Annotated in this window: 48 protein-coding genes, 4 tRNA genes and 1 pseudogene (1 of these 53 running past the window's edge); 24 read left to right on the top strand and 29 right to left on the bottom strand. The window is 74.0% G+C overall.

Annotation, left to right across the window (positions count from 1 at the left end; translation table 11 throughout):
• Positions 1 to 271: 271 nt before the first annotated feature.
• The 8 genes from ABT238_RS00005 to ABT238_RS00040 all read left to right on the top strand — a co-directional run bounded on the left by ABT238_RS00005 (position 272) and on the right by ABT238_RS00040 (position 9,131).
• A complete protein-coding gene (locus ABT238_RS00005; RefSeq protein WP_350754910.1) occupies positions 272 to 1,117 on the top strand; it encodes an RNA polymerase sigma factor sigma-70 region 4 domain-containing protein in 846 nt (281 codons plus the stop codon).
• A gap of 55 nt (positions 1,118 to 1,172) precedes the next feature.
• Positions 1,173 to 1,928, top strand: a complete 756-nt coding sequence (locus ABT238_RS00010; protein ID WP_350754912.1) for a protein phosphatase 2C domain-containing protein — start codon at positions 1,173 to 1,175, stop codon at positions 1,926 to 1,928.
• A gap of 364 nt (positions 1,929 to 2,292) precedes the next feature.
• Positions 2,293 to 3,402 carry a peptidoglycan-binding protein gene (locus ABT238_RS00015; RefSeq protein WP_350754914.1) on the top strand — a complete coding sequence of 370 codons (1,110 nt, stop codon included), beginning with the start codon at positions 2,293 to 2,295 and terminating at the stop codon, positions 3,400 to 3,402.
• 81 nt (positions 3,403 to 3,483) lie between these two features.
• Positions 3,484 to 4,311, top strand: coding sequence for a MerR family transcriptional regulator (locus ABT238_RS00020; protein ID WP_350559019.1), 828 nt, complete (start codon positions 3,484 to 3,486; stop codon positions 4,309 to 4,311).
• Positions 4,312 to 4,380: 69 nt separating this feature from the next.
• Complete coding sequence (locus ABT238_RS00025; protein ID WP_350754916.1) at positions 4,381 to 5,838, top strand: MFS transporter; 1,458 nt, start codon at positions 4,381 to 4,383, stop codon at positions 5,836 to 5,838.
• The gene (locus ABT238_RS00030; protein WP_350754918.1) at positions 5,831 to 7,195 is read left to right on the top strand and encodes an FAD-binding oxidoreductase; all 1,365 of its coding nucleotides are present in this window, start codon (positions 5,831 to 5,833) and stop codon (positions 7,193 to 7,195) included. Before ABT238_RS00025 ends, ABT238_RS00030 begins: the two co-directional genes overlap by 8 nt.
• Before the next feature lie 420 nt (positions 7,196 to 7,615).
• Positions 7,616 to 7,945: a hypothetical protein gene (locus ABT238_RS00035; protein WP_350754920.1), complete on the top strand. Its 330-nt coding sequence runs from the start codon at positions 7,616 to 7,618 to the stop codon at positions 7,943 to 7,945.
• Between the two features lie 424 nt (positions 7,946 to 8,369).
• On the top strand, positions 8,370 to 9,131 hold the full coding sequence (locus tag ABT238_RS00040) for a pyridoxine/pyridoxamine 5'-phosphate oxidase (protein ID WP_350559007.1): 762 nt from the start codon (positions 8,370 to 8,372) through the stop codon (positions 9,129 to 9,131).
• A 157-nt stretch (positions 9,132 to 9,288) separates the two neighbouring features.
• Here ABT238_RS00040 and ABT238_RS00045 read toward each other — a convergent pair whose 3' ends face one another.
• Positions 9,289 to 10,356: an EamA family transporter gene (locus ABT238_RS00045; protein WP_350559004.1), complete on the bottom strand. Its 1,068-nt coding sequence runs from the start codon at positions 10,354 to 10,356 to the stop codon at positions 9,289 to 9,291.
• 152 nt (positions 10,357 to 10,508) lie between these two features.
• Between ABT238_RS00045 and ABT238_RS00050 the strand changes: the two genes are divergently transcribed.
• Both ABT238_RS00050 and ABT238_RS00055 read left to right on the top strand, forming a co-directional pair.
• Positions 10,509 to 11,387: a DUF1906 domain-containing protein gene (locus ABT238_RS00050; RefSeq protein ID WP_350559001.1), complete on the top strand. Its 879-nt coding sequence runs from the start codon at positions 10,509 to 10,511 to the stop codon at positions 11,385 to 11,387.
• 584 nt (positions 11,388 to 11,971) lie between these two features.
• Positions 11,972 to 13,633, top strand: coding sequence for a long-chain fatty acid--CoA ligase (locus ABT238_RS00055; protein WP_350558998.1), 1,662 nt, complete (start codon positions 11,972 to 11,974; stop codon positions 13,631 to 13,633).
• 65 nt (positions 13,634 to 13,698) lie between these two features.
• Here ABT238_RS00055 and ABT238_RS00060 read toward each other — a convergent pair whose 3' ends face one another.
• Positions 13,699 to 17,475 (bottom strand): PAS domain-containing protein, encoded by a 3,777-nt coding sequence (locus tag ABT238_RS00060; RefSeq protein WP_350754922.1) that lies wholly within the window; start codon positions 17,473 to 17,475, stop codon positions 13,699 to 13,701.
• A gap of 179 nt (positions 17,476 to 17,654) precedes the next feature.
• Here ABT238_RS00060 and ABT238_RS00065 point away from each other — a divergent pair.
• The 6 genes from ABT238_RS00065 to ABT238_RS00090 all read left to right on the top strand — a co-directional run bounded on the left by ABT238_RS00065 (position 17,655) and on the right by ABT238_RS00090 (position 23,704).
• Positions 17,655 to 17,748 (top strand) — tRNA-Ser (locus ABT238_RS00065).
• Between the two features lie 248 nt (positions 17,749 to 17,996).
• A tRNA-Arg gene (locus ABT238_RS00070) sits at positions 17,997 to 18,072 on the top strand.
• A gap of 31 nt (positions 18,073 to 18,103) precedes the next feature.
• Positions 18,104 to 18,179 (top strand) — tRNA-Arg (locus ABT238_RS00075).
• 430 nt (positions 18,180 to 18,609) lie between these two features.
• Positions 18,610 to 21,219, top strand: coding sequence for an Ig-like domain-containing protein (locus tag ABT238_RS00080; RefSeq protein ID WP_350754924.1), 2,610 nt, complete (start codon positions 18,610 to 18,612; stop codon positions 21,217 to 21,219).
• A 185-nt stretch (positions 21,220 to 21,404) separates the two neighbouring features.
• Positions 21,405 to 22,724, top strand: a complete 1,320-nt coding sequence (locus ABT238_RS00085; protein ID WP_350558990.1) for an SPFH domain-containing protein — start codon at positions 21,405 to 21,407, stop codon at positions 22,722 to 22,724.
• Entirely contained in the window at positions 22,721 to 23,704 is a 984-nt protein-coding gene (locus tag ABT238_RS00090; protein ID WP_350754926.1) for a C40 family peptidase, read from the top strand. Before ABT238_RS00085 ends, ABT238_RS00090 begins: the two co-directional genes overlap by 4 nt.
• A 94-nt stretch (positions 23,705 to 23,798) precedes the next feature.
• On the opposite strand, the gene ABT238_RS00095 is transcribed toward ABT238_RS00090, so the two are convergent.
• Positions 23,799 to 24,764, bottom strand: coding sequence for an aldo/keto reductase (locus ABT238_RS00095; RefSeq protein WP_350558984.1), 966 nt, complete (start codon positions 24,762 to 24,764; stop codon positions 23,799 to 23,801).
• 127 nt (positions 24,765 to 24,891) lie between these two features.
• Here ABT238_RS00095 and ABT238_RS00100 point away from each other — a divergent pair, with 127 nt between their 5' ends.
• Positions 24,892 to 25,092, top strand: coding sequence for a hypothetical protein (locus tag ABT238_RS00100; RefSeq protein WP_350558981.1), 201 nt, complete (start codon positions 24,892 to 24,894; stop codon positions 25,090 to 25,092).
• Between the two features lie 57 nt (positions 25,093 to 25,149).
• On the opposite strand, the gene ABT238_RS00105 is transcribed toward ABT238_RS00100, so the two are convergent.
• From ABT238_RS00105 to ABT238_RS00140, 8 genes and pseudogenes are all read right to left on the bottom strand, one after another.
• The gene (locus tag ABT238_RS00105) at positions 25,150 to 26,199 is read right to left on the bottom strand and encodes an endo alpha-1,4 polygalactosaminidase (protein WP_502891386.1); all 1,050 of its coding nucleotides are present in this window, start codon (positions 26,197 to 26,199) and stop codon (positions 25,150 to 25,152) included.
• Positions 26,200 to 26,281: 82 nt separating this feature from the next.
• Entirely contained in the window at positions 26,282 to 26,986 is a 705-nt protein-coding gene (locus tag ABT238_RS00110) for a spherulation-specific family 4 protein (protein ID WP_350754930.1), read from the bottom strand.
• Positions 26,983 to 27,888: an NAD-dependent epimerase/dehydratase family protein gene (locus ABT238_RS00115; RefSeq protein ID WP_350558972.1), complete on the bottom strand. Its 906-nt coding sequence runs from the start codon at positions 27,886 to 27,888 to the stop codon at positions 26,983 to 26,985. Before ABT238_RS00115 ends, ABT238_RS00110 begins: the two co-directional genes overlap by 4 nt.
• A gap of 158 nt (positions 27,889 to 28,046) precedes the next feature.
• Positions 28,047 to 28,754 (bottom strand): annotated as a pseudogene (locus ABT238_RS00120) (nucleotidyltransferase family protein); the annotation flags it as partial.
• 71 nt (positions 28,755 to 28,825) lie between these two features.
• Positions 28,826 to 29,818, bottom strand: coding sequence for an SDR family NAD(P)-dependent oxidoreductase (locus ABT238_RS00125; protein WP_350558969.1), 993 nt, complete (start codon positions 29,816 to 29,818; stop codon positions 28,826 to 28,828).
• 175 nt (positions 29,819 to 29,993) lie between these two features.
• Positions 29,994 to 31,508 carry a hypothetical protein gene (locus ABT238_RS00130; protein ID WP_350558966.1) on the bottom strand — a complete coding sequence of 505 codons (1,515 nt, stop codon included), beginning with the start codon at positions 31,506 to 31,508 and terminating at the stop codon, positions 29,994 to 29,996.
• Entirely contained in the window at positions 31,505 to 33,013 is a 1,509-nt protein-coding gene (pelF, locus tag ABT238_RS00135) for a GT4 family glycosyltransferase PelF (RefSeq protein WP_350558963.1), read from the bottom strand. The genes ABT238_RS00130 and pelF overlap by 4 nt, the downstream gene beginning before the upstream one ends.
• A 104-nt stretch (positions 33,014 to 33,117) precedes the next feature.
• On the bottom strand, positions 33,118 to 35,505 hold the full coding sequence (locus tag ABT238_RS00140; protein WP_350558960.1) for a hypothetical protein: 2,388 nt from the start codon (positions 35,503 to 35,505) through the stop codon (positions 33,118 to 33,120).
• Positions 35,506 to 35,917: 412 nt separating this feature from the next.
• On the opposite strand from ABT238_RS00140, the gene ABT238_RS00145 reads away from it, so the two are divergent.
• A complete protein-coding gene (locus tag ABT238_RS00145; RefSeq protein WP_350558957.1) occupies positions 35,918 to 36,754 on the top strand; it encodes a tyrosine-protein phosphatase in 837 nt (278 codons plus the stop codon).
• A 46-nt stretch (positions 36,755 to 36,800) separates the two neighbouring features.
• Here the strand turns inward: ABT238_RS00145 and ABT238_RS00150 are convergent, their stop codons facing one another.
• The 8 genes from ABT238_RS00150 to ABT238_RS00185 form a co-directional block, all read right to left on the bottom strand.
• Complete coding sequence (locus ABT238_RS00150; protein WP_350754931.1) at positions 36,801 to 37,655, bottom strand: RNA polymerase sigma factor SigF; 855 nt, start codon at positions 37,653 to 37,655, stop codon at positions 36,801 to 36,803.
• A gap of 175 nt (positions 37,656 to 37,830) precedes the next feature.
• Entirely contained in the window at positions 37,831 to 38,700 is an 870-nt protein-coding gene (locus ABT238_RS00155) for an RNA polymerase sigma factor SigF (protein WP_350754933.1), read from the bottom strand.
• 299 nt (positions 38,701 to 38,999) lie between these two features.
• Complete coding sequence (locus tag ABT238_RS00160) at positions 39,000 to 39,293, bottom strand: Dabb family protein (RefSeq protein WP_350754935.1); 294 nt, start codon at positions 39,291 to 39,293, stop codon at positions 39,000 to 39,002.
• Between the two features lie 60 nt (positions 39,294 to 39,353).
• Positions 39,354 to 39,494 carry a hypothetical protein gene (locus ABT238_RS00165; RefSeq protein ID WP_199839657.1) on the bottom strand — a complete coding sequence of 47 codons (141 nt, stop codon included), beginning with the start codon at positions 39,492 to 39,494 and terminating at the stop codon, positions 39,354 to 39,356.
• 483 nt (positions 39,495 to 39,977) lie between these two features.
• Positions 39,978 to 40,067 (bottom strand) — tRNA-Ser (locus ABT238_RS00170).
• A 56-nt stretch (positions 40,068 to 40,123) separates the two neighbouring features.
• The gene (gene tadA, locus ABT238_RS00175; protein ID WP_350558945.1) at positions 40,124 to 40,633 is read right to left on the bottom strand and encodes a tRNA adenosine(34) deaminase TadA; all 510 of its coding nucleotides are present in this window, start codon (positions 40,631 to 40,633) and stop codon (positions 40,124 to 40,126) included.
• A 57-nt stretch (positions 40,634 to 40,690) separates the two neighbouring features.
• Positions 40,691 to 41,191 (bottom strand): tRNA adenosine deaminase-associated protein, encoded by a 501-nt coding sequence (locus ABT238_RS00180; protein ID WP_502884102.1) that lies wholly within the window; start codon positions 41,189 to 41,191, stop codon positions 40,691 to 40,693.
• Positions 41,192 to 41,481: 290 nt separating this feature from the next.
• A complete protein-coding gene (locus ABT238_RS00185) occupies positions 41,482 to 41,718 on the bottom strand; it encodes a hypothetical protein (RefSeq protein WP_350558939.1) in 237 nt (78 codons plus the stop codon).
• A 174-nt stretch (positions 41,719 to 41,892) separates the two neighbouring features.
• On the opposite strand from ABT238_RS00185, the gene upp reads away from it, so the two are divergent.
• Entirely contained in the window at positions 41,893 to 42,528 is a 636-nt protein-coding gene (gene upp / locus ABT238_RS00190; protein WP_350541577.1) for a uracil phosphoribosyltransferase, read from the top strand.
• A gap of 87 nt (positions 42,529 to 42,615) precedes the next feature.
• Here the strand turns inward: upp and ABT238_RS00195 are convergent, their stop codons facing one another.
• Both ABT238_RS00195 and ABT238_RS00200 read right to left on the bottom strand, forming a co-directional pair.
• On the bottom strand, positions 42,616 to 43,287 hold the full coding sequence (locus ABT238_RS00195) for a LytR C-terminal domain-containing protein (protein WP_350558936.1): 672 nt from the start codon (positions 43,285 to 43,287) through the stop codon (positions 42,616 to 42,618).
• A gap of 276 nt (positions 43,288 to 43,563) precedes the next feature.
• Positions 43,564 to 43,860, bottom strand: coding sequence for a type II toxin-antitoxin system VapB family antitoxin (locus tag ABT238_RS00200; RefSeq protein WP_030061387.1), 297 nt, complete (start codon positions 43,858 to 43,860; stop codon positions 43,564 to 43,566).
• Between the two features lie 170 nt (positions 43,861 to 44,030).
• On the opposite strand from ABT238_RS00200, the gene ABT238_RS00205 reads away from it, so the two are divergent.
• Positions 44,031 to 45,581, top strand: a complete 1,551-nt coding sequence (locus ABT238_RS00205; protein ID WP_350754937.1) for a helicase HerA-like domain-containing protein — start codon at positions 44,031 to 44,033, stop codon at positions 45,579 to 45,581.
• 19 nt (positions 45,582 to 45,600) lie between these two features.
• On the opposite strand, the gene ABT238_RS00210 is transcribed toward ABT238_RS00205, so the two are convergent.
• The 3 genes from ABT238_RS00210 to ABT238_RS00220 all read right to left on the bottom strand — a co-directional run bounded on the left by ABT238_RS00210 (position 45,601) and on the right by ABT238_RS00220 (position 48,717).
• Positions 45,601 to 46,596: a hypothetical protein gene (locus ABT238_RS00210; protein WP_350558930.1), complete on the bottom strand. Its 996-nt coding sequence runs from the start codon at positions 46,594 to 46,596 to the stop codon at positions 45,601 to 45,603.
• Positions 46,597 to 46,748: 152 nt separating this feature from the next.
• Entirely contained in the window at positions 46,749 to 47,912 is a 1,164-nt protein-coding gene (locus ABT238_RS00215; RefSeq protein WP_350558927.1) for a hypothetical protein, read from the bottom strand.
• Between the two features lie 85 nt (positions 47,913 to 47,997).
• Complete coding sequence (locus ABT238_RS00220) at positions 47,998 to 48,717, bottom strand: rhomboid family intramembrane serine protease (RefSeq protein ID WP_350754939.1); 720 nt, start codon at positions 48,715 to 48,717, stop codon at positions 47,998 to 48,000.
• Positions 48,718 to 48,843: 126 nt separating this feature from the next.
• Between ABT238_RS00220 and ABT238_RS00225 the strand changes: the two genes are divergently transcribed.
• Entirely contained in the window at positions 48,844 to 49,362 is a 519-nt protein-coding gene (locus ABT238_RS00225) for a YbhB/YbcL family Raf kinase inhibitor-like protein (protein ID WP_350558921.1), read from the top strand.
• A gap of 119 nt (positions 49,363 to 49,481) precedes the next feature.
• Here the strand turns inward: ABT238_RS00225 and ABT238_RS00230 are convergent, their stop codons facing one another.
• The gene (locus tag ABT238_RS00230; protein WP_350558918.1) at positions 49,482 to 50,450 is read right to left on the bottom strand and encodes a helix-turn-helix transcriptional regulator; all 969 of its coding nucleotides are present in this window, start codon (positions 50,448 to 50,450) and stop codon (positions 49,482 to 49,484) included.
• A 216-nt stretch (positions 50,451 to 50,666) separates the two neighbouring features.
• Here ABT238_RS00230 and ABT238_RS00235 point away from each other — a divergent pair, with 216 nt between their 5' ends.
• Both ABT238_RS00235 and ABT238_RS00240 read left to right on the top strand, forming a co-directional pair.
• A complete protein-coding gene (locus ABT238_RS00235; RefSeq protein ID WP_350559222.1) occupies positions 50,667 to 52,091 on the top strand; it encodes an MFS transporter in 1,425 nt (474 codons plus the stop codon).
• Positions 52,092 to 52,186: 95 nt separating this feature from the next.
• Positions 52,187 to 52,399, top strand: a complete 213-nt coding sequence (locus ABT238_RS00240) for a KTSC domain-containing protein (protein WP_350754941.1) — start codon at positions 52,187 to 52,189, stop codon at positions 52,397 to 52,399.
• Positions 52,400 to 52,418: 19 nt separating this feature from the next.
• Here ABT238_RS00240 and ABT238_RS00245 read toward each other — a convergent pair whose 3' ends face one another.
• From ABT238_RS00245 to cyaB, 4 genes are all read right to left on the bottom strand, one after another.
• Entirely contained in the window at positions 52,419 to 52,691 is a 273-nt protein-coding gene (locus tag ABT238_RS00245) for a DUF2087 domain-containing protein (RefSeq protein ID WP_350754943.1), read from the bottom strand.
• Between the two features lie 88 nt (positions 52,692 to 52,779).
• Positions 52,780 to 53,745: a trypsin-like serine protease gene (locus ABT238_RS00250; protein WP_350558909.1), complete on the bottom strand. Its 966-nt coding sequence runs from the start codon at positions 53,743 to 53,745 to the stop codon at positions 52,780 to 52,782.
• A gap of 151 nt (positions 53,746 to 53,896) precedes the next feature.
• Positions 53,897 to 54,517, bottom strand: a complete 621-nt coding sequence (locus ABT238_RS00255) for an HhH-GPD-type base excision DNA repair protein (protein ID WP_350558906.1) — start codon at positions 54,515 to 54,517, stop codon at positions 53,897 to 53,899.
• 145 nt (positions 54,518 to 54,662) lie between these two features.
• The gene (gene cyaB / locus ABT238_RS00260) at positions 54,663 to 55,217 is read right to left on the bottom strand and encodes a class IV adenylate cyclase (RefSeq protein ID WP_350754945.1); all 555 of its coding nucleotides are present in this window, start codon (positions 55,215 to 55,217) and stop codon (positions 54,663 to 54,665) included.
• A 217-nt stretch (positions 55,218 to 55,434) separates the two neighbouring features.
• Here cyaB and ABT238_RS00265 point away from each other — a divergent pair, with 217 nt between their 5' ends.
• Positions 55,435 to 56,027, top strand: the beginning of a protein-coding gene (locus ABT238_RS00265) for a terpene synthase family protein (RefSeq protein ID WP_350558900.1). It continues 1,897 nt past the right edge of the window; 593 of the gene's 2,490 nt are visible here — the first part of the coding sequence; it begins with the start codon at positions 55,435 to 55,437; the stop codon falls past the right edge of the window.

Genomic DNA, 56,027 nt, shown 5'->3' on the forward strand with positions numbered 1-56,027 from the left:
CCGAGGTGTCAGGGCGTGCGCCCCTTCTCTGCCGACTGGTCTCCACTCACCCCGACTGGTGTGGTCACGGACGGACTGCGGTGGTGGATCACGCTCTTGAGTTGTGAAGCGGTGCGTTTGTGCAGGTCAGAGAAGCGAGAAGCTTCCCCATCGAGCTGCTTAGGGGGGCTTTCGCTCTTTCCTGATACCCAAGGTAGGCAGCGCTCGCCTGGGCGTCAAGTCCCCCTCGCGGTACCCTTGCTTTGCCCCCCTAGGCAGCGAAGGGATGATCATGCACGAGGAACTGGAACGGGTGGCCGCCGTCGCCGTCCCGATCGAACGCGCCAAGGCGGCAATCGCGCTGATGGCGGACTACCAGAACCGGGTGGTTGAGCTGTCCCGCGTCCGTCGCGAGGCCATCGAAGAGGCCTCGGCGTCAGGCATGTCGCAGACGGAGATTGCCGCTCTGCTTGGTGTCAGCCGCGGGCGTGTCGGTCAGCTCGCATCCGCCGGTCCCGCCCCGGAGCGCGCGTTCTTCGGCTTGGGCCCGATGACGGTGGCGCTCGGCGGCAAGTACGAGGCAGGGAAGTCGCATGACGAGAACCCCAGTGAGGTCGTGACCAGGGAAGACCTCAGCAACTACGAGCATCTGCGCAAGCTATTTGCCAGCCTGAAGCTTGACTCGGACTCGGAGGTGATCCCGCCGTCCGGCATCGTGAACCTGAACCGCGACCACCTGGTGGTCATCTGCGGGCCGCGGTTGTCGCCCATCGTGGCCCAGGTGCTCGAAGGGGACGACAACCTGCGCTTCCGCAAGGATCGGGCCTGGCACCTCGTGGACCTGCAGACCGAGACGGAATACCGCTCGCCGCTCGACGAGGACGGAACGGCCGGCGATGTCGGCTACCTCGCCCGGTTGCCCCGCCTCGACGGCAAGGGCACGTTCCTGTACATCGCGGGCATTCACGCGATCGGCGCCAACGGGGTTGTCCACTACTTGGAGAACCACTTGGGCGAGCTGTACCGCGAGGTGCGGACGAAGCGCTTCTCCACGCTCATCTCGTGCCGCTACGACCCGAAGACCCTTGAGGTGCTGGAGAGCAGCAGGGTCACTCCGATCTACCGCCACGAGGCCTGACATGCGCGTCTCTCTTGCCACCGCGCCCGGCGGCGCGGGCCCCAATGAGGACTGGGTGGGTGCCACTTCGTCGCTGGCCGTCGTCCTGGACGGACTCAGCACGGTCGGCCTGGACACCGGCTGCGAGCACGGCGTCCCCTGGTACGTCGCCCAACTCGGAGGCCACCTGATGGCCGCGTTGGCCGACAGCGGCCGCCCGCTGTCCGATGGGCTTGAACAAGCCCTGGAGCGGGTCGCGGCGATGCACCCCACCTGCGACCTGGCCAACCCGGGGACACCGTCGGCGACGGTCTCGATCCTTCGAGCCGGCGCCGAGCAGTTCGACTACCTGGTGCTCGCCGACTCGCCCATCGTCTTCGAGCGAAACGGCGAGCACCTGGTGAAGACGGATCTGCGGGTGAACACCGTGGTGCCGGAACTCCGCGCCGAGACCGAGCGCTTCGCCACCGGAACGCCGGAGCACACGGAGAGCGTGCGTCGCATGGTCACGGCGCAGAGACTCACCCGCAACACGGCAGGTGGCTACTGGGTGGCGGCGTCCAACGGGGAGGCGGCCAACCACGCCTTCACGGGGGCGGTGCCGACCGCCGGCATCAGCGCGGTCGCGGTCATGTCGGACGGCGCCTCCCGGCTGGTCACCGACTACGGCGCCGCTTCTTGGTCGGAGGTCTTCGCCACGCTCAGGACGGCCGGCGCGGATGGGCTGATCTCCGCTGTGCGTGATGTCGAGGCCACGGATCCGGACGGGGTGCGCTGGCCTCGCTACAAGCGGGGCGATGACGCGGCCGTCGCGTTCTGCCAGATTTCGTGACCGTGGGCCAGTTGTGGGCCAGCGTTGCCGGAAGGCTCAAAGAGTGGGCGCTTGAACCCAGGTGAGAGGGCCTTGGGCCCCGCGATGTGGCTCTGATCTTGAAAACTGTCGTGCGGTGACCCCGTACCGTGGGTTCGAATCCCACGCTCTCCGCCGGTAGGAGAAGAACCACCTGCTCAAGGCGGGTGCCGAGATCACTCGGCACCCGCCTTTGTGCTGTTCGGGGTGGGCCGGGGGTGGCGGGTGGTGTCCTGTATTCACCTGAACGGGGGGTTTGGGGCGGGGGTGTCAGCGCGTGGGGGGCCGGGGTCCGTCTATCCGGGCGTAAGGGGCGAACTGCCCTGGGCCCGGCAAGGAGAGACGGATGGCCTGGTACCCCGGTGCGGAGAAGATGGAGCTCGAACCCGAGTCGGACGAGCAGCCGGTGATCACGCCGACGCAGGTGATCTTCCACAGTGTGGCGGCGCCGTGGTCGCCGCGGCGGATGTACGAGTACTGGAGGGACTCCACCAACCTGGAGTCCCACTTTGGGGTCGGGTACGACGGCGGTGTGGGGCAGTTCATCGGCACCCAGACCCGCGCCGACGCCAACATGCGGGCCAACCGCCGGGCCGACGGCACCGGCGCGGTGAGTGTGGAGTCGGCGAGCAACGACCAGAGCACCGACCCGTGGACGGACGCCCAGGTCAACGCGCTCGTCGCGCTCGGGGTGTGGCTGCACCAGCGGCACGGCGTCCCCTTGCGGATCTGCCCGGAGTGGGACCAGCCGGGCTTCGGCGTGCACCGGATGTTCCCGGAGTGGTCGGACGGCGGGACGGCCTGCCCGGGGGACGTGCGCGCCCGGCAGTTCCGCGAGGTCGTGATGCCCGGCATCGTCGCGGTGGCCGGCGGCGCGCCGCTGCCCCCGCCCGGCGGCGGGTCCGGGCCCGCCCGGTACCGGGTGACGATCAACGGGCTGGAGTACGGCTACGGCGCGCACGGGCCGCAGGTCAGGGAGGTGGGCGAGGCACTCGTCCGGCAGGGCTTCGGCCGGCACTACCAGTCCGGGCCGGACGAGGACTGGCGGGACGCCGACACCCTCAACTACCAGGACTTCCAGCGGAGTCTGGGGTACTCGGGGCCGGACGCCGACGGTGTGCCGGGCGAGGGGTCGCTGCGCCGGCTGCTGGGCCGGCTGCCCTCGCCGCGGCGGGTCTCGCTCGCCCACGTCGTCTCGGCGGCGCGCACCGACCCGGCGGCCGAGCAGGGTCACCAGACCTACGGCGGCGAGGTGCGGATCGTCGAGCAGGCGCTGGCGGACGAGGGCTTCCTGGAGCAGCGCTGGGTGGACGGCTCGCTCGGTACGCGCTCCGTGCAGGCGTACGCCGCGTTCCAGCGCAGCCTCGGCTACGCGGGCGAGGACGCCAACGGCATCCCCGGCCAGCGCAGCCTCCAGGTGCTGGGCCAGCGGAGGGGGTTCGACGTGACGGACTGAGCGGGCCGCCCGGGGCGGCGGGCGGACGGCGAGGCCGGTGCTTGACCGTGACACCGTGTGAGGGTCTGCACTGGAGGAACCATGTTGAACATCGGAGACTTCGCCAAGCACGGCCGGGTGTCGGTCCGCATGCTGCGTCACTACGACGCCATCGGACTGCTCCGGCCGGCCCGGGTCGACCCGGTCAGCGGCTACCGCTGCTACGAGGCGGCCCAACTGGCCCGGCTCAACCGGGTCATCGCCCTCAAGGACCTCGGCTTCACACTGCAACAGGTGCGGGCCGTCCTGGACGAGGCGGTGGACACGGCCGAGCTGCGCGGGATGCTGCGGCTGCGGCGGGCCGAGCTCGCCGCGGCGATGGCGGCGGACGCCGAGCGGCTGGCCCGGGTCGAGGCGAGACTCCGGACGATCGAGAGCGAGGGGACCATGTCCACGCAGGATGTCGTGGTGAAGCGGGTGCCGCCGGTGCGGGTGGCCGAGCTGACGGCGGTCGCGGCGAGCTACGAGCCGCAGGACATCGGGCCGGTGATCGGCCCGCTGTTCGAGGAGCTCTGCGGCCGGCTGGCGGCGGCCGGCATCGCGCACACCGGGCCGTCCGTCGCCCGCTACGAGGACACCGGGGACGGGGACGGTTCGGTGCTGATCCGGGTGGCCGTGCCGGTCGCCACCTCGGTCGACCCGGCCGGGGAGCACGGCCTCGCGGTGGTGGACCTGCCGGCCGTCGAGGCGGCGACCCTGGTGCACCGCGGCTCCATGGACGATTCGCTGGGCTCCGTGCAGGCCCTGGCGCGGTTCATCGAGGAGAACGGCTACCGCTCGACCGGCTACGCGCGGGAGCTGTACCTGGAGTGCCCGGAGGAGGTGGCGGACTGGGTGACGGAGCTACAGGAACCGGTGGTGCGGGCCTAGTCCACCGTCGGGAGCGTGGGCGTCCGGGGCTTGCCCTGGAGCCGGTCGAGGGTCCTAGCGTCGGCCGGCATGACGACCACCACCGGGGCCCGCGCGCCCGACGGCAGGGCCCGCCCGGCGAACCCGGCACGGGAGGCGCTGCCCGCGCCCTACCTGTTCTGGCTCGCCGGGGCACAGCTCGGGGCGCTGGGCGATGCCGCCCTCGCCTTCGCCCTCGGCTGGGCCGCCGCCGCGCACGGCGGGGGCGCCGCCGGCTTGGTGCTGACCGCGATCACGGTGTCGCGGACGGCGCTGGTGCTGGTCGGCGGCGCGCTGGCGGACCGGCTGGGCGCCCGGCGGGTGATGCTCGCCGGGGACGCGGTGATGCTGGCCGCGACGCTCGCCCTGGCGGCGGTGGCCGGCGGCTGGGGCACCCCGCTGCGGCTGCTGGTCCTCGCGGCGGTGGTGATCGGGGTGGTGGACGCGTTCTACCTGCCCGCGAGCGGGTCGATGCCGCGCCTGCTCGTGGGCACCGGGCAGCTGCCGCGCGCCCTGGCGCTGCGGCAAGCGGGCGGGCAGCTCGCCGCCCTGCTCGGGGCGCCGCTCGGCGGGGCGCTGGTCGCGGCGGGCGGACTGCCGGGGGTGGCGCTGGTGGACGCGGCGAGCTTCACCGTCGTCCTGCTGGTGCTGCTGCGGGTCCCGGTGCCGGTGCCGAGGCCGCACGGTCGGCAGCATGTGCCGTATGGGACGCACCGCCCACCCGGGCTGCTGGCGGAGGCGGCGGCCGGGGTCCGGCTGGCGGCGCGGGACCGGCTGCTGCGGACGGCGCTGCTGCTGACCGGGGCGGCGGCCGGGGCCCTGCTGCCGGTGGTGTCGCTCCTCGCTCCGCTGCTGGCCCGGGCGGACGGGTGGGGCGCGGGGGCGGCCGGCCTGGTGGCGGGCGGCCAGGCGGCGGGCGTGCTGGTGGTGGCGGGCCTGCTCGCGCGGCGGGGCGGCCAGGGGAGCGGGGGGACGGGGAGCGGAGGGAAGGACGGCGAGCGGTGGTGGACGAGGGCCGCGGCGGGCGCCGCAGCGGGTGCCGGGGCCGGCATCGGCGCGGCGTTCGGGCTCTGCGTGGCCGCGGCGGGAACCGCGCTGCTGGCCGTGGCGCCGGGGCCGGGGGCGGCGGTGGCCGCCGGGGTGGTGACGGGGGCCGGCTCGGGGCTGTTCGCCGGGCGGCTCGGTCCGCTGGTGCTGGGGTCGGCTCCGGAGGGCCACCTCTCCCGGGTGCAGGCCCTGCTGACCCTGGCGCAGAGCGCGGCGCTGGTGCTCGCGACCGGGCTGCTCGGCCTGCTCGCCGACGCGGCCGGCCCCCGGGTGCCCACCGCGCTCTGCGCGGCGGCCACCGGCGCCGCCGGGCTGCTCGCGTTGGCCTCGCCCGTCCTGCGGCGGAGCGGCGGCGTACTTGCCGGGCGGCCGGGCGGCGGGCAGAGTGCGAGAGCCTGGAGTGGCCGGACGGGTGCGGACACGCCCCGGGACGGCGGTGCGAGCGGAGGCGGCGATGAGTGATCTGACGGACCGGCTGGCGGAGGGCCTCCCGCCCGGCGCCCTGGCGGTGGACCCGGACGTGACGGCCGCCTACCGGCACGACATGGCGGACTTCTGCCCGGCCGGCACCCCCGCGGTGGTGGTCTTCCCGGAGACGGTCGAGCAGGTGCAGCACGTCATGCGGACCGCCACCGCGCTGCGGGTGCCGGTGGTCCCGCAGGGCGCCCGGACCGGGCTGTCCGGCGCGGCCAACGCCGTCGACGGCTGCATCGTGCTGTCGATGGTGAGGATGAACCGGATCCTGGAGCTCGACCCGGTGAACCGGATCGCGGTGGTCGAGCCGGGCGTGGTCAACGCCGAGCTGTCCCGGGCCGCCGCCGCCTCGGGGCTGGCCTACCCGCCCGACCCGTCGAGCTGGGAGTCCTGCACCATCGGCGGCAACATCGGCACCGGCGCGGGCGGCCTGTGCTGCGTCAAGTACGGCGTGACCAGCGAGTACGTGCTCGGCCTGGACGTGGTGCTGGCGGACGGGCGGCTGCTGTCCACCGGCCGCCGGACGGCCAAGGGCGTCGCCGGCTACGACCTGACCCGGCTGCTGGTGGGCTCCGAGGGGACCCTGGGCGTGGTGGTCCGCGCGGTGCTGGCGCTGCGGCCGGCGCCCGCGCCGCAGCTGGCGCTGGCGGCGGAGTTCCCGAGCGCGGCCGCGGCGGGCACGGCGGTCTGCGAGGTGATGGCGCGCGGCTTCACCCCGTCGCTGATGGAGCTGATGGACCGGGTGAGCGTGCGCGCGGTCAACGAGCTGGGGCGGATGGGGCTGCCGGAGTCCACCCAGGCGCTGCTGCTGGTCGCCTTCGACGGCCCGGACCGGGTGGCCGAACTGGCCGCCGTCGGGGAGCTGTGCCGGGCGGCCGGGGCGACCGAGGTGGTGCCCGCGGACGACCAGGCGGAGTCCGAGCTGCTGCTGGAGGCGCGTCGCCTGGCGCTGCCCGCGCTGGACCGGCTGGGCACCACGATGATCGACGACGTGGCGGTGCCGCGCTCGCGGCTGGCCGAGATGCTGGAGGGCGTCGCGGCGATCGCCGAGCGGCACGGGCTGACCATCGGGGTGGTGAGCCACGCGGGTGACGGCAACACCCACCCGATCGTCATCTTCGACGCGGCGGACGCCGAGCAGTCGGCGCGGGCGCAGCGCTCCTTCGACGAGATCATGGCGCTGGGGCTGGAGCTGGGCGGCACGATCACCGGTGAGCACGGGGTGGGGCTGCTCAAGCGCGAGTGGCTGGCGCGGGAACTCGGGCCGGTGGCGATGGACCTGCAGCGGCAGCTGAAGGCGGTCTTCGACCCGCTCGGCATTCTCAATCCCGGCAAGGCGGTCTAGCGTTCTGCTGATTTTCATACGGTCGCAGAATGGCGTGAATTGTCGACAGGGTAAGGCGACCCGACCCGGCAAGGGGCGCGTTTGTCATCATCGCGCGCCATGGTGGTGCGTGGGGTTGTCCACGCACTCTCCTCGCGCCGCTTCCGTGCGCTCCGTCGCAGTCGGCTGACATGCTGCGCCGCAGGTGAGCGGTGGTGCGCCGGCGTGATGTCGGAGGCGCCGGCGATTATGCGCCGGGTCGCTGGATATCACGCTAAAGGGCGAAAAGGCTGCCGGGAGGTGGTGCTTTGTCGATTTGTTGCGGAAGTCTGTCTCCCGACGTCGCAGTCAGCAGGTGTTCGTCTGGCCGGCGAACTCCCGCATGCATGGCACGCGCACGGCATACGCATGGCACGATTACCGTTTCTTTTGGAGGCTCTCATGGCCCGCATCCGAACCCGAAGGGTGGTCGGCCTGTCGTTGGCGGCCCCGCTCGTGGCCGGTCTGCTGATCGCCGGTGCCGGCTCCGCCGCCGCCGACAACGGCGCACTCGCCAACGGCGGGTCCAGCAGCGGTGTGGTGTCGAACGTCGGCACGGGCAACGTCTTCGGCTCGGTCGACGGCAACTACCTCTCCACCCAGCAGACGGCCACCGGAGCCGGCGCCTCGAACCAGGCCAACACCCTCGGGGTGAAGGACAACGCGGGTTCCGTCCTGGCCGGCCAGTCCAACGAGAACTACAACATCGTCTTCGTGCCGGCCTCCTCCTGAAGCGACCGGACACCCGGGCACCGACCGGGTGCCGTCGACGGCGGGGGCGCCGTCGACGGAGACCGGGCCGGACCGGGGGACCGCGGGTGAGCTGAGCACCCGCGACAGGTCAGAAGCAGTCAGTGAAGTGGATCGGAAGACAGGCATTCGGAACCGAGCGATCGGAATGGGTCACAGATCGCACAACGCGTCACCGGGCAGCGGAAAGGGTCACCGCGCACCGGACCCGTGGGCGGCACCGCACGTCGGTGCCGCCCACGGGCGCGTCCGGGGCCGGGAACAGGTCCAGTCCAGGGCCCGCGCCCGGCGCCGTCACCGTACGGCGGTACGGTTGCGCTCCGACAGCGCACCCCCGTGCCCGGCCCGCCCCCGGCGGCCGGCTCGCCGCGGGGCTGCGGCCGCGGCAACCGGAAGGAAGGGCTCGATGGCAGCGGAGGAGGAGGGCCTGACCGGCCCCGGCGAGACCAGGCCCGCACCGGGCCCCGGGCCCGGCGGGGAGCCGGCTCCGGCCGCGCCCCGGTCCGTGCCCGAGCTGATGCTCGGCCGTCCGCCGATGGCCCGCCCGTTGCCGACCTTCGACGCCGAGGCGGCCCCGGCCGAGCCCGGCCCGCTCTTCGTGGACTGGCTCGCCACCGCCCTGCACGCCGGCGTGCTGGACCCGCAGGTGTTCACCCTCTCCACGGTCGACGCCGACGGCACGCCGGACGCCCGCGTCCTGGTGCTGCGCGACGTGGACGCCTCCGGCACCGGCTGGGTCTTCTCGACCGCCGCCGACAGCCCCAAGGGCCGCCAGCTCGCCGACCACCCGGCCGCCGCGCTGACCGTCTACTGGCCGCAGCTCGGCCGCCAGGTGCGGGTGCGCGGCACCGTCGAACGGGCCGCCGACCAGGTGGCGGGGGCCGAGTTCGCCACCCGTTCCCCGGCCGCCCGGATCGGCGCGCTGGTCGGGCGGCAGAGCGAGCCGCTGGCCTCGCCGGCCGAGTACGAGGAGGCGGTGGCGGTGGCCCGCCGCCGGCTGGAGGCCACCCCGGACGCGGTCGCCGCCGGGCACGCCGTCTACACGCTCTGGGCCAACGAGGTGGAGTTCTGGCAGGGCGACGCGGAGCGCCACCACGTCCGGCTCCGCTACACCCGGACCGGCCCGGTCCGCACCCCGGAGTGGTCGCGCACCCTGCTCTGGCCGTAGTGCCGTTGCTTCGAACCGTCGTAGCGCCGTGGCGCCGAACCGCCGTTGCGTCGAACCGTCGTAGCGCCACAGAGCCACAGCACCGCAGCCCCCGAACGCCCGGGGGCGCGCATCGACCCGATGCGCGCCCCCGGCTCACCCCGACCGGCCTCGTGCCTCAGCGCCGCCCGGTCAGCGTGGCCCCGACGCTCGCCGCCACCACGCAGCCGATGCCCGCCAGCTGAGCGGCGCCCAGCAACTGGCCCAGCACCACCAGGCCGACCAGCGCGCTGACCGCCGGCTCCAGGCTGACCAGCACGCTGAACACCCGCTGCGGCATCCGCCGCAGCGCCGTCATCTCCAGCGCGTACGGGATCACCGGCAGCAGCAGCGACACCCCGGCCACCGCGAGCAGCAGCATCAGCGGCGAGGCGCCGGGCGCGGTCAGCCCGTCCCAGGCCTGGCCGAGCCCGAACGGCGCCACCGTCAGTGCGCCGACCGTCATCGACACGGCCAGCCCCTGGAAGCCCTGGAACGCCGCCCCGACCTTGTCCGTGAACAGGATGTACGCGGCGTAGCAGGCGGCCGCCCCGAAGGCGTACAGCAGGCCGACCGGGTCGAGCCCGCCGCCCTCCCCGCCCTCGCCGAGCAGGGTGAGCAGCGCCACGCCGCCGGCCGCGAGCAGCGCCCAGAGCAGATGGCTGGCGCGGCGCGCGAAGACCAGGGCCACCGCGAGCGGGCCGAGGAACTCGATGGTGGCGGCGGTGCCCATCGGCAGCCGGTCGATCGCCCCGGCGAACAGCAGGGTCATACCGGCCGAGGCCATGCCGAGCAGGGCGGCGGCGGCCAGGTCGCGCGGCCGGCGCCCGCGCAGCCGCGGCCGGGTGACGGCGAGCAGGACGACCGCCGCGAAGCCCAGCCGCAGGAAGGTGGTGCCGCTCACCCCGAGCGGTCCGAAGAGCGGCTTGGAGAACGCGATCCCGGTCTGCACCAGGAACATCGCCGCCAGACAGAGCAACGGCGCCGGGATCGTCTCCGGGCGCCGCAGGAAGTTCGGGAACCGTCGGCCGGTCGGTCGGCCGGGTCGTGCGTCCGGTGGCAGTCCCTCGCCGGGCGCCCCGCCTCGTCGCCAGCTGCCCCGCTCGCCGGCGGGCTCGCCCTTGGGGGCGGGCGGCATGGCAAGCGCCTCGGCGACGGCGGCGGCCGGCGTCGGGGCGGAGGTTTCGCTGGGATGGGAGGTGGGCATGGTGGTGAGTTTGCCGTAAGGAGCCACTGGGCAGCAAGCTCGTTACCAGAATCGGGACGGATGCGGACGGGTGCGTCCGAAAGGGTGAGCTTCGGCGGCGCTCACGGCGCGGCTGCGGCCATGGGCCGACGGTCCGTCAGTATCAAGGCGGCGTGCGCCATCTCCGCCTCGCGGCCCTCGCCGCCGCCTCCCTCGTCCTCCTGCTGGCCGCCGGCGGTCCGGGCGCGGGCGCCGACGACGCCGTTCCGGTGGCCGCCGCCGTGCCGCGCATCCGGGCCGCCGTCCTGCCCGACCGGCTCGGGCCGCCCGCCGCCCGTCTCCGCGACCTCTACGCCGGCGCGGCCTTCGACGCCTGCACCGCGCCCCCGCTGGAGACCCTGCGGGCCTGGAGCGACACCTCGCCGTACGGGGCGCTCGGCATCTACACCAGCGGCAGTCAGCGCGGCTGTACCCAGCCGCTGCTCACCGCCGACTGGGTGCGGCGGGCCCGGGCGATGGGGTGGCGGTTCATGCCCGTCCACGTCGGCCTGCAGGCCCCGTGCAGCGACCTGAAGCGCAAGCCGAAGCGGATCGACCCCGCCCGGGCCGCCCAGCAGGGGCGCGAGGAGGCGGCCGAGGCGGTCGAGGGCCTGCGGACGGTCGGGCTCGGCCCCGGCAGCCCCGTCTTCCTGGACATCGAGGCCTACCCGCTGCGCGACCCCGCCTGCGGTCAGGCGGTCGTCGACTTCACCGTCGGCTGGACCCAGGCGCTGCACGCCGCCGGGTACCGCTCCGGCTTCTACTCCAGCCTCGACTCCGGCATCGCCGACCTCGCCGCGGCCGCCCGGGCCGGCAGCTCGCCGCTGCCCGACACCCTCTGGTACGCCCGCTGGGACGGCCACGCCGACACCGCCGGGGGCGGGCCGCTCACCGCGGAGCTGTGGTCCGAGCACCAGCGGATCCACCAGTACCGCGGCAACGTGGAGGAGACCTACGGCGGGGCGACGCTCACCGTCGACCGCAACCAGGTCGACGCCCCGCTGGCCGGCTGACGGCCCACCGAATCAGGGCCCCCACCGGTTGACGTGGCGGCCCACCGATCAGGGCGGCGGCCCACCGAAACAGGGCGGCCCACCCATCGGGGCGCCCCACCGGTCGACGCGGCGGCCCACCGAACGCGGCGCGGGCCGGTCGCTCGCGCGGGCCGGTCACGCGCCAGGCCCGAGCCCCCGCCAGCCCCGGCCCTGGCAGTAGCGGCAGGTCTCCGGGACGTATCCGGTGCCGGTGCGCCCCGTCCGCAGACCCATCCGCGGCTGCGTCCGCACCCCGCCGGAACAGCACGGGCACGGTACCCGGAACCCGGCCAGACCCCGCCCCACCCGCCGTTCGCCGCGTCCGTCGCCCATGCCCCCAGTATTCCGGCCGCCGCCCCGGCGGCCCGGACCACCCCGTCCACCGGGGAGAACGTGGCCGGACCGTGGCCGGGTCGTGATCGGGGCAACGCCGCCGGGATACTGACACCGGGGAAGCGGCGCGGCAGAATCGGGGCCTACTGCCCGTATTACCGCCCAGTAGCCGTCAGCCGGCCGGGCCGGGGCAGGAGCCGCCGCAGTGCCGCCCAGGTCGAGGAGGACCCGTGTTCAGCACGATGCAGGACGTACCGCTCACCGTCGCCAGGATCCTGGAGCACGGGTCCACCATCCACGGCAGGTCGACGGTCACCACCTGGGACGGCACCGGCCCGGTGGTCCGGACGTACGCGGAGGTCGGGGCGCGGGCGGCGCAGCTCGCCTGGGCCCTGCGCGACGAGCTCGGCGTGACGGCGGACGACCGCGTCGCCACCCTGATGTGGAACAACGCCGAGCACCTGGAGGCCTACCTCGCGGTGCCGGCGATGGGCGCGGTGCTGCACACCCTCAACCTGCGGCTCCCGGCGAACCAGCTGTCCTTCATCGTGAACCACGCCGCCGACCGCGTGATCATCGTCAACGGCACCGTCCTGCCACTGCTGGCGGCGGTGCTGCCCGAGCTGGCCCCGACCCTCAGGCACATCGTGGTCAGCGGCCCCGGTGACCGGTCGGTGCTGGCCGGCTTCGCGGGCGGCGTGCACGACTACGAGGAGCTGATCGCGGACCGGCCGACCGCCTACCCCTGGCAGTCCGACATCGACGAGCGCCAGGCCGCCGTGCTCTGCTACACCTCCGGCACCACCGGCGACCCGAAGGGCGTGCTCTACAGCCACCGTTCGGTCTACCTGCACTGCCTCCAGGTCAACACCGGCGACAACTTCGCCTTCACCCCGCGCGACACCGCGCTGCCGGTCGTGCCGATGTTCCACGTCAACGCCTGGGGCATCCCGCACGCCGCCTTCATGTCCGGCGCCAACCTGCTGATGCCGGACCGCTTCCTCCAGCCCAGGCCGATGGCCGAGATGATCGCCGCCGTGCGGCCCACGGTCAGCGCCGCCGTGCCGACGATCTGGAGCGGCCTGCTGGACGAGCTGGACGCCGGCGACTACGACACCTCCAGCCTGCGCATGGTGGTGATCGGCGGCTCGGCCTGTCCGCCGTCGCTGATGCAGGGCTACGAGGAGCGCCACGGCATCCGCGTCATCCACGCCTGGGGCATGACCGAGACCTCGCCGCTCGGCTCCTTCGCCCAGCCGCCGGGCGGCCTGACCCCGGAGGAGGAGTGGCCCTACCGGGTCACCCAGGGCATCTTCCCGGCCTCCGTCGAGGCCCGGCTGATCGGCCCGGGCGGCGAGCGGATGCCGCACGACGGGGTCTCGGCCGGCGAGCTGGAGGTGCGCGGCCCGTGGATCGCGGGGGCGTACTACGGGGGCGCGGGCCAGGACCCGCAGCGCCCGGACGACAAGTTCTCCGAGGACGGCTGGCTGCGCACCGGCGATGTCGGCACGATCACCGCGGACGGCTACCTGACGCTGACCGACCGGGCCAAGGACGTGATCAAGTCCGGCGGCGAGTGGATCTCCTCGGTGGACCTGGAGAACCACCTGATGGCCCACCCGGAGGTCGCCGAGGCCGCCGTGGTGGCCGTCCCGGACGAGAAGTGGGGCGAGCGGCCGCTGGCCACCGTCGTGCTGCGGCCGGGCGCCACCGCGGGGCTGCCGGAGCTGCGGGCGTTCCTCGCCGGGCGGATCGCCTCCTGGCAGCTGCCGGAGCGCTGGGCGATCGTCGAGTCGGTGCCGAAGACCTCGGTCGGCAAGTTCGACAAGAAGGTGATCCGCGCCGACTACGCGGCGCAGAAGCTGGACGTCACCCGCCTCGGCAAGGAGTAGGTCCGAGACGGGCGAGGGCCGGTCACCCCGGGAAAGGGGTGGCCGGCCCTCGTCGTGCCCGGGGCTCAGCCCGCGGCGGCGACGCCCGCCTCGCCCATGGCGCCGATCCGCCCGAGCAGGTCGACGATCCGGGACTGCACGTCGTCGCTGGTCGAGCGCTCGGCGAGGAAGAGCACCGTCTCGCCGGTGCGCAGCCGGGGCAGTTCGCGCGGGTCGAGGTCCACCGAGGTGTAGACGACGAGCGGGGTGCGGTGCAGCCGGTCGTTGGCGCGCAGCCAGTCCAGCAGGCCGACCCGCCGGCGGCGGATCTGGAGCAGGTCCATCACCACCAGGTTGGGCTGCACGCTGCTGGCCCGGGCGACGGCGTCGTTCTCGTCCACCGCGTGCTCGACGTGCATCCCGCGCCGCTCCAGGCTGCCGATCATCGCGGCGGCGATGTCCGGGTCGCCCTCGACCAGCAGGACCCGCGGGGCGTGGTTCTCGCCGTCGCGCGGGGCGAGGGCGCGCAGCAGGACGGCCGGGTCGGCGCCGTACGCGGCGTCCCGGGTGGCCTGCCCCAGGCCGGCGGTGACCAGCACCGGGACCCGGCTGTTCAGTGCCGCCGTGCGCAGCGACTGCAGCGCGGTGCGGGTGATCGGCCCGGTCAGCGGGTCGACGAAGAGCGCGGCGGGGAAACCGGCGACCTGCGCGTCCACCTCCTCGCGGGAGCGGACGATCACCGGGCGGTAGCCGCGGTCCTGGAGCGCCTGGCGGGTGGCCGGGTCGGGCTCGGGCCAGACCAGCAGCCGGCGCGGGCCGCCGTCGGGGGCCGGGGAGGGCAGCGAACCGTGCTCGCCGGTCCCCCCGCGGCCGCTCGGCAGGGCCACCGGGGCGGTGCCCTGCGGGGCACCCGGGACGGCCGGGACGGGAACGGGCGCGCCGGACGCGGCGGGCAGCTCGGCCATCGCGCGCGGCGCGGGCCGGGCGTCGGCACCGGGCGCCACCGGGGTCACGGGCACGACGGCACCGGCCGGACCGGCCTGGCCGGGGAAACCGGGCGCGCCGAGCGGGCGCGGCGGGGCCAGCTCGGCGAGGCCGCTGCCGACCGGACGCGGGCCGCCCTCCCGTCCGTCGCCGTCGGGGGAGCCGGAAGGAGCCGCGGTGCCGGGGGGACCGGGCAGCGCCGGGACGGCGGGCGGCAGCGCGGGCAGCGCGGAGCCGCCCGCCGGGGTGCCCTCGGGCGCGGAGCCGGCCTCGCCGCCGGGACCGGGCGGCACGGCCAGCCGGCGCCGCCGCCCGGTCGGCGTGGGCGCCGCGGGCTCGGGTGCGGCGGGTGCCGGACCGGCCGGCAGGGCGTGCTCCAGCCCCGGGTAGACGGGGGTGTCGGTGCCGCCGGGCAGGGCGAACCCGCCGGAGGAGTCCTCCGCGCCGGGCAGCGCGCGGCGGCGCCGGGACGGCCGGGGCTCGGTGTCGCTCCCGTCACGGTCGGACGGCGCCTCCGGGGCGGACCCGCCGCCCGGGCCGAGCGCGATCGGCCCGCGCGCACCGCCCTCGACACCGGCGGGCCGGCGTTCGTCGGATCCGGAAGCACCGGAAGTGCCGGAAGCCATGGGGCCACCGGGGCCGCCGTTCCCGTCTCCGGGGCCCTCGTCCGGGCGCCCGCCGTCGACCGGGACGGCGTAGGCGGTGCCGGAGCGGCCGTCGTCCTTGCCCCAGGGGTCGGTCTGCGGCCCGCGCGGACCGCCCAGGCCCTGGCGTCCGTACGCGGGGTCGTTGCCGGTGCCGTTCCACTGCTCGGGGACGGCCCGCTCGATCCGGGCGGGGGCGTTGGGCCACTGGTCGGCGGGGAGGTGCGGGGCGATGCCGCCGGGGGCGTCCGCGCCGCCGTCGTGGCCCGGCTGCTCCGGGGCGGCGGGCGGCGGCTCGACGGCCGGCCGGCCGCGGCGTCCGCGCCGCTGCTCGACGGCCGGGGTCTCGCCCGGCGCACCGCCGGCCGTCGCCGGGCCGGCCGGGGCCTCGGCGGTGCGGGCCTCCGGGGCCCCGCCGCGCTCGGCGCCCGCGGCACCACCCGGCGTGCCCTCGGAGGCGCCCTCCGCCGGATCACCGGCGCCCGGGCCGCCCGGCGCGGAGCCCTCGGCGGCGGCCGGCTCCTCGTCCTGGGCCGCGGTCGGCAGCTGCGGGATGCCCGGCAGGTCGGGCAGGACGGCGCTGTCGCTCTCCTTCGGCCGGTCCGAGCGGCCCTCGGCGGAGGCCCGTTCGGCGGCGGCCTTGGCGGCGGCCGGGTCCAGCGGGAGCTCGACGACGTACGTGGTGCCGGCGCGTCCCGGCAGCTCGTGCGGCTGGAGCACCCCGCCGTGGCGCTCGACCACCGCCCGGGCTATCGGCAGGTGGACGGGGCTGCCGCCGCGTCCGGGTCCGCGGATCTCCACCCGGGCGACCTCGCCGCGCTGGGCGGCCGCGAGCACCACGGCCGGCGCCTCGCCGCCGGCCGGTGGCAGGGCGGGCGTGCCGGGGGCGGCGAGTCCGGGGGAGGGGAGTTCGGGGGCGGCGTCGTCCAGCGCGAGGCCGATGCCGCTGACGTCGGCGACCAGGTGGGCCAGCGCCTGGGCGAGCCGCTGCTCGTCGGCGATCACCTCGACGGCGGCGGCGTGCACCGAGAACCGCACCCGGCCCGGGCCGACCAGCTCGCCCGCCTGCTCGACGGCCCGGCGGACCACCTTGTCCAGCGCGACGGGCACCCGCTCGGCGGCCTTCCGGCCGGCCTTGCCGTCCGCTCCACCCTTGCCGTCCGTGCCGGCCCCGGCGCCCTCGCCGGCCTCGCAGCGCTGGTGGGCCAGCACACCCTCGATCAGCTTGCCGTACCGGCGGCATTCGTCGGCCAGCCGGCGCAGCGTCCAGTTGGCCTCCGGCCACAGCTGTCCGGCCGGGTCGGCGGCGAGCGCGTCGATCCGCCGGTGCAGCGCGGTCAGCGCACCGCCCAGCTCGCTCTCCAGGACGGCGGTGAGGTGCTCGTTGCGGGCGACCAGCGCCAGCTCGCGGCTGCGGTCGGTGAAGGTCATCACGGCGCCGACCAGCTGGTCGCCGTCCCGGACCGGGGCGGTGGTGAGGTCGACGGTGACCGGCCGGCCGTCCTTGCGCCACAGCACGGTGCCGCGCACCCGGTGCTTGCGCCCGGAGGTCAGGGTGTCCAGCAGCGCCGACTCCTCCAGCGCCAGCGGGGTGCCGTCGGCCCGGGAGTGCTGGATCAGCGGGTGCAGCTCGCGGCCGCCCAGCTCGCTGGCCCGGTACTCCAGGATGTGCGCGGCGGCCGGGTTGACCAGCACGCAGCGGCCTTCGAGGTCGACGCCGAGCACGCCCTCGGCGGCGGCCCGCAGGATCATCTCGGTCTGCTTGTGCTGGCGGCGCAGCTCCGCCTCGACGCCGAGCCGGCCGGTCAGGTCGCGGACCAGCAGCAGGAGCAGGTCGGAGGAGCGGGAGCCCTCGCGGTACGGGTCGTAGGGCGCCGGGGGCGCGTAGCCGGAGCCCGAGCCGGAGCCGTCGTCGTCGAAGTCGTTGCCGGACACCTCGACGGGGAAGGTGGTGCCGTCGGTGCGCCGGGCGGTCATCCGGACCGGGCGGTCGAGCGCCTCGTCCTCGCGGGCGGCGGGCCGCATCGAGCCGGGGATCCGGCTGGGGTCGAACTCCGGGAGCAGGTCGAGCACGCCCATGCCGACCAGCGAGGTGCCGGGCGCCTGGAGCGCGTGCACGGCCGCGGTGTTGGCATCGACGACGGTGCCGTTGCTGTTGACCAGCAACAGCGCGTCGGGCAGGGCGTCGAGTATGGCGGCGAGGCGAGCAGCGCCTCGGATCGGCCTGCTGCTCACGTCGACAGGTCTCCTCGGCTCAGGGCAGCTCTCTCCGGAGAGGGCAGTATCTCATTCTTCTTTGCGGTGGGGACGACCCGCCTAGTAACGTGGTCGGCGGTTGGTGCCGGGCCCCCGGGTTGTGGCATCATCACAGGCACAGGGAACGAGTCCGCGCACGCGGGCTTGCTCCATGTGGAGGAGGCTTCGCCTAGTCCGGTCTATGGCGCCGCACTGCTAATGCGGTTTCGGGGTTATTCCTGATCGAGGGTTCAAATCCCTCAGCCTCCGCCAGCCGGGAGCCCCGTCGACGATCTTGTCGGCGGGGCTCTTCGCATCTCCGGGGGCGGTCGGGCGGCGATCTCCGGGACCGGGTGGGGCCGGGCAGGGGCGGACGGGACCGGGCGCGGGGCCGGCGGGGAGGGGTCTCCGGCCTGTTCGAGCGAGGGGTCCGAGGTGCCCGGATCAATCGATTTCGTCCCGCGCCGCAGGTCATGTAATGTTGTCCCCGCACCGCCCCGGAGGAACGTTCGCCAGGGCGAGCGCTCATAGCTCAACGGATAGAGCACTTGACTACGGATCAAGAGGTTGCAGGTTCGAATCCTGCTGAGCGCACCAAACCCCGCAAGACCGGGTCCGCCCGGAACTTGCGCTCATAGCTCAACGGATAGAGCACTTGACTACGGATCAAGAGGTTGCAGGTTCGAATCCTGCTGAGCGCACCAGTGAGAAACCCCCGGCCATCGGCCGGGGGTTTCCGCGTTCCCCGGGCCGCCGCGGCTCGGGTGCGACCGCGCCGGGTGGCCGGTGGCCGGATCCGGACCCTCCCGTCGCCCCTCCCGCCGTCCGTCGACGGTTCCGGGTATTCGAACGGATGCGACCGGTGCGTGGTCGGATCCCGGACGTCGGTACACGGCCCTTCCGCCGGGATTCCTCGCGCGTACCCCGTGATACCTCGCCTAATGGGTGAAATGCAGTCCTTTCGGGTACATCCCGTCCTGCCGGTCGGAGGGCCGCCAATCGGGTGTCATGCGGCCAAGCGTGCAAGTGTCGCGGTAGGACCGGCTCAGGATCGTGATTCCGTTTTGTCTGATCGTGTGTCCAGACTGCCCGGCCATCCAGGCCGTTCCGGCAGCCGATGCGAAGGAGAGCCGGATGAGCCGACAGTTCCCGGCCGCGGCCGGTGCCGCCGCGGTCCTGGCCGCCGCCGGGCTGCTGATCGGCTGGAACCCGCCGCCCTCGGTCGCCCGGCAGGCCCCGGGCACCCGGACCGCCGAACGGCACGCGGTCCCGCCCTCCGGCCCCCTCGTCGAGGCGGCTCTCCCCGCGGCTCCCGGGGACCCCGCGCGGACGCCGGAAATCTCCGCGGAGCGGGCGCGGCCGGACGTTTCCTCGCGGGCTGCCGGAACGCTCCGGCCGGAATTCTCCCGGACGGTCCCGAATCCCGGGCCGCACCTCCTCGGTGAAACGGCCGGAATCGCCTCCGGGAATTCCGGCGGCAACGCGCTCGCCCCCGCCCCGGAACCGGTCACCCGGGACGAGGGCACCGATCCCGCCCTCGGCTACCCCGAGGAGGCGGCGGTCGGCCACGACTACCGGCTCACCGTGCCGGTCGCGGTCGGCGACGCGCCCGCCACCCTGGCCGGCTGGGTCGACTTCGACCGCAACGGCCGTTTCGACCCGCCCGAGCGGGTGCAGACCGAGATCGCCCCCGGCGGGCGCAGCGCCACCCTGGAGTGGACCGTCCCCGCCAACGCCTCCTCCGGCGAGACCTCGGTCCGGCTGCGGATCGGCCGGGACGCCGCCCGGCTGGTGCCGGCCGAGGGTTCCGCCGTCTCCGGGCAGGTCCTGGACCAGCGGATCCGGCTGACCGTCGGGGCCGCCCGCCCGGAGATCTCCCGGCCGGCCGACGGCGCCACCCTCGCCGACACCCGCCCCCGGATCTCCGGCGCGCGGGCGACGGCCGGCGCCACCGTCGAGGTCCGCGAGGGCGCGACCGCGCTCTGCCGCTCCCGGGTCGCCCGGAGCGGCGACTGGTCCTGCCGCCCGGACGCCGCGCTGACCGAGGGCCCGCACACCCTCACCCCGGTGCTGACCGGCGGCGCCGGCGCGGCGCTGCCCGGCGAGCCGGTCCGGATCACCGTGCGGACCGCGGCGCCGGGCGCGCCCGCGCTCACCCTGCCGGAGTTCACCAACGACCCCGCCCTCCGGCTGACCGGCACCGGTGAGCCGGGCGGCACCGTGGTCGTCGTCGACCGGCCGGCCGACGGTCAGGAGACCGACCTGTGCAGCACGGCCGCCCGGGCCGACGGCGGCTGGTCCTGCCTGCCGGTGGAGAACCTGGCGGACGGGCGGCACCGGCTCACCGCGGCCGCCGCCGACCTCGCCGGGAACCGGACCGCCGGGCAGTCGGCCGAGCTCGTCGTCGACACCGTGGCGCCGGACCGACCGGTGCTCACCGTGCCGGCCGCCGGGGAGACCGTCAGGGCCGCCCGGCCCCGGCTGGCCGGGAAGGCCGAACCGGGGGCGCTGGTCCTGGTCACCGCCGGTCCGGCCCACGGCGCCGAGGACGCGCGGATCGTCGCCTGCGGCGCGACGGCGGCCATCGACGGCAGCTGGACGTGCGCGGCCAACCGGGACCTGACGGACGGGGAGCAGTGGCTGACCGTCACGGCGACCGACCGGGCGGGGAACGGGACGGCGGCGGAGGCGGTGGCGGTCCGGGTCGAGGCGGACGGTCAGGCGGCGGCACCGGCGACGGCCCCCACGCCGGCGCCGGTCGGCCCGGCTCCCGTGCCCTCCGTATCGGCGGCACCGTCCGCGTCGGCGGCACCGTCCGTATCGGCGGCGCCGTCCGCGTCGGCCGCGCCGTCCGGATCGTCCGCCGCGACGCCGTCGGCGGTGGTCACGCCGCCCCCGGCCGCGACGCCCACGGGGCCGGCGATGTCCGCGCCCTCGGCGGCGGTGCCGACCTCGGCCGTCCCCTCGGCCGTCCCCTCGGCCAGGCCCACGGCCGTGCCCACCCCCTCGGCGCCCGCTGCCTCGGCCGCCGTCCCGTCCCCGGCGGTCGCCGCCCCGGCGGCCCCGTCCCCGACCGCCGCCGTCCCGTCCATGACCGTGACCGGGGCCGCGCCCGCGCCGGCGCCCGTTGCGTCCGTCCCGGCGGTCCCGTCCCCGACCGCCGCCGTCCCGACCCCGTCCGTTCCCGTTCCGTCCGTTCCCACCCCGTCCGTCCCCGTGCCGGATGCCGGGCCGGATCCCGTTCCGCCGGGGCTGCTGCCGATCGTCGTGCCACCGGTCACCGTGGTGGTGGCCAGGCCGGCGGCGCCGACGCCCACGGCGGCGGGGGCCGGTCCGACGACGGCGCGCCCGACTCCCTCCTCGTCCCCGACCCCGACCGCGACCCGGAGCGCGTCCCCGCCTCCCACCTCCGCAGCCCCGACGTCCCCGGCCCCGACGTCCCCGAGTCCGGGTCCGACCGCGATCCCGACCGCGTCACCGACCCCGACCACGACCCCGGCCGTCCTTCCCGCCGGCACCCCGGACCGGGAGCAGGCCGACCGGACGCCGGCCGCGCCGCCGCCGGCGGCCCAGGCAGCCGACACCGCCGACGCGGAGCAGCCGTCGTCGGCGGCGACGGCCACCGACCGGCACCGGTCGAACGGCTGGCGCGGCGCGCTCGCCGGGGTCCTGCTGATGCTCACCGGGATCGGACTGATCACCCGCCGGGTGGTCACCCGGGGATCCGGCCCCCGGCGGCGCTGAACCGTTCCCTTTGTCCACTCATGTGCCTGCGCGTCAGGTCGGGCTTCGGATGATTCGTCAGGAAATGTCGACACGCACTGGCTCAAATGTCGCATTTGATGACGTATGAACTTAGCCTGACTCTGGCACTGCCCGTCAGATCCGGGCCGCCCGTTGCGCGACACACTGAACCTGAGGATCCGTGCATGGACGTCACCCGCGATTCTTCGCAGCGACCCGACCACCTGCCCAAGGCGTTCCCGCCGGCGCTGCCGGAACGTTCCGCCTCCGGCTCCAGCCCGCTGGCCAGGGCGGCGCGGCCGCCCAGGCCCGCCATGCCGGCCGACCACAGCCCGGCCACCACCCCGATCGCGGTGGTCCCGGGTCCGTCCGTCGGCACGCCCGTCGACCTGCGCGATCCCCTGGAGACGGCGGACCCCGCGGACCGCACCACCACGACCGCCCCGCTGCCGTCGCTGGCCCCGACGGTCCCGACGGCGGACGAGGAGCCGGACACCGCGACCGCCGGCGCGGCCGCCGGCACCTCGCGCCGCCCCCCGCGCGCCGACCAGACGCTGCGCGAGCACACCGCAGCCGCGCTGCCCGGCTGGGTCGCCCTGTTCGGGCTGCTGCTCGGCACGGTCGCCGTCCTGCTCGTGCTGGTGCGCGACGGCGTCATCCCGTACTGGGACGCGCTGCCCGACCTTCGCACGGACGCCGCCCGGGCCAGCGGCCAGGCCGAGGTGACCGCCCGTTCGGTGGCCGCGGTCGGTGCCGCCGGGCTGCTCCTCGTCCTCTCGCTCGCCGGCCTGCTGGCCAACGCGGGCGGCGAGACCCGGGTGCTCACCCGCTGGGGCCGTTACCGGGGCACCGTCCGCCGCACCGGCCTGGTCTGGGTCAACCCGCTGCTGCGCCGCCGCCGGGTGGACGTCCGGCTGCGGCACTGGCGCAGCGAGCCGGTCAAGGTGGTCGACCGCACCGGGACGCCGATCGTCGTCCGGCTGCTGATCGTCTGGCGGGTCAAGGACACCGCCCGCGCGATGCTGGCGATCGAGGACCACGAGAGCTACCTGCGGGAGCAGGTCCAGGCGGTGCTCACCCGGACCGCCTCCACCCTGCCCTGCGACAGCAACGCGGCGCCCGGGCCCGCGCTGCGCGACGGCCAGTGGTTCGCCGACGAGCTGACCCGGGCGCTGGCCGCCGAGGTCGCGCCGGCCGGCCTGGAGGTCTACTCGGTGCAGCCGCTGGCCCTGGACTACGCGCCGGAGGTGGCCGAGTCGATGCGCCGGCGCCGGCTGGCCGACCTCGACGCGGGACTGCGCACGGTGCTGGTGGACGACGCGGTGGAGGCGGCGGCGCTCGCCGTGCGCCGACTGGAGCGCGCCACCGCGCACGAGCTGGACGAAGCGGCCCGGAGCGCGCTGATGGAGCAGTTGCTGGTCGCCTTCGTCGCCCCGGCCGGAGTGGCCGCCTCGGTACCGCCCCCGGCCGCCCGGGCCGGGCGGAAGGAAGGACGACCGGCATGAGGATAGCCACCGGCACGGACGCCGGCCCGGCGTTCGCGGACGCGGACGACACGGCGCTGATCGGTTTCGAGGAGAGCCTCGGCAGCATCCCGGCGATCACGGGCTGCGCCTGCCCGAACTGCGCGGCCCGGCCGCGCACCGCCCGCCCGGCGGAGCCGCACGGCGGGGGCCGAATACACCGGGCGGTGCGAAATACCTGCCTGGCCACCACGGTGCTGGCCGGCGCCGGGGTGGTCGGACTGACCGCCGGTGCCGGGTCCGCGCACGCCGCGCCGGGCAAGCAGGGCTGGGACGGCTCCAAGTACTGGTTCAAGAACGGCAGCGGTGAGTGGCGCTACACCAGCCACTACAGCGTGTACACCAGCGCGGTCGGGGGCGGCGCTTCCGGCTCCACCGCCCCGCGGACGGCCGTCTCCAACGGCTCGGCCTCCTCCGGCGGGATGCGGCAGGGCTGGGACGGTTCGAAGTACTGGTTCAAGAACGGCAGCGGTGAGTGGCGCTACACCAGCCACTACGACGTCTACCTGAGCCGCACCGGCCAGTCCGGCCAGTCCGGCGGCGGCTCGGCGCCGTCGGCCGGGAGCCCCGCGCCCGCGCCGACCGAGACGCGTTCGGCCGGCCGGCTGGAGTCGGCGATCGAGTACGCGCTCGCCCAGCAGGGCAAGCCGTACGTGTGGGGCGGCAACGGCCCCTCCGGCTACGACTGCTCGGGGCTGGTGCAGCAGGCCTACCGGCGGGCGGGCATCGACCTGCCGCGGGTGGCCGACGACCAGTACGCGGCGACCACGCCGATCACCGCGGGTCAGCTGCGCCGCGGCGACCTGCTGTTCTGGTCGGACAGCGGCCGGGCCTCGGGCATCCACCACGTGGGGATCTACCTGGGCGGCGGCAAGTTCGTCGAGGCACCACGGCCGGGCAAGACGGTCCGGGTGTCGACGATCAGCAGCGGCTTCTACCCGACCCACTTCGGCCGGCCCTAGCGGAGGGCCGTAGCGGAAGGCCGCAGCGGGAGAACACGAAGGGGTGCGCCGTCCACGGCCCGTGGACGGCGCACCCCTTCCGCGCGGACGGGGGTCAGGCCGAGGCGTCGTCCAGCAGGGCGGTCTGCGCCGGGGTGAGCTCCAGCGCGGCGGCGGCCAGCAGCGGCGGGAGCTGGTCGACGGTGCGGGCGCTGGCGATCGGGGCGGCGACCGTCGGCCGGGCGGCGAGCCAGGCCAGGGCGACGGTGGCGAGTTCGACGTCGTGCTCGGCGGCCACGGTGTCGAGCGCCTCCAGCACCTTGGGGCCGCGCGGGTCGTCCAGGTAGCGGCCGGCGCCCTCGGCGCGGGCGCTGGTCACCGCGGCGCCGCCCGGGCGGTACTTGCCGGTGAGGAAGCCGGAGGCCAGCGCGTAGTACGGCACGGTGGCGAGGCCGTGCGCGGCGACCACGTCGGCCAGTGGTCCCTCGAAGGTGCCGCGGGAGACCAGGTTGTAGTGCGGCTGGACGGCGGTGTACGCGGCCAGGCCCTCGCGCTCGGCGAAGGCGAGCGCCTCGGCGAGCCGGTCGGCGCCGATGTTGGAGGCGGCGACGGCGCGCACCTTGCCCTCGCGCACCAGTGCGTCCAGGGCGGTGACGAACTCCTCGACCGGGGTGTCGTCGTCCTGGTGGGTGTAGTAGAGGTCGATGTGGTCGACGCCGAGGCGGCGCAGCGAGCCCTCGGCCGAGGCCTTGATGTTGGCCGCGCTCAGTCCGCGCGCCTCGGGGTGCAGGCCGACCTTGGTCGCGACGACGACGGAGTCGCGGTTGCCGCGGGCGCGCAGCCACTTCCCGATGATGGCCTCGGACTCGCCGCCGGTGTTGCCCGGCACCCAGGAGGAGTAGGTGTCGGCGGTGTCGACGAAGTTGCCGCCGGCCGCGGCGTAGGCGTCGAGGACGGCGAAGGACTCGGCCTCGTCGGCGGTCCAGCCGAAGACGTTGCCGCCGAGGGAGAGCGGGAACACCGAGAGCTCGGAGCTGCCGAGCTGCACGTAACGGGGGGCGTCGCTGCGGGAATCGGTCATGGTCCGAGTCAACCCGATCAACCGGGTGGGCATTCCGTGAACGAGGCGGACTTCACACGCCCGTCGCACGTCCGTAGTGCGGAGACCGGGTGTCGGGGTGGTCCGCGGATTCGTTAGAGTCCCTGCCATGGCTGACAACGAGTACGACCCCGCAGGCAGCACCCAGATGTTCCGGGCCTTCGTCGAGGAGACCCCGGCACCCCAGGCCCCGGGCTCCGTGAACACCTACGGCGGCAACAACGGCAGCAGCCGCACCGGTCTGATCGCGGTGATCGCCGTGGTCGCCCTCGCGGTGCTGGGTGCCGTCGTCTGGCTGGCCGTCAAGTAACCTCCGCGTCCGAACGACCGGCGGTCCGGCGGCCCGTGGGCGCCGGACCCGGCCTCCTCAGCAGGGCTTGCGCCAGGCGTCCAGTTCCAGCTTCTTCTGCATCGAGCTGAAGCCCAGTGCCTTGGTGCGGGCGCAGAACTTCTCGGTGCCCAGCTTGTACTCGACGTGGAAGACCGCCTTGCCCGCCTGGATGAAGGGGGAGAGGCGGGCGCACTCGTCGAACTGCGCGCACTCCTCGTTCACGGCGAAGTCGAAGTCGTCCAGCAGTGCCGGGACCTGCTCCAGGTCGTTCTTCAGACCGATCGCCAGGCCGCGTTCGTGGGCGAGCCCGGCGAGCATCCGGTTGTAGCGGAGCTGGTCGTCCGCGGTCAGCGGGAAGCCGCTGTTCTGGTTGTAGGCCTCGATGGTGTCGGGTTCGACCGCGTCGAAGCCCTTCTGCCGGCACATGTCGAAGCGGGCCGCCATGAGGGGCCGCAGCTGGTCGATCTTGCGGATGTCGAACCACTTCTCGCCCTTCCAGCCGTTGCCCGAGCCCTGGAGGGCCTGGGCGAAGGCGGCGGCGTCGGGGCGGAAGTCCTCCCAGGAACCGGCGTTGATGTAGCAGATCACCTTGCGGCCCTTGGCGTGCAGGGCGGCGACCACGGAGGCGTCGGTCTCGAAGCCGTCGATGTCGTAGACCGGGACGTCGACCGACTGGTCGACGCCGCCGCCGAGTTGCCACTGCCAGGCGAGGCCGGGGGTGGGCTGCCAGCGGGCGCCGGTGGCGCCGGGCGTACCGGGGGTGCCCGGAGTGCCGGGCGCGCCGGGGGTGTTGGGCGTGCCCGGGGTGGCCGGGACGGCGGGTGTGCCGGGGGTGCCAGGGGTGCCGGGCGGGGCCGGGGGGCGGCCGGACGCGGTCGGCGAGCCCGGGCCGGTGGGAGCGGACGGCGCGTCCGGTGTGCCGGGGGTGCCCGGCGAGTCCGGTGTGCTCGGTGTCCCCGGGGAGGCCGGTGCGGTGGCGGTACCCGGGACGGGCGCGGCGGTGGCCGCCGGGGGCGGGGCCGCGGTGGCGTCGGCCGAGGGGTCGTCCTCGTCGTCCGGGCCTGAGCTGCTGCACGACGTCGCCAGCAGCGCGGTGGCGGTGGCGAGGGCGAGGGCGGCCCACGCGGGCCGGGTACGGCGGGTCACGGTACGCGGACTCCGGATCGGGTCAGGGGGATTCGGTGAACGGCGGGGCGCCGGTGAGCTGGTGCGGCAGGGTGCTCCAGGGGTTCTCCCCGGCACCGGGCACCGCGCAGCCGACCCCGGCCCGGCGGGCGGCGATCAACGCGGCCGCCTCTCCCGCCAGTTCGGCCGGTACGTCGTAGACCAGGTGGCAGAACCGGGCGGCGGCGTGCCGGCCGGTCCACAGCGGCAGGGCGAGCGCCTGGTAGGCCGCCCAGTCGCCCTCGAAGGTGACCAGCAGGTCGGCCAGGCCGACCTCGGCGTACCCGGGGTCCGGGTGGTCGCCGTGGCCGAACACCACGGTGGCGCAGCCGGCGGCCCGGGCCGCGGTGGCCAGGCGCCGGTAGTGCGGCAGTGCGCCGGGCGCGGCCGACACCTGGTCGAGGTAGACGCCGGAGATGCCGTGGCGCTGACGGTAGGTCAGGATGTCGTTCACCACGGCGGCGTGCGGCCGCCGGCCGTAGTCCGTGTCGGCGTAGCCGAGCAGCGGAAGACCGGCCTTGCGGAGCTTCTCGGCGGCGTCGGTGAAGACCTGGTCGGGCTCGCCCGGGCCGTCGGCGAGGTTGAGGACGACGGCGGCGACGCGCTTGGGGTCGGCGGCGGCGACCGCCTGCCAGGCCGCCGGGTCCACCGCGGGGTGGACGTACAGCGGCACCAGCAGGCGGCCGTCGGGGTGGGTGCCCCCGGTCATGCGGTGACCAGCGGTTCGGTGGAGAGCCACAGGTCGCGCAGCGTCTCGTCGAGTCCGGTCTCCGGGTGCCAGCCGAGCGCCCGGGCGGCGGCCGACACGTCGGCCTGCTGCCAGGAGACGGCCGCGGAGCGCTCGGAGCCGGCGCCGCTCTCGTCGATCCGCCCGGCGAAGCCGGCCGCCGCGACGAGGCCGTCGGCGATCGCCCGGACCGGCCGGGCCAGCCCGGAGGCCAGGTTGAGCACCCGGGGCAGCGGGCCCCGGGCGGTGACGGCGAGCGCGGCGGCGCGGGCGACATCCCGGGCGTCGACGAAGTCGCGGTGGGCCGAGAGGTCCCCGACCCGCACCACTCCGTCGGCGCCCTCGGGCGCGGCCCGGCGCAGCTCGGCGGCGAGCCGGCCGGGCAGCGAGCCGGCCGGGGCGCCGGGCCCGACCGGGTTGAACACCCGCAGCACCACGGCGTCCAGCGGCGAGCCGGCCACCGCGAGGGAGCCGGCCAGCTTGGTGGCGCCGTAGACGCCGACCGGGCGGGCGTCGGCGTCCTCGGTGAGCGAGCTGCCGGGGGCGCAGACGCCGTACTCGCCGGCCGAGCCGACGTGCACCAGCCGGGCCGCCGGGGCGCCCTGGCCGAGCGCCTCGCAGAGCACGGCCGGGCCGCGGGCGTTGACCTCGGCGAGCGTGACGGCGCTGCCGGAGACGGCGCCGGCGAGGTTGACCACCGCGTGCGGGGCGAGCGCGGCCAGGTCCTCGCCCAGCGGGCCGGCCTGGGCGGTGGCCAGGTCGAGCCGCAGGTCGTGGTCGGGCCGCCGCCCGGCGGTCAGCACGGTGGTGCCGGGCAGGGCCCGCAGGGCGGTGGCGGCGTGCCGGCCGAGGAAGCCGTCGGCGCCGAGCAGCAGGATTCTCACGCGGCCCGTCCGTCGTTCTCGGGGCCGGCGGGGACCGTGGCCGCCGGCTGCCCGTCGGAGGCCTCGGGCGCGGTCCTGGCGGCGGGGATCGGCAGCCCCTGGCCGTTCGGAACCGCGTACAGGCCCTCCGCGGCGGCGGGGACGGTGCCGGCCGGCTCGCCCGGGAGCAGCAGCGAACGGTTGAGCGCGAACTCGGCGTTGGCCCGGTCGTAGTCGTCCGGGCGGCCGATGTCCAGCCAGTAGCCGTCGAACTCGTAGGCGGACGGCGGGGTCTGGGCCGCCAGCAGGTCCAGCACCAGCTCGTCGAAGCCGAGCGGCAGACCGGGGGTGTACTTGGCGAGCGCGGCGCGGGAGACGCCGTAGACGCCCATCGAGACCCGGTAGTCGATGCTCGGCTTCTCCTGGAAGCCGGTGATGGAGCCGGACTCGGTGGTCAGCACACCGAAGTCGATCTTCACCTGGCGGGCGTAGGTCGCGATGGTGAGCGGGGCCCCGGACGCCTCGTGGTGCTTGAGCACCCCGGCGAAGTCCAGGTCGGTGAGGACGTCGCCGTTCATCACCAGGAAGTTGTCCGGCAGCCGGTCCTGCAGGGTGAGCAGCGGACCGAGGGTGCCGAGCGGGCTGTCCTCGACCGCGTAGCCGACCCGCAGCCCCCACTGGGAGCCGTTGCCGACGTAGGCGCGGATGATGTGGCCGAGGTGGCCGATGGCCAGGGTGACGGTCTGGAAGCCCGCGGCGGCGAGCTGGCGCATCACGATCTCCAGGATCGCGTGCTGGTCGCCGATCGGGACGAGTGGCTTGGGAAGCGCGGTGGTGTACGGGCGGAGGCGTACGCCCTTACCGCCGGCGAGGATCACTGCGTGCATGGTGGTTCCCCCACGAAAGTCGGAACGACAGGGGCCTTCGGTGCCGGGAGCGGACGGAAGGCGGAGCCGGGTCAGACGTTGTAGATGTCGGTCTTGTAGCGGGCCAGGTTGGCCGGGTCGCGGAAGAACTCGATGGTCTGCTCCAGGCCCTCCTCCAGCGAGTACGCCGGGGCCCAGCCGGTGGCGGTGCGCAGCCGGGTGGCGTCCGCGACCAGGCGCATGACCTCGGAGTTGGCCGGGCGGATGCGCTGCTCGTCCTCCTTGACGGTGACGTCGACGCCCATCAGCTTGCCGACCAGGGAGACCAGGTCGCCGACCGAGATCTCGCCGCCGGTGCCGGCGTTGAAGGTCCTGCCGACCACGGTCTCGGCGGGGGCGGTACCGACCGTGCGGAAGGCCAGCGCGGTGTCCTTGACGAACATGAAGTCGCGGGTCGGGCGCAGGTCGCCGAGGGTGATCCCGGTCTCGCCGGCGGCGAGCTGGGCGATCACGGTCGGGATGACGGCGCGCATCGACTGGCGCGGGCCGAAGGTGTTGAACGGGCGCAGGGTGACGACCGGGGTCCCGAAGCTGGCGTGGTAGCTGTCGGCCAGCCGGTCCCCGCCGGCCTTGGAGGCGGCGTACGGGGACTGGGTGTTGATCGGGTGGTCCTCGGTGATCGGCACGGTCTGCGCGGTGCCGTAGGTCTCACTGGTCGAGGTGTGCACCAGGCGGGGGATCTCCAGGTGGCGCACGGCCTCCAGGACGTTCAGGGTGCCGGTGACGTTGGTGTCCACGTACGAGTGCGGGGCCCGGTAGGAGTACGGGATCGCGATCAGGGCGGCCAGGTGGTACACCGCCTCGGTGCCCTTGACCAGGCCGTTGACGGAGCCGGGGTCGCGGACGTCGCCGAGGACGATCTCGACCGAGTCCAGCACCTCCTTCGGGAGGGTCTCCAGCCAGCCGAACGACGAGAACGAGTTGTACTGGACCATCGCCCGGACCTGGTGGCCGTCGGCCACCAGGGTCTCGACGAGGTGGGAGCCGATGAACCCCTCGGCTCCGGTGACGGCGACGCTGCTCATGGTGATTCGCTTCCTGTGTTTTCGGGGGACGGGTCGTACGGGCCCGACCGGGTGGATCGACGGTGTGGTGACCCGGTCGGGTCGGTACGGGTGGTGCTGTCCGTCGGTGCTGATTCGGTGGTGCGCTGGTTCGGTGGTGCGCTGTTCAGCGGTCGGGCTGTACGGCGGTGCCGGTTCAGCGGTGCTTGGTGGTGCGGCCGAGCACGGGCCCGGCGGTGGCGGTGAGGACGGCGGCCGCGGCCCCGCAGCCGAACAGCTGCAGGACGGTCGGGTCCGCACCGGTCAGCAGTCCGGCGCACTCGGCGCCCGCGGCTGCCAGACAGATGAGGGCGGTGCTCCAGCTGAGCCCGAAGGCGTTCAGCAGCAGCGCCAGCCAGAGCGAGCCGCCGAGCAGCAGCAGCGCGCCGAGCTCCGGGACGCCCAGCGCGGGTGCGCCGGGCCAGAGCACGGTGGCGGCGGCGTCGAGGGCGGCCACGGTGGTGAGGTAGATGAACAGGCAGCCGAGCAGCACGCCGCCGGTGCGGCGGGCGAACTCGACCGGGGTGTGGCTGGTGCGCAGCGCGGCCACGGCCATCGCCCGGTAGCGGAAGAGCAGCCACTCGGCGAGGCCGAGGCTCAGCGTCAGGGCGATCATGGCCGGCCCGGTCGGGCTGGCCGAGGCGCCCTCGGCGCTGCCGGTGCGCACCGCCTGGTGGACGGTGACCCCGAGTCCGGCGATCAGGGTCAGGGTGCCGACCGAGAGTCCGAACAGCAGGTGCGGGACCTCCTTGTGCAGCGGCAGCCGCAGCGGGACGGGCTCCGCCTCGGCGCGCCGGCAGCTCAGCAGTTCCCGGGCGGCGAGCCCGACGGCCAGGCCGAGCGAGGCCAGCAGCACCCCGGTGCGGACGGCCTGCGGCACGTCGACGGCGAGCACCACGCCCGCGCCGAGCGCCGACGGTGCCAGCGCCAGCAGCAGGAACTTCTCCCGGCCGAGCACCAGCAGCACGGTGGCCGCCGCCAGGTAGGCGGACTGACCGGCGGCGAAGCAGAGCGCGCCCAGCGGTCCGCCGACCGCGTACCCGGCGGCGGCCGCGGTCAGCGCGCCGAGCGGTGCCCCGATCGCCAGGCAGGTCCCGGCCGAGCGGCGCCGGCCGCGGCCGAGCCAGGCGTACGCGCGGTGCGCCAGCGCCTGGTTCCACGACCAGCTGACCAGGGTCGCGACGGACAGCGCGAGCATGCCCGAGGGCAGGCCGAAGCGCATCCGGTCGGCGGCGAACAGGTTGGCGCCGAGCAGGTAGCCGAGGCCGGGCAGGGCGAACACCAGGCCGCGGACGACGCACCGCCAGGGGTCGGCCCGCCAGGGGTTGGCGAACTCGGCGCTCGGCCCGGGGTAGCGGCGCTCGACCCGTTCGAACAGCTCCTCGGCGACGGTGAAGGCGTCGGGGCGGCCGTAGAGCAGGCCCGCCTGTTCGTCGGAGAGGCCGTCGGACTCCAGGAAGGCCGCGATCTCGTAGGGGTGGACGGCGTCGGCGCAGATGTCCTGCAGCCGCTCGGCGAGTTCGTCCAGCGGGTCGGGGGAGAGGTCGAGCTGGTCCGTCTGCGGCCCGGAGCGCTGCGCGGGCAGCGTCGGGCGGCGCCGCTTCAGCGGCAGCACCCGCAGCTGGACGGTCTCGTCGGCCTCGTTGGGCACGAGACGCAGAGGCCCACTCATGCCGTCACCTCGCTGCGCTCGGAGAAGCCGGGATCCTGCTGCCAGTCCGGGTCCGGCGGGCCGTCGGTGACGGCGACCACGCCCTCGGGCAGCCAGCGGGAGGTGCCCAGCAGCTCGGTGTAGATGCCGCGGAAGCCGTCGATGTTCTGGCGGAGCGTGAACTGCTCGATCACCCGCAGCCGGGCCTGCTCGCCGAGCCGGGCCCGGCGCTCGGGGTCGCGCAGCAGCTCGATCGCCGCCGCGGCCATCGGCTCGGGCTCGCGCGGCGGGACGACCAGGCCGGTGTCGCCGACCGCCTCGCGCACGCCGCCGACGTCGGTCGAGACGGTGGCGCGGCCGCAGGACATCGCCTCGATCAGGGTGAACGGGAAGCCCTCGCTGATCGAGGAGAGCATCACCACGTTCCCGGCCGCGTAGGCGTCGGTGATGTCCGCGACCCGGCCCTCGAAGACCACCGCGTCGGCGGTGCCGAGTTCGGCGGCGAGGGCCTCGCACCGCTCGCGGTAGGCCTCGCCGCCCTTGGGGGTGCCGCCGAACAGCCGCAGCCGGGCCTCGGGTATCTCGCGCCGCACGATCGCGAACGCGCGGATCAGCGTTTCGAGGTCCTTGATCGGGTCGACCCGGCCGGCCCAGCTGAGCGTCGGGGTCTCGGGCTCCGGGCCGGCGGGCGGGAAGGCCGCCGGGTCGACGCCGTTGTAGACGGTGCGGATGTGCGTGGAGGGGGTGCCGCCGCGCTCCTCCCAGCGCCGGTTGTACCGGTTGCCGGGGGTGACCAGCGCGGCCCGCCGGTAGCTCTCCTCGGCGAGCATCCGGTAGAAGCCCAGCAGCAGCGCCTTGACCGGCCAGCGGTAGGGGCCGGTGCGGTAGCCGAGGTAGCGCTCGCGCAGGTAGATGCCGTGCTCGGTGAGGAGAAACGGTACGCCGAACTGCTGAGCGGATATCAGCCCCGGCAGGGTGGCCAGACCGCCGCTCGCGGCGTGCGCCACGCCGTCGCGCGGCGGCTCGACCGAGAGCGGGCGCAGCGCGTGCTCCAGCAGGTCGGTGGCGTTCAGCGCGTCGTGCATGGTTGGCCGGGAGACGGCCGTGGAGAGGTAGTCGCGGGTCCAGACGTGCTGGAGGGTGCGCAGCGCGCGCTCGCTGCGCAGCGCCGGGCTGAGCAGTCCGCGCCGGGCGAGGTCGGCGAAGCCGTACAGCTCGGTCCCGAAGTGGGTGGTGTAGACCGGGTCCAGGAGGGAGTGCAGGAACCGTTCGTAGGCGTTGAGGAAGCGGCGCATCTCCTTGCCGCGCGGTGCCTTCGCCTCCGAGGCCGGGCCCCACAGCGGGGCGGTGGTGACCGACCGCACGTTGGCGGGCAGTTCCCAGGCCAGTGGTTCGTGGCCGGTGCCGGTGACGGCGATGATGTCGAAGTCGACGTCCGGCATGCCTTGGACGAGCTGGTCGCACCAGACACTGACACCACCGTGCTGGTGCGGGTACGTCCCCTCGGTGAGCAGGGTGACGCGCATCTGTGTCCCCCCTCCTGTTCTTGCCTCAAGCTCCCGGCCGGGCGGGCCGGTTCGGGTGGTGCCGGTGGCGGCCGCCGCAGCGGTCCGCCACCGGGTTCACCTGTCTAGCGGTTGCCGGGCGAGCCGGCGGTCTTCCTGGCGGGTTCGGCCTTCCCCCCGGAGGCCTTGCCGTGCTGCTGCGGGGTGCCGCCGTGGCCGGCGGCCTTCCCGCCGGTGCCGCTCGCCGTACCCGCAGTCGTACCAGGAGCGGCGTCCTTGCCCGCAACCGGGGCCCCGCTGCCGGGGACCAGGGTCGGCGCGTCGGTGCGGTCGGTGTCGCCCGGGCCGGCCGGGACGGCGTCCGCGGTGCCCTGCGGGACGACCTTGGTGTCGGCCGGGGCCGGGGCCGGGACGGACTTGGCCGCGGCGCTCGGGCTGGTGCCGGCCGGCGCGGCCGGGGTGCCCGCGGCGGGCAGCGTCAGCTGGACGCCGCTCTGCAGCTGGCCGGGCTTGACCCAGCCGGAGAGCGAGCCCGCGTAGGCGGTGCCGAAGGCGGTGGTGCCGATCGCGAGCTGCTGGACGGTGCCGGTCGGCATGGTGGCCTGGACCTGGACGCCGGCCGGGGCGTTCACCCGGACGGTGTCGCCGATCCGGTAGGCGGTCACCTGGCCGGAGGCGACGGCCGTGCTCCAGGCTGCCCGCCGCTGGAACTCCTGGCCGATCTCCTTCTGCGCGAGGTTCACGACCGGGGTGTTGTCGGCGTGCAGCGACCGGTAGGTCGAGAGGATCTTCTCCAGCACCGGGTAGACGATCCGGTCCTCGGACAGGTTCGACTGGTGGATGAAGTGCGGCCGGGGGTCGTTGCTCAGCACGTGGCCGAGGTCGATCCTGGCCTCCAGCGGAACGATGTACGACTGGTATCCGGTGTTGACGTCCAGCGGGGCCGGCAGGCAGGTGGAGTTGGCGTTGACCTCGCAGACGCCGCTGCCGCCGTTGGCGACGCTGGTGTAGATCCAGTTGTACTCGTCGGTCTCCTCCTTCGCCGTGGCGGCGTTGTAGAAGATGTTCATCGGGTAGCGCGGCACGGTCAGCGCGGAACCGACGGCCCGCTGGGCGGGCTCGCGGGAGGCGTCGCTGGCGGTCCACTTGACCCCGTTGGCGGCCAGCGCGGGAGCCAGGTACGGGTTGTCGCTGGTCTCCTGCGGGGCGGTCAGCAGGCCGGAGTGCTCGCCGGTGACCAGCTCGGTCTTGTCGAGCTGCAGGCCGCGGGCGGCCGCCCAGTCCAGGTTGGTCTTGATCTGGGAGTTGATGGTGGCCTGGTCGATCCAGACCGTGCTGCCCGAGGTGGTCTTGGTGCACTTCCACGGGACCACCGAGACGTCCTGGAGGCAGCCCAGGTACGGGTGGGTGTAGGTGTGGTTGATCCACCGGTAGCTGGTCTGGTCGGCGACCATCCGGTCGACCACCGGGTCGGTGGTGGTCTCGTGGTCGGACTTCCAGTCCTCGCTGCCGCCGCCGTTGAACACCATGTCCATGGTGAAGTCGTGGTCGAGCTGCCACTGCTTGGCGTACTCGGCGTCGGCGACCGTCATCCGGATCGGGTTGGCGGTCTCCGGGGTGCCGGGCGGGCAGGTGACGTCGCCGGGGGTGCACTTGAGCACCGTGTCCCAGCGGTCGTCGGCGAGGAAGACGTCGTCGACGTGGGCCGCGAAGTAGTTGCGGTCGTAGCCCAGGTGGACGCCCTGGGTTATCCAGTCGACTATGCCGCGGGCCAGCAGGCGGTACTGCTGCTGGTACTGGTTGTAGACGAAGGTGACGACCAGTTCCTTGCGGCCGGCGTGCTGGTACTCGCCGACCAGCGAGCCCTTGGCGGTGCTGTTCGGGATCGGCACCTCGACCAGCGGGGTGAAGCTGGAGCCGGCCGGCAGGGTGGCCAGCGGGGTGGCCAGGTAGCCGTAGCTCTCCGAGACAGTCGGGTCGTTGTCCTCGAACGGGACGCTGCCCTTGAGGTAGTCGAACGGTCCGCTCAGGCCGGCCGTGGTGACCTGGCCCTGGAAGCCGTCCAGGGTCCCCATGTAGCCCGGGTTGACCGCCCAGTTCAGGCCGACGTCGGGACGGGCGTAGGTGTAGGCGTCGACCTGGCGGACGCCGAACGCGGCCTCGTACGCGGCGATCGCGGTCATCTCCGCGGAGCCTGCGGCGAACGGGTTGTCGTTCGGCAGCACGATGCCCTGGTACTTGCCGCGCGGCTGCCCGTTCAGCGTGTCGCTGAGGAAGGCGGCGTCGATCACCGGGCGGTTGGCGTCGTTGAGGTCGACGAGCTTGTACGGCGTGCCCTGGCTCTTGAGCTCGGCGGCGATCGCGGCCGTGGCCGGCCCGCCGTCGCTGATCACCAGGACGGTGAGATCGATCCGGGGCGTGGCGGTGTCGGCGTGTGCGAGGGACGACTGCAGGCCTCCGGCCAGCAGAACGGCTGCCGCGCACGCGGCAACTCTCCGGGTCGCTCGACCCATGATGTCTTTCCTCCCCTGGGCAGGGCGCTCCGCTGCCGGCGTTCACCTGCCCCGTAGCTGTTCGCGGGCAGCAGGCTGCCCGGCGCCCATCCTGATGGAACTCCCGTGGCAGGAGGGGCCGAATGGGCAGGAGTGCAGCGAATCTGTTACCAACGTTCATGGTCGGGCCATGAGGGCGCTGATTGTGGCCGAAACCGCGTCGACTGCGCAAATAATGAATTAAAAATTAAAACCCGGAACCTAGCGTTACCGCTGCTCACCCATCGTGCGATCCGATGGATGAACCGGACCCTACACTGGCGGCGTTGCCCGTGACACTCTTGCACATCCTGCCGTTTTGGTGGGCAGGTTCATGCAATATCGCTCAGGGTTGTGCAACGTCACCGTCCGAATATCCAATGGAGGCCGTTGAGTGACCGAGCAGCAGACCGAAACCGCCGCAATTCCGGCCGCCCGCAGCCTGGGTCTGCTCGGTGCCGTCAACGCCCGTGACCTGGGTGGCTATCGCACGGCGGACGGGCTGGCGCTCCGGGCCGGCGTCGCCCTGCGCAGCGACGGCCTCAGCCGGCTCACCGACGAGGATCTCGGACGGCTGACCGGTCTGGGTCTGCGGCGGATCGTCGACCTGCGCAGCCCGGAAGAGGTCCGCGAGGCGGGTGCGGACCGCATCGCCGACGGTGTGGTGCTCCATCAGCTCCCGGTGTTCGCCGCCGACTTCGACATCTTCGCGACGCTGCGCGAGGCGATGGCCGACCGTGATCCGCGCAAGCAGCGCGCCCTGCTCGGGGGTGGCCGCGCGGACGCGATGATGACCGGCCTCTACCGTTGGTTCGTCACCGACCGGGTCGCGCGCGAACGGTTCGCCGGCGTGCTGCGCCTGCTGGCCGATCCGGGCGGCGCGCCGCTGCTGTTCCACTGCTCGGCCGGAAAGGACCGCACCGGCTGGACGGCGGCCGTGCTGCTGACCGCCCTCGGGGTGGAGCGGGAGACGGTGGTCGCGGACTACCTGCTCACCAACGAGCGCTCCGCCGCCGTCGTCGAGGCGGTCCTGGAGGGCTTCCGGGCCGGTGGTCTGATGCACGAGCCGGAGCTGCTGCTTCCGGTGTTCCGGGCCGAACGCCGTTACCTGGAAGCGGCCTTCGCGGAGGTCGAGGCCGGCTGGCCGGACTTCGGGGCGTTCTGGGCCGACGGCCTCGGGCTGGACGAGGCCGTGCTGGCCGGGCTGCGGGCCAATCTGCTGGCACCCTGAGGCAGCCCCCGGAGCGGTTCCGGGGCGGGCCCGGGGCCGGCCGTGCTCAGCCCTCGGCGGTCAGGCCCTCGCGCAGCTGGGTGAGGGTCCTGGTCAGCAGCCGCGAGACGTGCATCTGCGAGATGCCGATCTCCTCGCCGATCTGCGACTGGGTCAGGTTGCCGAAGAACCGCAGCATGATGATCCGGCGCTCGCGCGGCGGCAGCTTGGCCAGCAGCGGCTTGAGCGACTCCCGGTACTCCACGCCCTCCAGCGCGAGGTCCTCGTAACCGAGCCGCTCGGCCAGCGGGCCCTCGCCGTCCTCCTCGCTCGGGCTGGAGTCCAGCGAGCTGGCGGTGTAGGCGTTGCCGACCGCCAGGCCCTCCACCACGTCCTCCTCGCTGACGCCGAGGCAGGCGGCCAGCTCGGCCACGGTGGGGGAGCGGTCGAGGCGCTGGGAGAGCTCGTCGCCGGCCTTGGTCAGCGCCAGCCGCAGCTCCTGGAGCCGCCGGGGCACCCGCACCGACCAGCTGGTGTCCCGGAAGAAGCGCTTGATCTCGCCGACCACCGTCGGCATCGCGAAGGTCGGGAACTCGACCCCGCGCTCCGGGTCGAACCGGTCGATCGCCTTGATCAGCCCGATGGTGCCGACCTGGACGATGTCCTCCATCGGCTCGTTGCGGCTGCGGAAGCGCGCCGAGGCGTAGCGGACCAGCGGCAGGTTGAGCTCGATGAGGGTGTCGCGGACGTAGGTGTGCTCGGCGCTGCCCGGTTCGAGGGCGGCCAGCCGCCCGAACAGGGAGCGGGAGAGCGTCCGGGTGTCGAGCCCGGCGTCCGGCGCGGTCGCGGCACGCTGGAGCGGGATCTCCGCGGCGCCGACCGGTGCAGCGTGGATCTCCGCAGTGCCCACATCTGAGGACATGCACCCACCCCCTCGTGACTGACGATCCAACGGGCGCCGTCGTCGGAACGTTCCCGCGCTCGCGTCCGGCCCCCTCCCACCCTCCATACCGGCTCACGCTCCCCGGCAAACCCGAGGGTCGCAAGATGTCACGCGCCGGTGACGCGGCGCTGTCGGGCCGTAACGGTGCCGGCGCTCACTCCTCCCAGGAGTTCCCGGTCCGCAGCCTGGTCAGGATCCGCGACAGCAGCCGCGAGACGTGCATCTGGGACATCCCCAGCTCGGTGCTGATCTGCGACTGCGTCAGGTTGGCGAAGAACCGCAGCATGACGATCCGCCGCTCCCGCTCGGGCAGCTGCACCAGCAGGTGGCGGACCATGTCCCGGTGCTCGACCTCGGCCAGCGCGGAGTCCTCGTAGCCGAGCCGGTCGAGCAGCGCCAGCCCGCCCTCGTGCTCCTGGGCCGCCTCCAGCGAGGCCGCGTTGTACGCCCGCCCGGCGTCCAGGCAGGCCCGGACGTCCTCCTCGGGGATGCGCAGGCTGGCCGCGATCTCCGGCACCTTGGGGGCCCGGCCGTGCACCACGGTCAGCTCCTCCATCGCGCCGCTGACCTGCACCCAGAGCTCCTGGAGCCTTCGCGGGACGTGCATGGTGCGGACGTTGTCCCGGAAGTAGCGCTTGATCTCGCCGAGGATGGTCGGCAGCGCGTAGGTGGGGAACTGCACGCCGCGGCCGGGGTCGAACCGGTCGATGGCGTTGATCAGACCGATGGTGCCGACCTGGACGACGTCCTCCATCGGCTCGCTGCGGCTGCGGAAGCGGGTGGCGGCGTACCGCACGAGGGGGATGTTCACCTCGATCAGCGCGGCCCGGATCCGCTCGCGCTCGGGGGCGTCGGGGGGCAGCTCGGTGAGCCGCTCGAAGAGCACCCGGGTGAGGGTGCGGACGTCGACGGCGGGGCGGCCGCCGGGACCGCGCAGGCGGTCCGGGCGCAGCTCGCCGGCCGGGCTGATCACGGCGGCCAGCACCTCGTCGTCCGGTGCGCTCCCTGGTGTCCGCACGGACACGTCACCCCTCCCAAAGCCGACAACGGTGGGACCTGCGGACCGGGTGTCGCGTCTCGTTCACCACCTCACCATGTCCGGCAAAACCGGTCATAGCATCACAAGGCGGGCATGTGTCGGGCAAGTACCGAGCGGAGGTGTGTTGGTGCGCCGTCCGGGCCGGGGGCCGGGGCGGCGGTGCGGCGCGCAGGCCGTTCCGGGACAGAGCGAGGCGCCCCGCCCGGAAGTCGGACGGGGCGCCGCGGGCCGTCCGGGGGACGCGCCGGGCCGGCCGGTCGCGCCGCGCGGACGGGCCGCCGGGCTCAGACCTCGATGTCGGCGATCACCCAGGTGGCGAATGCGCGCCACTGCGCCGCCGCGGCCTGGTGGGCCGGGTGGGTGAGGTACGCCTGGAGGGCCTCGCGGTCCTCGACCAGGCTGTTGATGGCGTAGTCGTGGGCGATGTCGCGGTCGGTGGTGTTCCAGCCGCACTCCCACTCGCGCAGTTCGGGGATGACCGGGCCGAGCTCGGCGAAGGCCTTGGCGCCGGCGAGCGCGCGCTCGTCGTCCTTGCTGACGCCTTCGTTGAGCTTGAACAGGACCAGGTGGCGGATCACGGTGCCGCTCCTCGCGGACGGGGTCGGATGTCGGGCCCACCGTAGCCGGTGGGGTCCGGGCTACTTCACCAGGCCGGTCATGAAGGTGCCGATCGCCTTGGCGGCGTTCGAGATGCCTTCGAACCCCAACTGGACCAGCTCGGCCGCGCGGGCGGGCGAGGTGATGATCGTGTAGAGCACGAAGATGAGCAGGAGGACCATTCCGATCTTCTTCGCCTGCGCCATCCGGTGACCTTCCTCCCTGCTGTGGGCCGCCGTCGTTCGGTCCCCGATCGGCCCGGTGCAACGGGCAGCTTATCCACCCGGACGGCCTATCAAGTGTGCGACGCGTTCACCTGCCGGGACGAAGGTCCCCGGGACAGGGGCCTTTCTCCGGGTGCCCGGGCCGCCCGCGGGCGGCAGGATGGTTGATGTACCGAGGATCTGGCAGGAATCCCCGGTACGTGGATCCGGAGTTCCCCGCTGTGGGACCGGGCGCCGCGGCTTCCCCCCCGACGCGGCCCCGGTTGTGGGACTCCGCCGGGGGAGCGGTCAGTCCCCCCGAACCGCTCCCCCTCTTCCAGGCTCCGTACTCGACAGGCGTTGGTGGTCATCGGCCGACGGGTACGGAGCCCTTTCCGCGCCCGAGGGTGCGCGGGAACGCCGAGGGCCCGTCCGGTTCACCGGACGGGCCCTCGGGCTTTCTGGCGGTAGCGGTGGGATTCGAACCCACGGTGGAGTTGCCCCCACACACGCTTTCGAGGCGTGCTCCTTTGGCCGCTCGGACACGCTACCGAGGGGAACTCTACCGGACGGGTGGCGCGGGAACGAAATCCGTTCCCGGGGCGGGATCAGCGGTGGGTGTCGAAGAAGGCGCGCAGCTGCTCGCCGCACTCGTCGGCCAGGACGCCCCAGACCACCTCGGGGCGGTGGTTGAGCCGGCGGTCGCGCATCACGTCGAAGAGCGAGCCGGCCGCGCCGGCCTTCTCGTCGAGGGCGCCGTAGACCACGCGGTCGATCCGGGACAGCACGATCGCGCCCGCGCACATGGTGCAGGGCTCCAGGGTGACGACCAGCGTGCACCCGCTCAGCCGCCACGCCCCGAGCTCGGCCGCCGCCTCGCGGATGGCGACCACCTCGGCGTGGGCGGTCGGGTCGCCGACGGCCTCGCGCTCGTTGTGGCCGCGGCCGAGGACCTCGCCGTCCGGACCGAGGACGAGCGCCCCGACCGGGACGTCCCCGGTGGCCGGCGCCAGGGCGGCCTCGGCGATGGCGAGGCGCATCGGCGCCGCCCAGCGGTCGCGGACCGGATCGGGGCGGACGGGGGCGGGCAGCGGGGGAATCGGGCGGGCGGACTGCATGGCATCCAGTGTCGGGCATGGCGGAGGTCCGGCCGTCCGGGTGACGGACACGGAGCGTTACCGCACGGCCTCCAGGACCTCACCACAGCCGAGCGCCTCGGCGATCTCCTCCAGCGCGTCGCCGGGCACGGCGCCCTCGCCGCTGAGGGCGATCAGCTCGTCGGCGGCGAGGCCGAACTCGGTCAGCAGGTGGGCGTCGCCGAGCGGGCCGACCGGGACGCCGCCGCGCCCGTCGCCGTCCTCGTCGTCCTCCTGCTCCTCGGCCTGCGCGTCGTCCTCCAGCTCGGCGACCAGGTTGTCCAGGTCGCCGAACTCGCTCTCGCCGGCCTGGTCCACCAGCTCGTCGGTGAGGACGGAGCCGTAGGAGCTGCGGGCGGCGGCGGCGCCGTCCGACACGAAGATCCGCGGATCCTCCTCGCCGTCCACGCGGACGATGGCGAACCAGGCGTCCTCCTGTTCGATGAAGACCAGGACGCTGTCGTCGTCCTGGGTCGCCTCGCGGGCCAGGTCGGCCAGGTCGGCGAGGGTTTCGACGTCGTCGAGCTCCGTCTCGCTCACATCCCACCCGTCCTCGGTGCGAGCAAGCACTGCAGCGAAGTACGCCACCAGGGACACTCCCAAGATCTCGGTCTCGGCTGTCGGCGCTCGCGGGCGACGCGGTACTGGCCGCCCCCGCGCCAGAGGCGGTCCGCTGTTCGGACCGTCCCATCGGAATCGTGACAGAAAGCAAGGCTCCGCGGGGGGTGTTCTGCAGCGCGTCTTTGCAGGTCGTGTCGGAAGGGCTGGCCGCCGGACGGTCAACGGCGGCCGGGTGGCAGCGGGAGTGTGGAGAAGCCGTGGAGGGCTTGTCAGAACCGGAAGGTTCGCATCCGCATCGCCTCGCGCATCCGGCGCTCCTTGGTCCGGCGCGGCTGCACCCGCTCGCGCAGTTCGCGGGCCTCGGTGAGCTCGCGCAGGAAGACGGCGCGGCGCCTGCGGCGCTCCGCCTCGGTCTCCGGCCGGTCCGGGGGCGGGCCCGAGCGGCCACCCGACGGGGCGGGGGCCCCGTCCGCCGAGCCGTCCCCGGGGTTCGGGTTGCTCGTCATAGGACCTGACTTTCCCAGATCGGCCGGGTTGATACCACAGGAGGCCGATCCGTCCGGACATTCTCGCCGGGTCACGGCGCGTCACGGTCCGGCCCGCGTCCGCCCGGGTCGCCGCGCGGCCCGGCCTGGCACGGCGTGTCGTACGGGCGTCCGGACCCGGGCTAACCTCGATGCATGCGGATCCACGTCGTCGACCACCCCCTGGTCGCCCACAAGCTCTCCACCCTGCGCGACGAGCGCACCGACTCGCCGACCTTCCGTCGCCTGACCGACGAGCTGGTGACCCTCCTCGCGTACGAGGCCACCCGGGACGTCCGCACCGACGAGGTGGAGATCACCACCCCGGTGGCCGTGACCACCGGCACCCGGCTGTCCTACCCGCGCCCGCTGGTGGTGCCGATCCTGCGGGCCGGCCTCGGCATGCTGGACGGCATGACCCGGCTGCTGCCGACCGCCGAGGTCGGTTTCCTGGGCATGGTGCGCAACGAGGAGACCCTGGAGGCCTCCACCTACGCCACCCGGATGCCGGACGACCTGTCCGGCCGCCAGGTGTACGTGCTCGACCCGATGCTGGCCACCGGCGGCACGCTGGTCGCGGCGATCCGGATGCTGATCGAGCGCGGCGCCACCGACGTCACCGCCGTGGTGCTGCTGGCCGCGCCCGAGGGCGTCGCGGTGATGGAGCGCGAGCTGGCCGGCCTGCCGGTCACCGTGGTCACCGCCGCCGTCGACGAGCGGCTGAACGAGAACGGCTACATCGTCCCGGGCCTCGGCGACGCGGGCGACCGGCTGTACGGCACGGCGGGCTGAGGCCCGTCCCGGCCCCGGGCCCCGGCCCCCGGTACGAGAAAGCCCCCCGGCGCGCCGCCGGGGGGCTTCGTCGTCGTGCGGGGCCGGTCAGCAGGCGCCGGTGGTGCTCGGCGCCGGGACCGGCTTGGTGGCCAGGGCGAGCGCGGCGGCGGCCTGGGTCTCGTCCAGCAGCGCGTTGTAGCTGTCGCCGATGACGAAGTCCACGGTGGCGTCGGTCCGGGCGTCGGCGGTGCTGGTCGCGCCCGCGATCACCGAGCCGACCAGGGTGGACGCCCCGGCGCCCGCCGGGCCGGCGATCACCTGGGCGGTGCCGGGCACCTTCTTGTCCAGCTCCGCCGGGGCGTTGCCGACCTTGCCGATGGTGAAGCCGCGCTTCTTCAGCTCCTCCGCGGTGCGGGCGGCCAGGCCGGCCTTGGCGGTGGCGTTGTAGACGTTCACGGTGACCGCGGCCGGCTGCGGGACGGCGTTCGGGTCGATCGGGGCGGCGGCCGAGCCGGGCACGGTCGGTGTCGCCTCCGGGGCCGGGGCGGCCAGCGGCTTGCCGGACGGGGTGGCGCAGGCCTGGGCGGAGGCGTTCTTGCCCTTGCCGCTGAAGATGTCCCAGAGCTGGACGCCGCCGAGCCCGATCAGCGCCAGCGCGAGCACCGCGGCGATCAGCGCGAACACCTTGCGGCTCTTCTTCGGCGGGCGGCCCAGCCGTGGATAGGAGTTGCCGGTGATCCGGTACTGCTTCCCCTTCAGGCCTTGGGGAGTCAACATGCTCACGGTTTGTCTCCCCCTCGTGCCGGGGCGGGGATCGGGTGACGGTGGGCCGGGCGCGGTGCCAGGCGGACGCGGTGTCACGCGCACGCCGTCGTGGCCGTAGTCAGCAGATTAGTGCCGTACAGCGGTGAAGGTACTAAACGATCATCATCAGGAGTACGCCGGTACCCGAATGGCGGCACCGCGACCGCACCCGGGTACGAACGGACCGCCCTGCCGGGCTGGCCGGAGGGCGGTCCGCACGCGTACGGGGCCGGTCGGCCGGCCCCCGGGTCATTCCATTTCGAGGACGCGGGCGTGCAGCACCTGGCGCTGCTGGAGCGCGGCGCGGACCGCCCGGTGCAGTCCGTCCTCCAGGTACAGGTCACCGTGCCACTTCACGACGTGCGCGAAGAGGTCCCCGTAGAAGGTGGAGTCCTCCGCCAGGAGGGTTTCCAGATCCAGTTGTCCCTTGGTGGTCACCAGCTGGTCGAGTCGCACCGGGCGCGGGGCGACGTCCGCCCACTGGCGGGTGCTGGTACGGCCGTGATCCGGGTACGGCCGCCCATTGCCGATGCGCTTGAAGATCACACGGAAAGCCTACCGTTTGGGCGGCGGATGGCGCAGCAGCCGCGACGCCGCCACGCGCACGGGTACGGGCTGCGGGCGGGGGATTGCGGCTGTTTCATGGGAAATGTCGTGTAGGTCCCGCGGCTGCCGTCCGCTCGCCCGGTCCGCCGTCCCGCTCTGGAGGGTGTCCGATGTCCGCTGCCGTTCCGTCCGCCGTCCGGGAGATCGCCGACGGGTACGCCTTCACCGGGCCCGCGCTGGACCTCGGCGCCGTGCTGCTGGACGGCACCGCGTACGCCGGGGCGCCGGTGCGGGTGCCGCTCGGGGTGCTCAACCGGCACGGGCTGGTGGCGGGCGCCACCGGCACCGGGAAGACCAAGACCCTCCAGCTGATCGCCGAACAGCTCTCCGCCCAGGGCGTGCCGGTGTTCCTGGCCGACATCAAGGGCGACGTCTCCGGGGTGGCCGCGCCCGGCGAGCCGGGGGAGCGGACCGCCGCCCGGGCCGCCGAGGTCGGCCAGGACTGGCAGGCCCGGGGCTGCCCCGCCGAGTTCTTCGCGCTCGGCGGCCAGGGCACCGGCATCCCGCTGCGGGCGACGGTGACCAGCTTCGGGCCGCTGCTGCTGGCCAAGGTGCTGGACCTGAACGAGACCCAGGAGTCCTCGCTCGGCCTGGTCTTCCACTACGCCGACCGGCAGGGCCTGGAGCTCTACGACCTCAAGGACCTCACGGCGGTCATCACCTTCCTCGCCTCGCCCGAGGGCAAGGAGGAGCTGAAGGGCATCGGCGGGCTCTCCGCCGCCACCGCTGGGGTGATCCTGCGCTCGCTCACCCTGCTGGAGAACGAGGGCGCCGGGGCGTTCTTCGGCGAGCCGGAGTTCGACACCGCCGAGCTGCTGCGGCGCACGGAGGACGGCCGGGGCGTGGTCTCGGTGCTGGAGCTGCCCGCGGTGCAGGACCGGCCGCGGCTCTTCTCGACCTTCCTGATGTGGCTGCTCGCCGACATCTACCAGGAGCTGCCCGAGGTCGGCGACCTCGACCGGCCCAAGCTGGTCTTCTTCTTCGACGAGGCGCACCTGCTGTTCAAGGGCGCCTCCAAGGCCTTCCTGGAGGCGATCACCCAGACGGTGCGGCTGATCCGCTCGAAGGGGGTGGGGATCTTCTTCGTCACCCAGACGCCGAAGGACGTGCCGGGGGACGTGCTGGCGCAGCTGGGCAACCGGGTGCAGCACGCGCTGCGGGCGTTCACCCCGGACGACGCCAAGGCGCTGAAGGCGACCGTCTCGACCTTCCCGAAGTCGCCCGTGTACGACCTGGGGGAGGTGCTGACCTCGCTGGGCACGGGCGAGGCGGTGGTCACGGTGCTGTCCGAGAAGGGCGCGCCGACGCCGGTCGCGGCGACCAGGCTGCGGGCGCCGCAGTCGCTGATGGGCCCGCTGGAGCCGGCGGCGCTGCGGGCGGCGGTGGACGGGTCGGCGCTGGTGGGCGCGTACCGGGACGCGGTCGACCGGGAGTCGGCGTACGAGAAGCTGGCGGCGCGGGCCGCCCGGCCGCAGGCGGAGCCGGTGCCGTCCGGTGAGCCGCGGCGGGAGCCGGAGGGGCGGCGGGAGAAGGAGGACGCCGGGCTGCTCGGGTCGCTGCTGAGCAACCCGGCGCTGAAGTCCTTCGCCCGCTCCGCCGGGACGCAGCTCGGGCGGGAGATCTCCCGGAGCCTGTTCGGGACGTCCCGGCGGCGCAGGTGAGCGAAGGGCCCTACGCGGATCAGACGCTGTCGGTGAGCCAGACCCGCCCGGCCGAGATCGGGCGCTCGGCGACGGTGCGCGGCACGGTGGTGTTCAGGCTCCAGCGGTAGCCGGCGAAGAGCTTGGTGTCGGCGTCCGCGTAGAACACCATGTGGCCGTAGCCGACGCCGTCGTGCTCCTTCCAGGTGGAGCCGCCGGTGCCCGGGACCTCCTCGATCCGGGAGTCCGGGAAGGCCCGGTAGAGCTCGGTGGCGGTGCCACCGAGCGCCGGGTTGCCGTGCGGGTCGCTGGTGCAGTCGATGACCTCGAAGACGTACGGCACGACCGGGCGGCCGATCTTGGCGTCCACCACCGCGTCGGACCAGGTGCCCTTGCGCTCCCGGATCATGACGACGTGCCCGGTGTACGGCTTGGTGTCGTCCTCGTCCGGGTGGTAGTCGAGGGCCACCAGGTCGCCGGGGCGCAGGTTCACCGGCTTGGTGACGCGGGTGAAGTGCGGGAGCGAGGCCGTGTCCAGGAAGGCCTGCTGGTACTTCTCGGCCGTCGGGTACGGGTTGGTGTTGGCCGGGTCCTTGATGAAGTACTGCTGGAAGTACTCCCGGGTCGCCCAGCCGTAGCTGTAGTCGCCCCAGGGCATCGGGGTGCCGGCGGGCACGGTGGGCGCGGTGCCGTAGGCGCGCTGGAGCGCCAGGGTGACGAACGAGGAGCACTGGGAGAGGTTGGAGAACTCCTCCGGGTGCCCCGGGGCGCCCCAGCGGACGCTGGTGGGGACGTCGTCGAACACGCCGGCCCGCTTGTAGCGGTTGGCGAGGTGCTCCCAGGGGCGCAGGCGCAGGTTGTCGATCAGGGCCTCGGCCTCGATCTGGTGCGGCAGCTTGGGGGCGTACGGGGCGGCGGCCGGGATGGTGGCGGCGGAGGCCTCACCGGCTCCCGTGACGGTGGCCAGGGCGGCGGCGCCGGCGGTTCCGGCGGCGCCGGCGAGCAGGCCGCGGCGGGTGATCCGTGGTGTGGACATGGAGTGCTCCCCCTCGTCGGATGATCACGACTGAGGGGGAGCTTAGGGGCCACGTGTTGGCATGGTCAGGATCATTTCGCGCAGCTGATCGATCGGATCCGGCCAAATGGCCAACCGGGTTCGACCGGGTTCGAGCGGGCGGGGAGCGGTGCTCAGCCGAGCGCGGCCCCGATCCGGTCGAGGGAGGAGAGGCGCATGAGGCCGTAGTTGTAGAACTCCACCTCCGGCACGCCCAGTCCGCGCAGCACGGCGATCTTCGCCGCGAGGTTCGCCGGGCCGTCGCAGTCCGACGCCATCGGACGCAGGATCACCGCCATGTCCTGCGGGCGCACCCCGTGCAGGGCGAAGGCGGCGACCTTCTCGCGGACCTCCTCCGGGGTGCGCGCGTAGCCGAGCGTCTCGATCTGGTGGGCGGCCTTCGCCAGCCCCGGCAGGTCGATCCCGGACAGCCAGCCGGTGCCGGGCCCGCCGCCGTCCATGAAGGTCAGCCGCATGCCGTGACGGGCCGCCTCCTCGGCCAGCTCGGCGGCCAGCGAGGTCACCGTGACCGCCGAGGCGTCCACGTAGGCGGCGACGGCGCCGTCCGCCAGTTCGTCCAGCGCGGCCGGCTCGGCGGCGGCCGCGTCGTCGGCCAGCCGGCGGCGCAGCTCGGTGCGGACCGCCGCGGCCACCTCGTCGGCCGGCACGCCCGCGCGGGTGGCCGCCGCCCGGCAGTGCGGGCAGAAGCAGAGGCCGAGCAGCGCCTCGGCGGCCGGGCCCAGCTCCTCGAAGTAGCGCTCGTGGTGGTAGCCGTGGCGCAGCCCGTGGAAGTGCAGCGACTCCGCCCGGATCGCGTCCACCCCGTACCGGGCCAGCTCCGCCACCAGGGTCCGGGCGTACTCCCGGACCTCCGGGTGGGCCGGGCACAGCTCGGTGAGGTGGCGGTCGCCGAAGGCGTTGGCGGGCGCGCAGTCCGGGTGCTCGAAGCCGAGCCGGTCGTTGTGGCAGAACACCGTCCAGGCGTGCAGCTTCAGACCGCGCCGGCGGGCCTCCTCGGCGGCCTCGGCGAACGGGTCGCGCTCGCCGATCGCGGTGGACGGCACGGGCCGCAGCCGCCGTCCCTCCCAGCGGGCCGGGTCGGGGCGGAAGTAGGCGGCGCCCGGCTCCAGGTAGCGGATCACCCGGTGCGGGTTGTGCGGGAAGACGTCGCGGGCCTCGTGGTAGACGGAGGCGAGGGTGACGCCGCCGACCCCGGCCCGGTCGGTGAGGTTGCCGAAGAAGGTGCCGGCGCCCTCGTCGAGGAGGTCGGTGGCGAAGGCGAGGACGGACGACTCCACGGTGCGGCTCCGGAGCAGGGGGCGGGTGCCCGCCCACGCTAACCCCGGGGGCGGGAATGGTCTATACCTGGCGGAGGTGCCGGGCTCAGATGCCCAGGTCGTCGAGTTCCTTGAGCAGCGCGGCGCCCGGGCTCGCCGGGGACTCGGCCGTCCCCGGGGTGCTCTTCGGGGTCCGGTCGCCCCGGTCGCCCCGGTCGCCCCGGTCGCCCCGGTCGTCCCGGTCGTCCCGGCTGCGCCGGTCGCGCAGCAGCCAGGCGCCGGCCAGGCCGCCGACCAGCCCGCCCAGGTGTCCCAGCCAGCTGACGCCCTGCGCGCTCGGCAGCACGCCGAGCAGCAGGTACGAGTACACGGCGGCGACGACCACGCCGATCGCGGTGTCCACCAGGTTGCGGTCGAAGACCCCGCGCAGCACCACGTAGCCGAAGTACCCGTAGACCACCCCGCTGGCGCCCGCCGTCACGGCGTCGGGCCGCTCGAAGAGCCAGACCGTCAGACCGCTGGACACCACGATCAGCAGCGTCGCCAGCAGGAACCGCTTCATGCCCCGGTAGGCGGCCAGGAAGCCGAACGCGAACAGCGGCCAGGAGTTGGCCTGGATGTGGTCCCAACCGAAGTGCAGCAGCGTACTGGTGAGGATGTCCGGCAGCTCGCCCAGCTGTCCGGAGCTGATCCCGTACTCGTAGGAGAGCCGGTAGTCGTCGAGCCAGTTCGCCACCTGGACGGCCCAGATGACGGCCAGGGCGCCGAGCATCGTGAACAGCGCGGCGCGGGAATCGCGGAGCAGACGGGCGAATCGCGGGGACATGACCCGACTGTAGGGCCGGAGCGGCCGGTTGGTCACCCCACTAAGGTGAACCCCGTCCGACCATGTCCGACGGCCCTGACCCGGGCCGGGGCAACCCCTTCCCACCGTGCCGAGAGGTGACCCTCCATGAGTGTGCGTCCGCCGCTGCCGTACGAGTTCCTGCCGCAGGTGCCGTCCTTCCCGCTGACCAGTGAGGACATCACCGACGGCGGGAAGCTGGCCGAGGAGTTCATCCACGGCGGGGGCAACCTCTCGCCGCAGCTGGCCTGGTCCGGCCTGCCGGAGGGCACCCGCTCGATCGCCGTCACCTGCTACGACCCGGACGCCCCGACCGGCTCGGGCTGGTGGCACTGGCTCGCCCTCAACCTGCCGGCCGACACCACCGGCCTGGCGCGCGGCGCCGGCGCCTCCGACGCCGACCTGCCGGGCGAGCGGTCCTTCCACGGCCGCAACGACTTCCCGGGCAACAAGTACGACGGCGCCGCCCCGCCGCCCGGGCCGGCCCACCGCTACGCCTTCGCCGTCCACGCCCTGGACGTGGACGCGCTGGACGTCGACGCCGACACCCCGCCGGCCCAGGTCGGCTTCAACATCACCTTCCACACCCTGGCCCGCGCCGTGGTCACCGCCGAGTACGGCGTCTGAGAGCCCTGACGTTCCGCTGCCGTCCGTGGTGCCACGGGCGGCAGCGTCGTCGTTTCGGGCCGCTCGCCAGGGCCGTTCGCTCAGGCCGTTCGCCCGGCCCGTTCGCTCAGGCCGTTCGCTCAGGCCGGGCCGGCGGCGCGGGTGGCGCGGGCGGCGAGGGCGCGGAGGTGGGCGCGCATCTCGGGAGGCGAGTGCACCTCGACCTCGCAGCCGAGCATGAGCAGGCGCACGGCCAGCCATTCGAGGGAGTCGGTGTGCGAGCGGAGGCGGCAGCTGTGCTCGTCGACCGGCTCGATCTCGTCGGCGTCGCCGTGGCCGCCCAGCCGGTGGCGGGCCTCGTCGGCCGGCAGCTGGAGGGTGGCGTCCAGGGTGGGGGTGGGGGACTGCCGGCGGAGCTTGCTCGCGACGTACGCGGCGGCGTCCTCGGCGGGCAGCGGGCGGGGGGTGAAGCGGGCGCCGGTGGCGAAGGGCTCGCTGATCCGGTCCACCCGGAACAGCCGCCAGTCGTCCCGGTCGAGGTCGAAGCCGACCAGGTACCAGCGGCGGCCGGCCGAGACCAGGCGGTCCGGCTCGACCTGGCGCCGGGTGCGGGCGCCGTCGCCGGCCCGGTACCCGAAGCGCAGGCGCTCGTGGTTGGCGACCGCGCCCGCCAGCACCGTGAGGTCCTCCGGGTCGACGGTCGGACCGTCCCCGCCCAGCAGCGGGAGGGTGGCCCGGTCGAGGGTGGCGACCCGGTGGCGCAGCCGGGCGGGCAGCACCTGGAGCAGCTTGCCGAGGGCGCGCACCGAGGCCTCCTCGATGCCGACCACGGCGTGCCCGGCGGCCGCCCGCAGGCCGACCGCGATGGCCACGGCCTCCTCGTCGTCGAGCAGCAGCGGCGGCATCGCGGTGCCCGCGACCAGCCGGTAGCCGCCGACCGGTCCCATGGTGGCCTCGACCGGGTAGCCGAGGTCGCGGAGCCGGTCGATGTCGCGGCGGATGGTGCGCGGGCTGACCTGGAGCCGTTCGGCGAGCTCGCTGCCGGGCCACTCGCGCGGGGTCTGGAGGAGGGAGAGCAGGCTGAGGAGTCGTGCCGGGGTGTCCGTCATGGGAACCAGCCTGCCGGAAGTGGCGGTCAGGATCTGACCTAGATGCCCCCTAGTTTCGTCGGCGTGCTGAGGAAGAACGGCGACGAGGAGCGCGTGGTGGGCAAGGTGGCGGAGCGGGTGCCGGAGCGGGTGCCGGAGCGGGTGCCGGAGCGGGCGGCAGACCCGGTGGCGGAACCGGTGTCGGACCGGCGGAGGTGGATCGCGCTGGCGATCGTGATGACGGCTTCGTTCATGGACCTGGTGGACGTCACGATCGTGAACATCGCGATCCCGAGCATCCAGGAGTCCACGGGCGCGTCGTTCTCCGCCGTGCAGTGGGTGACCGGCGGGTACGCGCTGGCCTTCGCGATCGGCCTGATCACCGGTGGCCGGTTGGGTGACATCTACGGCCGGAAGCGGCTGTTCCTGATCGGAATAGCCGGCTTCACGATCGCTTCGGCGCTGTGCGGGTTCGCGGGCGGCTCCGAGATGCTGGTCGCGATGCGGATCCTGCAGGGCGGGACGGCGGCGCTGATGGTGCCGCAGGTGCTGTCGATCGTGCACGCGACCTTCCCTGCGGAGGAGCGCGGCAAGGTGTTCGGCCTGTTCGGCGCGGTGGTCGGGCTCGGCGCGGTCAGTGGTCCGCTGATCGGCGCGGTGCTGACCGAGTGGGACGTGTTCGGCCTCGGCTGGCGTCCGATCTTCCTGATCAACCTGCCGGTCGGCGTCGCCGGCCTGCTGCTCGGCCGGGTCTTCATCGGCGAGTCCAGGGCCGAGCGGGCGCTGAAGCTGGACCTGCCGGGCGTGCTGCTGGCCAGCGCCGGACTGCTGATGCTGATCTACCCGCTGACCCACGGCCGGGAGGCCGGCTGGCCGCTCTGGGGCCACCTGGTGATGGCCGGCAGCCTGCCCGTGTTCGCGCTGTTCGTCGCCTACGAGCGGGTGAAGACCCGGCGGGACGGCTCGCCGCTGGTGGAGCTGTCGCTGTTCCGGGTGAAGTCGTTCGCGGCGGGCATCGGCGTCCAGCTGACCTTCGGCATCGTCTCCGGGATCTTCTTCCTGGTCTGGACCCTCTACATGCAGCTCGGCCTCGGCTGGAGCCCGCTGAAGGCCGGCGCGACCGGCATCCCGTTCTCGATCGCCGTCTCGGCGGCGGCCGGTGTCTCCGTGCAGCAGCTCGTCCCCCGGTTCGGGCGCAAGGTGCTCCAGACGGGTGCGCTGGTGATGGCGGCCGGTGTGCTCGTCTACATCGGCGAGGCGCACCGGTACGGCACCGGCATCGCGCCCTGGCAGATGGCGCTGCCGCTGGTGGTGATGGGCCTCGGGATGGGCCTGATCGTCGCGCCGATCACGGACGCGGTGCTGGCGGAGGTCCCGCGGGAGCACGCCGGCTCGGCGTCCGGGCTGATCAACACGGTGAACCAGGTGGGCCTGGCGCTCGGCCTGGGGCTGGTGTCGGTGGCGTTCTTCGACGCGGTGCCGGCCGGGACGGTGGCCGGGGAGCCGTTCGTCGGGGCGTTCCGGCACGCGATGTGGTGGGTGCTCGGGGTGCTGGGCGTGGTGTTCCTGCTGATGTTCGCGCTGCCCGGGCGGCGGAAGGCGGCGGTCGCCGGGGCCGGGGGCGTGGCCGAGGAGGCCGAGCGGGAGCCGGTGCTGGTGTAGCCGCCCAGGGTGCTCCCGGGCACATGGGCGGATGGGCACGGGCCCCGGTCGCGCGGCGTGCGCGGCCGGGGCCCGTGTGCGCACACTGGAGGGCCATGGACCGTACGCCGGTGGACTCCTCGGCGCTGCGCTCGGTCGGGTACGACGCGGCGCGGCGCGTCCTGGAGCTGGAGTTCACGGGTGGGGGCGTCTACGCGTACCTGGCCGTGCCGCGGCGGGTGCACCGCGGGCTGATGGCGACGGAGAGCCTCGGGCGGTACTTCGTCCGGGAGATCCGCGACCGGTACGACTGGCGGCGGCTGCGGTGAGGGAGCGGGGCGGAGCGCCTCAGGCCGTCGCGAGGCGGTAGCTGCTGCCGTCCTTGGCGCGGGTGAGGCGGTGCCCCTCGACGAGGGAGCGGCGCAGGGCCGGGAAGTCGTCGTGGACCGTCCGCAGCGCGTCGTTGACCTCGCCCTCGGTGTAGGAGCGGTCGGGCTCGAAGAGCGTCCGGGCGAGGTGGTCGAGCAACTGCTCGCGGCGGGCGGCGCGGCGGGGCACGGCGATCAGCCGGCCGTCGGGGGCGAACAGCGCGGACACGGCGGGGGCGGCGGGGGCGGTCATGCTCCGAGCGTCGCGCGCGGGGCGGGCGCCCGGCAACGGGTTTTCGGTGCCGGACGCCCGCCGGCCCCGCGGGGCGTCGGGTGGGGCGTCAGGCGGGGCGGCGGGCCTTGCGGCGGCGCAGCGCGACGGTGGTGGCGCCGCCGGCGACCAGCAGGGCCGAGGCCGCGCCGACGAGCACCGCGGTGCGGTCGTTCGTCCCGGTCTCGGCGAGGGCGGCGCCGCCTTCCGCGGGTGCCTGGGCGCCGTTGGCCTTCATGGTGTCCTCGATCCAGTTCGCGTAGGCGGGGGCGCTGGTGTACAGCCCCGGCCCCTCCGAGCACGGCACCTTCGGGGCGCCGGGCCCCGAGGTGACCCCGACCAGCTCCCACTGGTCGCCCCGGCCCTTCTGGAGCTGCGGGCCGCCGGAGTCGCCGAAGCACGCCATGGCCCTGGGCTTGGTGGTGATCGTGCACAGCCTGGTCGGGTCCGCCCAGCCGGGCGCGCACTCGGACTCGGCGCCCAGGCGGGTGTCCAGCTCGCGGAGCCGCTCCGAGAAGGTGAACGCGCCGTCGACGGTGCTGCCGAAGCCGAGCAGCCGGGTCGTGGTGCCGGGCCGCCCCGCCTCCTGCGCGATCCTGATGGGCTGCTCGGTGACCGGCCGGTCGAGGCGGACCAGTGCGATGTCGTCCTTGTTGGCGCCCTTGCCCTCGCCGTTGACGTAGCCGGGGTGGACGAAGGTCCGGTCGATCCCGCGGACGGTGCCCCCGGTCTTGCGCCGGTCGCCGCCGACCCGGACGGTGCCCTCCAGTTCGAGGCCCTCGCCGGTGACGCAGTGCGCCGCGGTCAGGACCCACTGACGGTCGATCAGGGACGCGCCGCAGTTGCCGTCGACCAGACCGAGGGTGGGGGCCGACTCCGGGATCACCGCCATGAACGGGTAGCTCGCGGTGGGATCGTCACCGTTGACGATCGCCCCGGCGCTGCCCGCCATGAGCGTGGCGCAGGCGGCGGCGGCGAGGGCGCCGACGGCGGCGGCGCGGGCCGTACGGCGACGGGAGGGCTTCAGGCTGAACACGGGGAGTTCCTTTTTGCCGGGAAGATTCGGATGTGTTCAGCCTGGTCGGCGAAGATCACGCGGGCCACGGGGGTACCAGGTGGACCCGGGCTCCCGGCAGCAGGTCCGCGCGTGGTGGGGCTACCCCCCCCGGGGGGGCGAGGGGGCGGGCTCAGGCGCGGACCTTGGTCCTGGCCTGGGCCTCCTTCGCGGCCTTCTCCTCCTTGGCGGCGCGCTTCACCTCCTGCTTGGTGGCGCGCACCCGCTCCAGTGACTCCGGCCCGGTGATGTCCGCGACCGAGCGGAACGCCCCCTCCTCGCCGTACAGCCCGGCCGCCTCGCGCCAGCCCTGCGGCCGCACGCCGTACTGCTTGCCGAGGAGGGCGAGGAAGATCTGCGACTTCTGCTTCCCGAACCCCGGAAGGGCGTTGAGCCGGCTGAGCAGCTCGCGGCCGGTCGCCACGTCCTTCCACAGCGCGCCGGCGTCCCCGTCGTACTGCGCCACCAGGAACTGGCAGAGCTGCTGCACCCGTTTGGCCATCGCCGCCGGGTACCGGTGGACGGCCGGCTTCTCGCAGAGCAGCGCGACGAACTTCTCCGGGTTGTAGGTGGCGATCTCGTGCGCGTCGAGGTCCTCGTGCCCCAGCCGCTGCGCGATGGTGAGCGGCCCGGTGAACGCCCACTCCATGGGCACCTGCTGGTCCAGCAGCATCCCGACGAGCGCGGCGAGCGGGCTCCGCCCGAGCAGTTCGTCGGCCTCGGGCTGCTGCGCGAGCCGCACGGTGACGTTCATGGGACGACCTCCTCGGAGCGTGGACTCGGGTCGCGCCCAGTCTGCTGGACGGGCGGTGGGGCGGCCGCGTCAACACGCCATGACCGGGTGATTCCATGGAACCAGCGGGTGGTTCGTCGGCGGAGCGTGCGCGGGTCCGGAGCGGCTACTCCAGGCCGAGGGTCATGTGGGGGTAGCCGAGGTGGACGCGGTCGCCGAGTTCGACGCCGAGGGCGGCGATGAACGCCTCCAGGCGGACGGTGGCCTGAGTGACCGTCGGCGCGTCGCCCTTGTACTCGAACTCGACGAAGTCGCCCAGGCCGGCCACGGTGTCGAAGGCGACCGCGATGCCGTCGGCGTGCCACTCCTCGCGCGTCTTGTCGACGACGGTCAGCTCGGCGAAGTCGAGCGAGCCGAGCAGCCGCCGGACCGCCTCGGCATCGGTGACGGCGCTCTCGTACTCGTCGCAGTGGGTCTTGACCGGCGCCGCGATCGGGTGGAACCGCTTGAAGTTGAGCGACGCCGCCCCGTCCTCGACCCGCACCCGCAGCCACTCGGAGACCACCTCGTTGTCGAGGAAGTCCCGGTGCGGCGCGTTGTAGTACGTGTCGACCTGCCGGGTCGGCCGGCCCGGCGCGGCGCCGAGGGCGGTGAGCCGCTCCCTCAGCTCGGCGGCGGGGCTGAGGAGCCGGAACTTCTGCTCGACCTCGGTGTACTCCATGAACCGCGAGCGTAATCGAGTCTCCGTCATGTGCGGGTGGAGAAGGGTGGGGTGGGGCCGATCAGTCGTACTGATGAGCTAGTCGGGGGCGGTGGGTTGGGCAGGTGTTCGAGTGGACTGGTCTATCTCATATGACTGTTCCGATTCCCCGGCTGAGATCGTTGAAGTCGGGTAATGCTGAGTCGGCCTTGTCGACGCGTCCAGAAAGGCTCGCCCGGTGTCCCAGCCGTTCGAACTGCCGTCCTTCTACGTGCCGCACCCGGCGCGCCTCAACCCGCACCTCGAAGAGGCCCGGGTCCATTCCTCCGGGTGGGCCCGGGAGATGGGCATGCTGGAGGGGTCGGGGGTCTGGACGCAGGCGGACCTGGACGCCCACGACTACGGGCTGCTCTGCGCGTACACGCACCCGGACGCGTCCGCGGAGGCGCTGTCGCTGGTCACCGACTGGTACGTCTGGGTGTTCTTCTTCGACGACCACTTCCTGGAGGTCTTCAAGCGGACCAACGACCGGGAGGGCGGCAAGGCGTACCTGGACCGGCTGCCGCTCTTCATGCCGGCCGACCCGGCGGCGGCGGTGCCCGAGCCCACCAATCCGGTCGAGGCCGGGCTCGCGGACCTGTGGCGGCGCACGGTGCCGTCGATGGGCGAGGACTGGCGGGTGCGGTTCGCGGAGAGCACCCGCAACCTGCTCAACGAGTCGCTCTGGGAGCTCGCCAACATCAACGCGGGGCGGATCGCCAACCCCGTCGAGTACATCGAGATGCGCCGCAAGGTGGGCGGCGCGCCGTGGTCGGCCGGGCTGATCGAGTA

Source organism: Kitasatospora sp. NPDC001527 (genome assembly GCF_040298605.1).
Taxonomy (GTDB): domain Bacteria; phylum Actinomycetota; class Actinomycetes; order Streptomycetales; family Streptomycetaceae; genus Kitasatospora.

What these genes read in the sequence shown, in the direction of transcription:
- ABT238_RS00185 (WP_350558939.1), bottom strand. Translation starts at nt 41,718, where the DNA reads ATGACGAGCAACCCGAACCCCGGGGACGGCTCGGCGGACGGGGCCCCC.
- ABT238_RS00045 (WP_350559004.1), bottom strand. Translation starts at nt 10,356, where the DNA reads ATGCCCACCTCCCATCCCAGCGAAACCTCCGCCCCGACGCCGGCCGCC.
- upp (WP_350541577.1), top strand. Translation starts at nt 41,893, where the DNA reads ATGCGGATCCACGTCGTCGACCACCCCCTGGTCGCCCACAAGCTCTCC.
- ABT238_RS00125 (WP_350558969.1), bottom strand. Translation starts at nt 29,818, where the DNA reads ATGAGCAGCGTCGCCGTCACCGGAGCCGAGGGGTTCATCGGCTCCCAC.
- ABT238_RS00015 (WP_350754914.1), top strand. Translation starts at nt 2,293, where the DNA reads ATGGCCTGGTACCCCGGTGCGGAGAAGATGGAGCTCGAACCCGAGTCG.
- ABT238_RS00005 (WP_350754910.1), top strand. Translation starts at nt 272, where the DNA reads ATGCACGAGGAACTGGAACGGGTGGCCGCCGTCGCCGTCCCGATCGAA.
- ABT238_RS00140 (WP_350558960.1), bottom strand. Translation starts at nt 35,505, where the DNA reads ATGGGTCGAGCGACCCGGAGAGTTGCCGCGTGCGCGGCAGCCGTTCTG.
- ABT238_RS00235 (WP_350559222.1), top strand. Translation starts at nt 50,667, where the DNA reads ATGACGGCTTCGTTCATGGACCTGGTGGACGTCACGATCGTGAACATC.
- ABT238_RS00030 (WP_350754918.1), top strand. Translation starts at nt 5,831, where the DNA reads ATGAGTGATCTGACGGACCGGCTGGCGGAGGGCCTCCCGCCCGGCGCC.
- cyaB (WP_350754945.1), bottom strand. Translation starts at nt 55,217, where the DNA reads ATGGAGTACACCGAGGTCGAGCAGAAGTTCCGGCTCCTCAGCCCCGCC.
- ABT238_RS00035 (WP_350754920.1), top strand. Translation starts at nt 7,616, where the DNA reads ATGGCCCGCATCCGAACCCGAAGGGTGGTCGGCCTGTCGTTGGCGGCC.
- ABT238_RS00095 (WP_350558984.1), bottom strand. Translation starts at nt 24,764, where the DNA reads ATGACCGATTCCCGCAGCGACGCCCCCCGTTACGTGCAGCTCGGCAGC.
- ABT238_RS00150 (WP_350754931.1), bottom strand. Translation starts at nt 37,655, where the DNA reads ATGTCCTCAGATGTGGGCACTGCGGAGATCCACGCTGCACCGGTCGGC.
- ABT238_RS00085 (WP_350558990.1), top strand. Translation starts at nt 21,405, where the DNA reads ATGGACGTCACCCGCGATTCTTCGCAGCGACCCGACCACCTGCCCAAG.
- ABT238_RS00020 (WP_350559019.1), top strand. Translation starts at nt 3,484, where the DNA reads ATGTTGAACATCGGAGACTTCGCCAAGCACGGCCGGGTGTCGGTCCGC.
- ABT238_RS00210 (WP_350558930.1), bottom strand. Translation starts at nt 46,596, where the DNA reads ATGTCCACACCACGGATCACCCGCCGCGGCCTGCTCGCCGGCGCCGCC.
- ABT238_RS00220 (WP_350754939.1), bottom strand. Translation starts at nt 48,717, where the DNA reads ATGTCCCCGCGATTCGCCCGTCTGCTCCGCGATTCCCGCGCCGCGCTG.
- ABT238_RS00230 (WP_350558918.1), bottom strand. Translation starts at nt 50,450, where the DNA reads ATGACGGACACCCCGGCACGACTCCTCAGCCTGCTCTCCCTCCTCCAG.
- ABT238_RS00110 (WP_350754930.1), bottom strand. Translation starts at nt 26,986, where the DNA reads ATGACCGGGGGCACCCACCCCGACGGCCGCCTGCTGGTGCCGCTGTAC.
- ABT238_RS00100 (WP_350558981.1), top strand. Translation starts at nt 24,892, where the DNA reads ATGGCTGACAACGAGTACGACCCCGCAGGCAGCACCCAGATGTTCCGG.
- ABT238_RS00165 (WP_199839657.1), bottom strand. Translation starts at nt 39,494, where the DNA reads ATGGTCCTCCTGCTCATCTTCGTGCTCTACACGATCATCACCTCGCCC.
- tadA (WP_350558945.1), bottom strand. Translation starts at nt 40,633, where the DNA reads ATGCAGTCCGCCCGCCCGATTCCCCCGCTGCCCGCCCCCGTCCGCCCC.
- ABT238_RS00245 (WP_350754943.1), bottom strand. Translation starts at nt 52,691, where the DNA reads ATGACCGCCCCCGCCGCCCCCGCCGTGTCCGCGCTGTTCGCCCCCGAC.
- ABT238_RS00130 (WP_350558966.1), bottom strand. Translation starts at nt 31,508, where the DNA reads ATGAGTGGGCCTCTGCGTCTCGTGCCCAACGAGGCCGACGAGACCGTC.
- ABT238_RS00195 (WP_350558936.1), bottom strand. Translation starts at nt 43,287, where the DNA reads ATGTTGACTCCCCAAGGCCTGAAGGGGAAGCAGTACCGGATCACCGGC.
- ABT238_RS00025 (WP_350754916.1), top strand. Translation starts at nt 4,381, where the DNA reads ATGACGACCACCACCGGGGCCCGCGCGCCCGACGGCAGGGCCCGCCCG.
- ABT238_RS00040 (WP_350559007.1), top strand. Translation starts at nt 8,370, where the DNA reads ATGGCAGCGGAGGAGGAGGGCCTGACCGGCCCCGGCGAGACCAGGCCC.
- ABT238_RS00225 (WP_350558921.1), top strand. Translation starts at nt 48,844, where the DNA reads ATGAGTGTGCGTCCGCCGCTGCCGTACGAGTTCCTGCCGCAGGTGCCG.
- ABT238_RS00090 (WP_350754926.1), top strand. Translation starts at nt 22,721, where the DNA reads ATGAGGATAGCCACCGGCACGGACGCCGGCCCGGCGTTCGCGGACGCG.
- ABT238_RS00205 (WP_350754937.1), top strand. Translation starts at nt 44,031, where the DNA reads ATGTCCGCTGCCGTTCCGTCCGCCGTCCGGGAGATCGCCGACGGGTAC.
- ABT238_RS00255 (WP_350558906.1), bottom strand. Translation starts at nt 54,517, where the DNA reads ATGAACGTCACCGTGCGGCTCGCGCAGCAGCCCGAGGCCGACGAACTG.
- ABT238_RS00240 (WP_350754941.1), top strand. Translation starts at nt 52,187, where the DNA reads ATGGACCGTACGCCGGTGGACTCCTCGGCGCTGCGCTCGGTCGGGTAC.
- ABT238_RS00080 (WP_350754924.1), top strand. Translation starts at nt 18,610, where the DNA reads ATGAGCCGACAGTTCCCGGCCGCGGCCGGTGCCGCCGCGGTCCTGGCC.
- pelF (WP_350558963.1), bottom strand. Translation starts at nt 33,013, where the DNA reads ATGCGCGTCACCCTGCTCACCGAGGGGACGTACCCGCACCAGCACGGT.